We start from the raw sequence: 55,744 nt of genomic DNA, 5'->3' as shown, positions 1-55,744 counted from the left end.
TACGGCAGCGTCCACCGGAACGACTGGTGGGAGCGCGCGACCCCCGAGCAGATCGGCACGACCCTCGCCACGGCGCGCGCGTGGGCCAACGAAGATCCTGAAGCCGTACGCGCCGAGGCGCACATGCGCGACGAGCTGCGCACCCGCTACGGCGTCGACACCGCCCAGGCCGGCGGCGACCCCCAGGCGGTGCGGGCAGCCGTCGACGCCGAGCTGTTGCGCCGCCAGTCCGAAACGGAACGCCAGCGCGGCACCGGTGAGGAGGCCGAGGCGGCGCTACTGATGCGCAAAACCGACCGCGCCGACCGTCAGGCCAAGGCAGCGGACCAGCGCGCCGAGAACGCTTCTGAGAGCTCTGAGGAGGCACAGTCGCTCGAGCGCGCGGCCGAGTCCGCGCATGCTGAGGCCGGCCCGAAGTACGACTCCGCAGAGCGGCGTGAGAACGACGCGAACCAGCTCGAGGCGAAGGGCATCGACCGGGAGGCCGTGGCCGCGAAGATGCACGCCGACGTCGGCAACGCCAAGCCGGCCACCGAGGCCCTCAAGGGTGCACCCGCGAACGCGGTGAGGGTGAGGTCGGCACGCTCGGCAGCGGCGCGCGTGCAGCGGTCCGAGCTAAGCCGCTGAGCGCCCGTTCCACCAATTGAGACGGGCCAGGCCTGGGCTGGATGCGGTAGTCCGTCGGGCGGATCGTTCCGCGATGTTTCCCGGCGACACCGCAACTAGGTATCGTTCAGCTATGACGCCGCTGTCAAATTGGTCATGCGGCTCGTGTGGTCAGGCGATCGCCGGGCCCACATCAGGAAATGTCGTGTGGAGGTGGGGTGCGGACCTGGTCACGAGATGTTTGCCAACAACTCGGACGCGGCGTCCATCCACCTCCTCCTGGAGCGAGTCTTCATCCGAGCCGGATCAAGCGCCGGATCCATCTGAACTAGGTTCAGGGACCCGAAACGGAAGAGCCGCCGGGCCGTTCAAAGGGCGCTCAGTCCCGTTCTCCCGTCCTCCCGTCCTTGGTGTGACCGCGTCGAGCTGGCCGACCGGCTTGCAGTCGTGGGCGCACTGGGAGAACGCGCCGATTTCGGCGTCGACGAGCATCGGCACGTAGTGATCGAGTACGTCTCGCAGTAGCAAGTGCATATCGGCGGGGTTCGCGGAACTTGCGTGCGCCTGCACGTTCGCGTAGACGTGTTTTGTCAGATAACTGACATAACGGTCGACTACCGGTGGGCTCTCTTCGAGAGTCTGAGAGCCGGGGGAGTGGGCGCCAAGCCGTCTCTTGCGGCGGACTTGACGCGTTTGGCGCCTGCCTTTTTCCAGATCCTGCGCCGAAATTGGTCGCATTCGCTCGGTGTTTCACGCTGCTAAAAGCGCCCAAGCTCGATGGGGCGCTGGAGATCATCGAGCTCCCATGCTGCGCCCATCGACGCCGTCTCGGTCAAGCGCGATTACATTGATCCCGGAGGCCCCCTGATCGATCGGTGGATACGAGGGGGCAGATCAGGAATGCTGCCCAGCGACGGCTTGGAACGTGCTCGGCGTTGAACCGGTGACTCGTTTGATGGCCGCACCGAAGGCACTTGGGCTGGAGTACCCCAACAACATCGCCACCTCCTCCAGCGGCGTCCCCCGACCGAGCAGATAGATCGCGTCTTGTGCCCTGACGGCCGCGACCCAACGAGTGAAGGGGAGACCGGTTTCAAAGCGAAAAACACGCGTGAGGGTCTTAGTCGAAACCCCGAGTGTGCGGGACCAGTCACCGAGGGAGTGTCGATCCCCGGGGTCGTCCCGGAGGGCTTCGACGATGGGCTGCAGCAGCGGCGCCGATGGGATGGTGACGGTGATTTCCCGCGGCGCAGGCTCAATGACATCGAGCACCATTTTTTCGGTGAGTCCCCGCGACGACGCAGATAGTTCCGGGCTGGTCAGCCGCGTGAGGAGCAGACGCAGCAGCGGCGTGATCTGAACCACGGCGACACCCTGCGCCAGCCGAGGTACACGGGTGACATCGAAGTGGTTCGTGCGATATCACGTGCCTGCGGCAGCTGTTGCTGCATGCACCAGTCCGGCGGGAATCCACCCCCCCAAAGTGGGGGTTATCGTCCACACCCGATTGCCCACTGCCACAGTGGAGACGCCACTTTCATTCCACAACAGCTCGTGGGTGGCGTGCGAGTGCGGCGCCCACGCTGTCTCCCGCTCGACTTGTTCATCGAAAGCGGAGACAACCTGCTGTGCGGGCAAGGCCCCGGCCTGATGCACGGGCAGCTTGCGGTGGTCGATGCTTCGGTGAGGACGAAGTGGGCGTGCGCTCTCCGAGATCACGTCGGCCGCCCCCACGCACGCCCTCTCGGACTATGCGGAGCGACCCGGGCAAACATAGGGGTAGTCAACCGCAGCAGGAAGACGCAGGGCAAACCTCTCCGCCGTGTCACCCAGGAACACGCGTGGGTGGCCGAGGGGGTCTTAGCCACCCACGCGTGGGCTTGTGGTCACGGAGCGGGCGTGGCCGTTGCGTCGTCGGCGCTCTCGCCGTCGTTGGTGCCGTCTTCGACACCCTGGTCGTCGGCGGTCTCCTGCCCGGGAACCTCCCCAGCCTCGTCGGCGGTCTCCTGGCCGGGGGTCTCCCCGGCCTGGTCGTCCGCGGTCTCGCCGTCGTTGGTGCCGTCTTCGACGCCCGGGTCGGTGGCCGTGGGAGCCGGCGTTGACACCGACGTGACACTGGCGGACGCAGGCACCGCCATCGCGGCGACTCCTCCGACGCTGAGCAAGACGAGCGTTCCGACACCCAGCCACTTGCGTTTGAGCGCGTTCATGATGCGTTCCTTTCTGCAACCTCGGACGGGGTTGCAAGGACAGGATTCCCGCCGCGTTGTAAGAAACCTCGAAGGATGTTCCCGCGGCACCCGGCGAGGAGTTCTTCGCAGAGTATGAGTGGTTTCTTAGAACGGTGGCGCGAGGGTGCTCGGATGATGAAACGTTCCCGGGGACCTCTTATCGCGGCGCTGTGTTCCCTGGCGGGGGTCTTTGCGCTCATCGTCGTTGTAGGGTTGCTCGCCCGCATGTCGGCGGGCTGGACTGCGACCGAGCTCACCGTTGTCACCGGCGTGAACGGCGTCCATTCCGGATTCTTCGACCTCGTGGCCCATGCCATCAACGTCGGGTTGGGGCCGACCGGCGCGGTCATCGTCCTTGCGGTGGCGCTGGCGATTGTCGCAGCCGTGACCCGGTCGTTCCCCGCGGTGGTCCGCGCCCTCATTCAGGTCACCGTGCCGTGGGCCTTGGCGGATGTGGTGAAGGTCATCGTCCAGCGACCCCGACCGGACAGCGCAGCGCTGCCGTTCCCCACCGGCGTTGACCCGGTGACGTTCAGCTATCCGAGCGGACACACCGCCTTCGCCGCCGCCCTCGCGACGTGGGTGGTACTGAGCACGGCAGGCCGGACGCAGGTCATAGTAAGCATCCTCGGCGCCGTGTTCGTCGTGGCGACGGCGTGGTCACGCATGTATCTGGGAGCGCACTACCCGCTCGATGTGACCGCGTCGATCATCCTTGTCTCGGTGGGATCCCTGGCAGTCTACGAAGTATGCCAACGCGTGCCATGGCTCACCCGGCGTTTACACACCCTCGAGGCGGCGCGGCAATGACTCGGCAACCCCACCACATGACCCTGAAGCGACGGCAGCGAGGAGGACGCCGATGACCACTCCGACAACGGATCGCCCCCGGCTCCTCCTCGTGGAAGACGACGCGCAACTGGGGCCGCTAATGGCGAAAGTCCTCGACGAGGTATACGACGTCACCCTCACGCCCGACGGGGGCGACGCGCTCGACATCGCAGGCACGCACGCCTTCGACGTGATGGTGGTCGACCGCCGCCTTCCCACCGTGGACGGGCTCACCATCGTGGAGACGCTTCGTCGAGCGGGCGCGAGCGTTCCGATGCTCATTCTCACCGCGCTCGGCACCGTCCAGGACAAGGTGCGCGGGCTGGACGCCGGCGCGAACGACTACTTGGTGAAACCGTTCGAGTTCGATGAACTGTTCGCCCGCTTGCGCGCCATTCGTCGCGTCGGCAACGGTGAGGGGCCGTTCGTGCGGATTGGTGAGTGGGAGTTTTACCCGGACTCGCGTGCTGTGTACTCGCCTTACGATGGCCGCACCATCCTCACCGACCGGGAGAGCGCGTTGCTGAAGCTGTTCGCCGTCAACCCCCAGCGCACCTTCACTCGCGACGACATCCTCCGTGCGGTCTTCTCTAAAGATGACACCCCGGGCACAGTCGACACCTACGTGCACTACCTTCGCAAGAAAACCGACCCCGGCATCGTGCAAACCGTCCGCGGACGGGGCTACCGTCTGGGGCTGATGTGATCAACCGCCGGCGTCCCTCCGACGCTGACGCTCAGCTCATCCGGGCGACAGCCCTCCGCGTCGCACTCACCATCACCCTGGCCGTGTCCGTGCTGGTACTGGCGGTCCTGATCGCTGCGTTCTCGGTTGTCTTCACCCAGATCCCACTCGGAGAGCTGCTCAGCCCTCAACGTCACGAGACCGTCGTCGACATTGAAGGCTTAGACATCATCCTCGGCGGCGCGGTCATCGGCGCGTGCGCTATCGCTTCAGCCGGCCTCCTGGGGTGGTTGGTCACCCGCCGAGCGGTCCGCCCCCTTGTCGACGCGTTGCGCCGTCAGCGTCAGTTCGTCGCCGACGCGTCACACGAACTGCGCACCCCCTTGGCAATCCTCGACGCGCGCATCCAGATGCTGCAGCGGGGACTGCCGGACTCCGACCCCCACCACGAGGTCGTCGCCCAGCTGCGCGACGACTCCCGCTCCGTCATCGGCGTTGTCTCCGATCTGCTGGACGCCGTCGAGGTACCCACCGGGTCCGTCACCACACCCGCCTCCCTCGCCGAGGTCACCGACTCCGCAGTCTCGTCGATGTCGATCCTGGCCCGTGAACGCGATGTGCATCTTGTCAGTCGTCCACCCGACGATGACCTCGCCGTCGCGATGCCCGCCGCCAGCTTGCAGCGCAGCGTTGTCGCCCTGCTGGATAACGCCGTCAAGCATTCACCTGCCGGCGCGAAAGTCGTCGTGACGGCTCGCAAGGAGGGCGCTCAAGCCGTCATCGACGTCATCGATGAAGGCCCCGGAATTCAAGGCATCGCGCCCAGTCGCATCTTCGACCGGTTCGCCCGGTCCGCGGATGCTGTGGATGGTGGAGGCTCCAGCCGTACCGGATTCGGTATCGGCCTCTCCCTCGTCCAGGACACCGTCGCCCGCTACGGCGGCACCGCTCAGGTGTCAGCCACCTCTTCCGCCGGCACCACGATCACTCTTCGGGTACCGCTGTTCGCCAGCCGGCGTTAGCCACACGCCTCCTCAGCGCAGCGCGCTCGGCCGCACCGCCACCCGCGAGGTGAGGCGGACCGTCAGCACCGCCGTGATCGTCCCCGAGGCTAGGATCGCCGCCAGCACCACAAGCTGGAAACGGCCCGCCTCAATCGGCGACAATCCGCCGAAGATTGCGCCTACGAACGCGCCCGGCAAGACGACCAGGCCTGTCGTTCGAGTCTGATCGACCGCGGGGATGAGCGCATCGTGCACCGCAATGCGCGCCACATCCCGTACAGCGCGCCGCGGGCCGGCACCGAGCGCGAGCCACGCCTCCACCTCTGACCACCGGTCCAGTCGAGCCTGGGCGAACTGCCGCCCCGCCAGGGTTGCCACGGTCATGGCGTTACCCACCACCATCGCTCCGACTGCAAGGGCGTATCGGGGGGTGAGCTCCACTGCCTCGGAGGAGAACACCACCATCCCCGCCAGGCTGACTCCTGCGCCCATGGCTGCGGCCGTTCGCCAGAAGTCCACCAGGGCCACCCCGGCGCGACGAGCGGACACGGCCACGGCCGCGACGAACATCACAATCAGCGCCCCCGCCACCCACCACGGGTCGGCGATGATGCCCGCCAGCACCAGGCTCAATGCCGCCAGCTGCACGCTCGCACGAAAAAGCGCTCGGGCAGGCCCCCACCACCGTCGAACGCCCGCCACACGCAGAACGACCACCGCCACACCGCCGAGCGCCAGCACGCTCACAAGGGTGCGGAGGAGTAACTCAGAGTCGGTCACCCCCGAAGGTTAGCGACCCCGACACCTCGCTCCCGAGCCGTTCCCCCCATTCTGAGTCGCGTCTTAGAGCCGGATTCGTAGCGTGCTCGCGTGATGACATCGACTCCGTCGCCGGTTCTGCCTCGGCGCAACATGCTTAGCAAGGTGCCCGAGATCACCGTGTGGTTCTGGGTGATCAAGATCCTTTGCACGACGGTGGGTGAGAGCTTCGCCGACTGGATCAACGTGACGTTGGGTGTGGGGCTGGAGGTGACGGCGATCATTTTCACCGCGGTGCTGGTGGGTGTGCTCGCGTGGCAGCTCCTCCTGCGCCGCTACGTGCCGTTCGTCTATTGGCTAACCGTCGTCGTCGTTAGCGTCGCCGGCACCCTGTACACCGACATCCTCACCGACGACCTCGGCATCCCCCTCGCCGCCAGCACCACCGTGTTCGCCATCGTCCTCGCGGTTGTGTTCGGGGTGTGGTGGCGTAGCCAGCGGACCCTGTCCATTCACAGCATCACCACCACCCGGCGAGAACTGTTCTACTGGCTGGCCATCCTGGTCACCTTCGCCCTGGGCACCGCCTCCGGCGACTGGATCCTCGAACTGACCGGGTGGAGCCCCGGGGTGTCGGTTCTCTTGCCCGCGGGACTCATCCTCGCGGTGATCCTCGGGTGGCGCTTGGGCGCGAACGCCGTCCTGTCGTTCTGGCTGGCCTACATCCTCACCCGCCCACTGGGCGCAAACCTGGGCGACTGGATGGGGTTTCCCACCACGGATGGCGGTCTCGGCCTTGGCGTCGGACTGACGAGCATCATCTTCCTCACCGCCATTCTCGCCACCGTCATCTACCTGAGCATCACGCGCGTCGACACCGTCGAGAAAGTGCGGCCCGCCGTCACACCCCCCACCACCCCCACTCGACAGCGCGTCATGCTGGGATACTTCTCGGCCGTTGCGGTGCTTGCTGCGGGAGTTCTGGTGTGGGCGAATACTCAGCCCCACGGCACCGCCGCCGCGAGCAGGGAGGCGCCCGCGGCGAACGTGACCCTCGCCCCCGGGGAATCAGCAACGGCGAACTTCCCGCCCGCGAACATCAGCACCTACCGCACCATCGTGCAGGACACCCTGAGGCTCGTCCAGGCGGGTAACACCGCAGAGGCAGCTACCCGCATCACGGACCTGGAAACCGCGTGGGATCGAGATCAACCCACGTTGGAGCCGCTGGATGGCACCGGTTGGGCAGTCCTCGACGGCCAGATCGACAAAGCCCTCCGAGCCGTGCGCTCCGCCTCGCCTGACCCCACCCTGCAAACCGACGCCTTGAGCACCCTGCTGGAGACCCTGAACTCATGAACACCGCGACACTTCTTGCGGCCGCCACCGCTCCCACCGACCCTCACAACTTCACCGGCATCGTCGGATTCGGTGTCAGCTTGATGCAAGGCATCGGGGAATGGGGCGTAGGAGTGTTCACCTTCCTTGAAACGGTGTTCCCGCCTATCCCCAGCGAACTCATCCTTCCCTTGGCGGGATTCCTCACTCACAACAACGGCATGAATTTTTGGCTGCTGGTGCTCACCAGCACGCTGGGCGCATACCTTGGTGCCGTGGTGCTTTATGCACTCGGCGCCTGGGCTGGTCTTGAGCGTTCCATCCGCTGGCTGGCCCGACTACCCCTCGTAGACCGATCCGACTTCGACCGAGCCGCAGCGTGGTTTTCCCGGCACAGCAGAAGCGCGGTGTTCTTCGGACGACTCGTTCCCGGCGTGCGGAGCCTGATCTCCCTCCCCGCCGGTGCCGAACGGATGAACTTCTGGCGATTCTCGGTGCTCACCGTTGCAGGCAGCGGCATCTGGAATGCACTCCTCATCGGCGGGGGAGTACTCCTTGGCACCCAGTACGACCTCGTCGAGCAGTATTCCAACCTGCTCAGCTACGTCGTCTACGCCGCCATCGTCGGCGGGGTGATCTACCTCGTAATCAGACACTTCCGACGCTCCTCCGCCAAGCGGCACCTCCCAGCCGACGACACCCAGTAAGCCATCACCACGCGGAGCGGAGACACACTATGGACGTAGATAGCCGGCTGATGCTCGAGGTGGTCGTGCCCGTCCACAACGAGCAAGACACCCTTGACGCCTCCATCCGCACGCTCCATCGTTTCCTTTCCTCGACGTACAGCGAGCCGTGGATGATTACCATCGCTGACAACGCCAGCGTCGACTCGACACCGGTCATTAGTGCGATGCTGCAATCCACGCTGCCGGGTGTGCAGTATCTGCGCTTGGAGAAGAAGGGGCGCGGACACGCTCTGAAGATCGCGTGGCTTCTCTCACAGGCGGAAGTGCTCGCGTATGTCGACGCCGACCTGTCGACTGACCTTCGCGCGCTACCGCCGTTGATCGCGCCGCTGACGTCTGGACACTCGGATGTCGCGATCGGCACGCGTCATGCACGTTCGTCTCGGGTCGTGCGCGGACCCAAACGCGAGTTCATCTCTCGCGGGTACAACATGTTGCTGCGTAGAACGATGGGCGTGGAGTTCACAGACGCTCAATGCGGGTTCAAGGCAATCCGCCGCGACATCGCACGTACTGTACTGCCCCACGTGGTGGACAGCGGGTGGTTCTTCGACTCGGAGTTGTTGGTCATCGCCGAGCGTGCGGGCCTTCGTATCCACGAAGTACCGGTGGATTGGGTCGACGACACGCACAGCAGCGTCAATCTCATCCTTACCGCTGTCGAAGACATGCGCGGCATGGTCCGAGTCAGCCGCGACATCGCGACCGGACGTATCCCCGTCACCGCGATCTACACCGAGCTCGGACGCAAGCCTCTCCTTCCCGCTGAGATCCCCTCCTTCGCAGGGCAGGTGATGAGGTTCTTGCTCGTCGGAGGGTTCTCCACCCTCGCCTACGCCCTCCTTTACCTGATTCTCGCGGCGGGGCTCGCCCCGCAACTGTCCAATTTCCTCGCCCTGCTCGTCACCGCCGTAGCCAACACCGCCGCCAACCGCCGGTTCACTTTCGCCGTCCGCGGCGGTCTCGGGCGCACACGCCATCATCTCCAGGGGCTAGTCGTTTTCGGTCTCGCGTGGGCGTTGACCTCGGGTGCGCTTCTTGTATTGCACTCCTCGGCCGCGGACGCCTCCGCTACAGTGGAACTCGTCGTTCTCACCGCCGCCAACCTTGCCGCGACCGCGATGCGATTCACACTGCTGCGCCTGTGGGTGTTTGCTCGCCCCGCCGACCGGACGACCGCTGGCGACAATCAACCCGCAACGACGACAGCCGCGTCATGCGGCCCCTGACACGGGCCCGGATGCCGGATGTCTTCGCCGGCGCAGTGCTGGTCGCGGTCACCGCGACGACATACCTCGTCGGTATCGGAACCACCGGCTGGGCGAACTCCTTTTACTCGGCAGCAGCACAAGCCGGTGCCAACAACTGGACCTCGTTCCTCTACGGCGCATCCGACCCGGGCAACCTCATTACCGTCGACAAACCTCCAGCGAGTATCTGGGTGATGGCTCTCTCCGTGCGCCTGCTGGGGCTGAGCCCCACGGCGGTGCTGTTACCTCAAGCTCTCATCGGAGTGGTCACTGTGCTGGTCGTCTACGCCACAACGCGACGAATCACCCCACCCGGCGCGGCATTGTTCGCCGGGCTCATCACCGCGATGACCCCTGTCTCGGCGCTCATCTTCCGATACAACAACCCCGATGCCCTCCTCACGCTGACGTTGGCTACTGCCCTGTACGGCGTCGTCCGGTCGCTACAGGACGGTCGGCACCGGTGGGTGTTTCTCGCTGGCGCAGCCTTTGGTGTGGGATTTCTCACGAAACAACTGCAGGCGTTCCTGATCCTGCCCGCGGTTGTCTTCGTCGTGCTCTGGGCGGGGCAGGGGACCCTTCGCAGACGCGCATACTCCCTCCTTGTCGCCGCCGGTGGGCTTGTTCTGACGGCCGGATGGTGGGTTGCGATTGTCAGCGTGGTGCCTTCGGGTCAACGCCCGTGGGTGGGAGGCAGCGTCGATGACAGCTTTCTGTCCCTCACCCTGGGGTACAACGGCTTTGGGCGAATCCTCGGCGGCGGCAGTAACCTCGCCGGAGGCAGCCAACCGGGCATTGACCGTCTTCTCGTGGGCTCCTCAGGTGATCTCATCGGATGGATGCTTCCTGGCGCTGCGGTGGTAGCTGCCGGGGCTTTGATCGTGCACTGGCGAAGCTGGCGACGCCCGGATGCCGCCATCGCGAGCCTCGCCCTCATGTCCGCGAGTACCCTTCTCACCGACGCGGGGTTGAGCTTCATGCGGGGGATTTATCACTCCTATTACTCTGTGGCGTTGGTACCCGCGCTGGCTGGCACAATCGCTTTGGGAGCGACCCTGTTGTGGGGAGCTGAGCGAAGACGCCTCGGAAGGACAGTCCTAGCCGCCGCCGTCATTGTGACCGCTACATGGGGCGGCGTGATGCTCATGGGCCACGGCCCCGACCACTTCCTTCTTGCCGTCGCGTTCGCGCTTGCGGGGGTGGTCGTGGCGGCGGTCATCGCACTCGGCGACGTTCGCAGACGCGAACGGGCCACCCTCACCGCGGCAGCGGTGATGCTCCTTGCAGGCCCCATCGCAACGTCCGCGGCGATCATTTCCCAAGGTCACGCGGGTGCCTCAATCACCCCGATCTCGGATCGCAGTGCCGATGCCTCTCCGTCCTACCTCATCGAGCCCGCCCTCTTGGATGCGCTAAGAGCCGACGCGGCGCGGTACCGATGGTCGGTAGCAACCGAGCTCGGTTCGTCCACCGCTGCGCAGTATCAGCTGGCCGCTGGGGTATCCGTCATGCCCATCGGCGGTTACAAACACACCGACCCCACCCCGACGTTGGCGCAGTTCCAAAACCTGGTGGCCCAAGGGAACGTGCACTGGTTCCTCGGGAGCCGGGGCGGGGAGATCTCCGCGTGGGTGAAGACGCACTTCTCCTCCCAGTGGATCGGAGGCGAGATCATCTACGACCTGACGACGCCGCTGACGGATCTCACAGCTCACAGCAACACGACATCCGAGCAGGTACTGACATGAGCGTGCACCTTGAAACGGCGACACCCGCACACACAGCTGCACACCCCCAGCCGGGGCTCTCGTCAGCGCGCGTTCGAGGGTGGGTGCGGCGCCATCCCGTGGCTATCGCGCTGACCGCAGCCATTGCGGTACTCAGTGTCGCCAGCAACATCGTCCCGCAGCTCAGAATCACGCCTCACATCCTCGGCGAGACCGTCACCACGCAGGGGGAGCACTGGCCGAGCACTCTCCTGTCCCTGTTCGCCGTCCCCGGCCCCTTAGCCCTCATCGGCGTGATCCCGCTCGCCCTCGTCGTGTTGGGGTTCGCCGAGCACGCCATGGGCAGCTTGCGCACGTTGCTCAGCTATTGCGTCGGCGGCGTGCTCTCTACCGCAGTAGGCATCGGTACTGGATACCTTGAGGAGCAGTTCGCGGACTTTCTTCCCTTGAATGCGCCGACGGTGAGCACCGTTACGCCGGTTGTCGCCCTCATCTGCACCGCAATGGCCGCCAGTTCATTCTCGAGCGCTCTCTGGCGCCGCCGCGTTCGCCTGTTCGTCGCCACGGGCGCCATTACGGCGTTCCTGTACTCGGGGAGCTCGAACGATCTGTTCTCTCTTGCGGCCGTACCGGTTGGAATGGTCGTCGGGTTTGTCCTGGGCGGCCGACGCCAACCGTTTCGTCTGGTCCGCAGTACCCACCACGAGAAACGTGTTCTGTTGGCGTCGTTAACGCTTGTGACAGCCGTCGGACCGGTGCTGGCCACTCTGGTCGGCTCCGGATCTGGATTGCTCTCCGTCTATGGTTTCCTCTCCCACGACCCGGTGGTCATCGCAGACGGGCGCGCCTGCGCATTCGGCTCAGTGGGCGCCGCATGCCCAGCATCGTTCCGTGCCATCGAGCAACTCCACCCCGCGGCGGGTGTCATCGCCGTGCTGCCCGCGCTTGTGGGCGCATTGGCCGCGTGGGGAATTTTTCGAGGCCGCCGAGCGGCGCTGTGGATTGCTGTCGGGCTGAATGGCTTGTTCTCCGCCGGTATGGCGTTCTTGTTCGTTGTTGTGCAGCCGGAGACGCTGGCCGCCGTCGCCCTCACTCAGGACGTCGAGGCTCAGGAGTACGTGTGGCAGACCCTCATCGGCAGTATCGTCGCGGCCGTCGTGCCCTTGATGACGGCGGTCACCCTGGTGGTGTTTCGTCGGGAGGCACCCGCACGCTCGGCAACACCCGCTCGCCGACGCTTCATCCTCACCCTCGGGGTGGGGGTCGGTGGGGCTTTGCTGATCGGCGCGGCCGGGGCCCTGGTGGATCCATACGGGTTCATGCCGTCGACCCCGGTGTGGGAGATTCTCGGCAGGCTCCCCCTGCGCCTGCTCCCTCCCACACTCGTTCCATCCGACGCTTTGACGTTCGTGCCGGTGTCGGGGTGGGCGCAGGTGAGCTGGTATCTACCGTCTCTGTGGGTGTGGGTGTGCACATCGGTCGGGACAGCCTTCTTCGTTCTCGCCCCCGGTGCGGTGCACGGTGCCGTCAACCGGGAACGCGCTCGCTCCCTGCTGCAGCGGGGCGGGGGCGACAATCTGTCATTCATGGCGACCTGGCCGGGGAACACCTACTGGTTCGCCCCCGACCGCGACGCGGGCTTCGCTTTCCGTGTTCGAGGTGCCGTCGCCGTAACCCTGGGAGGAGCGTTCGGTCCGGACGCGTCGGACCCGTCGGTGGTGACCGGGTTCGTCGAATATTGCGGCGCCCACGGCTGGACGCCGGTCTTTTACAGCGTGATGGACCCCGAAGCGCCGGCGTACGCACAACTCGGGTGGCAGCGCCTGCCCGTTGCGGAAGAGGCCACCCTTGTTCTGACCGAGTGGAGCCTGTCCGGCAAACGCCGTCAAGACATCCGCACCGCAACGAACCGAGCAGCACGCGAGAACGTCACGGCCAGGTGGACGAGCTGGCCGGAACTCACGTTCGCCGAGCACGCGCAGATCCGTGACATCTCGGAAGCATGGGTGGCGGAAAAGAGCCTGCCCGAGATGGAGTTCACCCTCGGTGGTGCGGACGAGCTCACGGATCCCGACGTGCGCCTCATGCTCGCCACCGAAGCCCAGGGACGGATTCAGGCCGTCACCAGTTGGCTGCCGCTCTACGGGCAGGATGGCGTCATAGACGGGTACACCCTCGATTTCATGCGTCGCCGCTCTGACGCCATGAACGGGGTGATGGAGTTCGTGATCGGCAGCGTCGCAACCCGGATGAAGGAGAAGGGGTTCGCGCGCATGAGCTTGTCCGGGTCACCGCTCGCTTCCGTCCCCGACGACGACGGGGACAGCGCTGTGCTCCAACGCCTCCTCGCGCGGTTGGGCGAGGTCATCGAGCCGGGCTACGGCTTCCGCTCGCTGCTCAGCTTCAAACGGAAATTCCAGCCCCGGTTCGACTCCCTCTGGCTGCTGTATCCGGACACAGCCATCCTTCCCGCTGCCGCCGTCGCCGTCGCGCGTAGCTACCTACCGAACCTGACGCTTCCGGCAGCGGTTCGGATGGTGGGGATGTTGCGTAAACCCTCCACATCCCTCTGAGCGCTGCGCCGTGGTCACAACGCGTCCTGCCCGACAGGCAACACGTAGCCCGTACCGCCAACGCCGATGCGCACCTCGCTACCCGTCACGGAAGCGCTGCCGGGGCGCCGCAACAGCCGCGCGGTCACCGCGGCGCCGGAGCCGCGGTCGGTGAGGACCGTGACACGGTCCCACTGTCCTTCGCCCTCAACGCGGACGATGACGGCATTCGGTGTGCCGCTGACGAGGGCCAGTTGTCCTTCACGGAGGAGGACAGACACCCGCCCGGGAGTGGGCGCTGCAGCTGCAGGAGCATGCCGAAGAGGCACTGGGCCGAACGCGGTCGTCGCTGTGGAACCGTCCGTGGTGGCGTCGAGAGACACCACTGCCCCCAGCATTGCCGCGATACGCGCCGTTCGCGGGTAGTCGTGAAGCGTCAGCGGCGCGCCGTACTGCGTCAACGAGCCCGCCTCCAGCACGCCGAGCCGGTCGCCGAAGCTAAGCGCTTCCTGTTGATCATGGGTGACAAGGATGGCGGTGGCACCCACACGTTCCAGGGCCTCCACGACATTTCGACGAGCTTCCGCCCGGAGGTCCGTATCCAGTGCGCTGAACGGCTCATCGAGAACGATGGCGCGCGCCTTCACCGCCAGCGCACGGGCGAGAGCGACGCGCTGCTGCTGCCCCCCCGACAGCTCATGTGGGTAGCGCGTGAGGAGCGTCGTGTCCAAGGAGACAATCTCCGCCCACTCGTGTGCCGTGTGACGCTGTGCTCGGGGCAGACCGAAGGTGATGTTTGCCGCCGCGCTGAGGTGAGGGAAGAGGGCCCCGTCCTGTGGAACATACGCGACCCCCCGGCGGTGCGCCGGTACGCTGCGGGTGCCTGTCACCACCCGTCCGCCCAGCGACACGGTGCCGCGGGACGGGGATACGAGACCGGCGATCACGCGAATCAGGCTGCTCTTACCGCTACCGGAGGGGCCCACGATGGCCGCTCGAGAGCCGTCCTCGATGCTCAAACTAATGCTGTCGAGAATGGTCTGAGCTCCGATGCTGTACGAGAGGTCGGTGACGTCGATTCTCATGCGGTGCGCTTTCGGGCTTGTCGATACATCAGGGCGACAGCGGGGATGCTGATGACGGTGAGGAGGACCGCGTAGGGTGCCGCGTCCACGTATTGCACGGACGTGCTGGCGGACCAGAACTCTGTCGCCAGAGTCCGCGTCCCGTTCGGTGCGAGCAGAAGCGTGGCGGTGAGTTCGCTGGCCATCCCGATACCAGCCAGGGCTGCCCCAGCCAGCACCGAGGGCATGATGGCCGGCGCCGTCACCCGCAGCAAGGTCCGCACGGGACTCTGCCCCAGCGTGCGGGAAGCCTCCTCACGGATGGGTGGGGCCTGAGCCAGGCCGCTGCGGATGCTCACCACCGCCCGGGGGAGAAACAGGATGAGGTAGGCCGCCAGTACGGTGAACACCGTCTGGTACGCCACAGGCAGAACACGAAGGGTGACGGTGACCAGCGCCAGGGCCACGATGATCGAGGGGAAGCTGGACGCGACGAAGTTCGCGCTTTCCAGGACCCGCGTCGCCCTTCCGGGGTAGCGCACGCCCAGCCAGGCCAGAACCAACGCCACCGCCGAGGTGACCGCGGCGCCGGATACGGCCAGGATGACGGTGGTGACGAGGGCGTCGCCAAGCCAACGCTGATCCCACCACGGTCCGCCGAGGAGCCATCGGCCGGTCGTCGCGGTCGGAACGGCTACGGACAAGCTCGCGTACAGCGCCAGCGCGACGGTGAGCAGCACGCCGGCAAGGGGTGCAAGGACGGTGCGCTGCGCCGGGAGCGGGGCGCCGGATCCTGTTCGAGCGAATTTCACTCGGCCCCGGGCGAGGGAGTCGGTGGTGAGCATGAGCAGCGCCAGCACCGCCACGATCGCGCCCATGGCATTGGCGACGGGACCGGCGAACGCGGAACTGTATTGCACCACGATGGCGGTGGTGAACGTCTCGAACCGGATCTGCGCGAAGGCGCCGTACTCCGCAAGAAGATGCAGCCCGACCAGCAGGGCTCCTCCGCTAATGGCGTACCGCAGTTGGGGGATCACCACCGTCCAGAACACACGGGCGTTGGAGTGCCCGAGGGAGCGAGCCACATCCTCCAGGGCAGGGTCGAGCCGGCGCAACGTGGCGAGGGCGGGGAGGTAAACGAGGCCACTGTATGCGAGGACTGCAATGAGGACACCGCCTGCAAGGCCGCCGAAGGCGGGCACGGTGCTAGCCCACGCGTAGCTGACCACGAATGCGGGGATGGCCAGCGGGACGACCTGCAGCACCGACCACACGCGCCGCAACGGGAGGGTCGTGCGCTCCACGAGCCAGGCACCGCCCACCCCGACGCTCACGCACAGCGGCACGGCGATGAGGATGAGGAGGACGGTGTTGGTGAGGAGCTCACCGATGCGTGGACGAAAGAGAAGCTGCCCGAGCGCGTCAGGCCCCGTCGCCATCACGAACCAGCCGACGAACCCCACGGGGATGAGCGTAAAAGCGGTGATCACCGCGACAGCGACGACCAGAAGCAACGGCGCACGCCGCCCAGACCTTCTCAGGGGTGTGGGCGGCGTGCGCTGTGTCGGCGTTGTCAGAGCAGACCCGCCGACGTCATCAGGTCCACGACCTCGGGACCGTTCAAGGTGGAGGGGTCGATGGTCGGGGCGCCCAGACCTGCCAAAGGCGGGAGGGCGGCGTTGGCGGCCACGTCGCTGGCAACGGTGTACTCGAAGCTCGAGCCGGTGCGCAGCACATCCTGACCCGCCTTGGACACGACGTACGCGAGGAAGGCCTGGGCTGCGGGGGCGTTTCTGCTGGATGCCAGCACGCCACCACCGGAGACGCTGACGAATGCGCCGGGGTCCTCGTTGCCAAAGTAGTGCAGCTTGGTGTTGCCGCTGTTCTCGGCGGTTCCTGCCTGGTCGATGTACCAGTAGTAGTGATAGATCACACCCATCGGGATCTGGCCGGCGTTGACGGCCTTCATTACGTTGCTGTTGCCCTGGATGGCGGTGGCGTTCGTCTTCATCCCGGTAAGCCACGTCGCGGCGGCATCGGCGCCTTCGGTAGCCACCACCGCGGAGACAATGGCCTGGAAGTCAGCTCCACCGGGCGAGGCGGCCCACTTGCCTTGCCACTTCGGGTCCTGCAGGTCCATCAAGGACACGGGGAGGTCCGCTTCGCTGATCAGGGACGGGTTGTACACGAGGACGGTCGAGCGCGCCGCGATGCCCGTCCAGTTGCCCGATCCCGCGCGGTACTGCGCGGGGACCACATCGAGGGTGGACTGATCCACGGGGGCGAGGAGGTTGTTCTGGTCAACGAGAGAGACACCCGGGGAGTTCTCGGTGAGGAACACGTCGGCCGGGGACGCTGACCCTTCCTGCACAATCTGATTCGCCAGCTCCGAGTCACTGCCGTTTCGCAGGACAACCTCCACGCCGGTGTCTGCCGTGAACGCGTCCGCCCACGCTTGCGTGAGCTCCTCGTGTTGGGCGTTGTAGACCGTGATGGAGCCTGTCACCTGGCTGCTGTCGTCGGGGGATGCAGCCGAGGGGTTCGTGGGGCTGGCGGAGCAGCCAGCCAGAACGGTCGCGGAGGCTGCGGCGATAACCAACGCACGGGAAAAGCGCTTCATGGGGGTCCAATCGGGCACGCCGCTTCCGCGGCTCAAGCAAGGTATGCCTAACCAAAGTAACGGGGCGGCGGCATCATTTTCAAAATGAGGGCGCCACTCCCGGCGCGTCGCCCATTTCTTAGAAACGTCTTAGTGGTCCCTGCGTTAAATCCGAGGTCAGAGGCAAAACCGGGGCCCTCCGACCTCGTCGCGACGCGGCAACAGAAGACCGCGATGCCGGATCGTTAGTAGCCGGTTCGCCCTCGCGCCCACAGCACGTCACCCACCGAAGGACCGCATGCATATCTTCGAGGTCATCATCCTCGGGCTCGTCCAGGGCCTGACCGAGTTCCTCCCCATCTCCTCCAGCGCGCACCTGCGCATCGTGGGCGAGTTCCTCCCGTCGCAGACCGACCCGGGTGCGACCTTCACCGCCATCACCCAGATCGGCACCGAGCTCGCCGTGCTGATCTACTTCCGCAAGAAGATCGCCCGCGTGATCTCGCGGTGGTTCGGCTCGCTCACCGGCAAGGTGCCGCGCAACGACCCCGACGCCCGCATGGGCTGGCTCGTCATCATCGGCACGATCCCCATCGCCCTGCTGGGCGTGCTGCTGCAGAGCCTCATCCGCGACAACTTCCGGAGCCTGTGGATCACCGCCGTCGTGCTCATCGTCTTCGGCATCCTGCTCGGTCTCGCCGACCACTACGGAAAGCGACGCCGCGACCTCGACGACCTCACCTACCCGCACGGCATCGCCTACGGCTTCGCACAGGCCCTCGCGCTCGTCCCTGGCGTCTCGCGCTCGGGTGCCACCACCACCCTCGGTCGCGCGCTCGGCTACACGCGCACCGCTTCGGCGGAGTACTCGTTCCTGCTCGCCGTCCCCGCCGTCTTCGCCAGCGGGTTTTACGAGCTCTACAAAAGCTCCAGCGAAGGCACCGGTCCGTACAACCTCGTGGAGACGGGCATCGCAACAGTCATGGCGTTTATCGTCGGCTACGTGGTGATTGCGTTCCTTATGCGGTATCTCCGACGCGGCAGCTTCCTGCCGTTCGTGATCTACCGCGTCGCCCTGGGCGTGCTGGTCATGATCCTGCTGACCCTCGGCGTGCTGCCGGCGTACTCTGCCATCACCGGCTGAGACGATCAGTGACTACCAGCGCAAAGGACCAGAACGACTCGGTCGCGGCAATCATTCATATCGCTCGTCGAATTGCCCCTAACCCAAACTGGGGCCAGTCTGTGCGCGCTGCTCCTACCCGCCTCCCGCCGATTCTTCTGGTGACGCCGAACCGTCCTGGGACCCGTGGGTGAGGGCGAACGGTAGGGACTCTCAGTGTCCTCCCTCGCCCACGTAGCGTCGGTCGCATGAACGGGCAGATTAATCGAATGTCGGCAACTCGAGGCGCAACGACGATGGTCGGCGCGGTGATCGTCGGGGCCGTCGGGCTAACCGGCTGCTCATCGTCTCCTGATGCCGCACCGTCGCCGAGCCCGTCGCTTGCGTCAGCGGATGCCGCTGTGTTGGGCGCGGAGTACCGCGATGGGAGGTACGCCGCGCGGGGTGGTATGGGTCGCTGCCGTCACACCAGGACGTGACTCTCACTGTCGCAGACGGGCGAGTCAGCGAGGTGGAGATCACCACACCGGCCGAGAACGACACCTCGCTCGGGTATCAGCAGCGGTTCGCAGAAGCCCTGCCGGCGGACGTGGTCGGGCGTCGCCTGGATGAGATTTCGTTCGACCGGCTGGCGGGTTCCAGCGGCTGCTCGGAGGGGTTCATGAACGCCCTCGCTGACATCCGCGATCAGGCCGCGCTCTGACGGCCTTGTCAGTACTCATGAGAAGGAGAGAAACATGCAGACGGTCACGCTGAACAACGGGGTGGAGATGCCGGTTCTCCGCTTCGGGGTGTTTCTGATCGGCACGAAGGGGCGGAGTGTCGTTCTTGCGGAGGGAACTGATGGAGAGTTCGTCAGCCCGGGCGATGAGCGCTAGCTCGTCATAGCTCCGGTCGCTCATGCGTTTCCGTCCTTCTCGATCACTTCACGAGCCGCGGTCACCGCGGACAATGCTTTGGGCCACCCGGCGTAGAACGCCAGGTGCGTCATGGCTTCGCCGAGCTCTTCCGGGGTGACGCCGTTGGCTAAGGCCCGGGCGGTGTGTCCTTTGAGCTGGTCGATGTTGCCGCCCATGAGGAGGGCCGCCACCGTGATTAGGCTCCGATCGCGGGGGGACAGGCCAGGGCGTTCCCAGATGTCGGCGAAGAGGACGTCGTCGGTGACGGTGGCGAGTTTCGGGGCGAAGTCCCCGACGATGCGTTGCGCGATGCTTTGCTCGGTCATGTCCGGTCTTTTCAGGCGGGGTCGACGGGGGAGGAGTTGAGGTGGTCGACGTGAATGGTGGTTGCCGGTTCGGCGGTCCAGCTTCGTAGCAGGTTTAGCGCGTCGGCCGAGGGCGTGCCCGGTGCGGTGAGGTAGCTGGTGACGCGGATGCCGGGAGCGGAGGGGACCTCGAGCACTTCATACTCGAGAGCGACTTCTCCGACGACGGGGTGGTTGATGGTCTTCACGCCGGTGTTGTGCATGCGAACAGTGTGGTCGGCCCACCAGACACGGAATTCCGGGCTCTGTACCGATAGGCGCCCCACGAGCGCCATGAGCGCGCTGTCGCCGGGGTCGTGGCCCGGCCCGGCACCTTCGCCGGTTACCTTGACGCGCTGCAGGCCCGTCGTGCCCACTTCATCGCGAATGGTGCGGTTTCTGCCGATCACGGGGTGGAGGAGGCCCACACCGTCGACCTGTCGCCCCTCGCGGCCGAGGCGCTTTTCGCCTCCGTGCTCGACGGGTCGGCGGATGCGGCTGCGCGCCGCGAGTTCCGCGGCCACATGCTGCTGCAGATGGCGCGAATGAGCGTCGACGACGGCCTGGTAATGACCATCCACGCGGGGGTGACCCGAAACCACAGCACCCGCACCTTCGAGCGCTACGGACCCGACACCGGCCACGACATCCCGGTGCCCACGTCGTTCGTGAACGGCCTCCGCCCGATGCTGGAGCGGGTTGGTCTCGAGCGAGATCTGCACATCGTCCTGTTCACGGTGGACGAAACGGCCTTCTCGCGTGAGATCGCGCCGCTCGCCGGGTTCTACCCGAGCGTTTTCATCGGGGCGCCGTGGTGGTTCCTTGATGCACCGGATGCGATCGATCGCTTCCGGTCGGCCGTCACGGAGACCGCGGGCTTCTATCGTAGCTCCGGATTCATCGACGACACCCGCGCGTTCCTCTCCATCCCGGCGCGGCACGACACCGCTCGCCGCGCCGACGCCTCGTACCTCGCGCGGCTGGTGAGCCAGGGCCGTGTCGCGCAGGCGGCCGCCGAGCAGATCATCGTCGACCTGGTCGACGAGATCCCCACCCGGGTGTTCAAGCTGTGAGCGAGGTTCTCGCCAGCAGGCGGCTCACCCGCTCGCCCGAGCCCGGTGGCCTACCACCAGAGCGCATCGTGCATCTCGGCCTCGGCGCCTTTCATCGCGCTCACCAGGCCTGGTATACGGCACACGCGCACGATGCCGCCGACTGGGGCATCGTGGCATTCACAGGTCGTAGCCGACAGCTTCCCGAACTGCTTGACGGGCAGGGGGGCGTGTACACGCTCGTGGAGCGCGGGCGTGACGACGACGCTTTCGAGGTAGTGGGCAGTATCGTGCGCGCGGTGCCTGGAGGCGAGGTCGGGGAGCTGCTGCGGATGCTCGCGAAACCATCGACCGCCATCCTCACGCTCACCATCACCGAGGCGGGATACCGGCTCACGCCGGCGGGCGGGCTCGACCTAAACGATCCCGCCGTTCAGCAGGACGTGGAGCTGGTGAGGAGGGTGACCGCTCAGGGGGCGCCGATGCCGGCCTCGCCGCCCGAGCCCTGGGCGCCGGCCACGGCGATCGGCCGTATCGTGCTGGGGCTCGACGCCCGCCGTCGCGCCGGGGCCGGCCCCATCGCGCTGGTTCCGTGCGACAACCTGCCGCACAACGGCGAGGTCTTGCGCGGCGCACTGCGAGCGTTCGCTGCGCTGGTCTCCGGCGAACTCGACACCTGGCTGGGCGCGAAGGTCTCGTGCGTCTCCACCTCTGTCGACCGCATCACGCCACGCAACTCGGGGCCGGAAACCGACGAGGTACTGCGCGCGACGGGCTGGATCGACGCCGCACCCGTAGTGGCCGAGCCGTTTTCCGACTGGGTGCTCTCCGGAGCGTTCCCGGCCGGCCGGCCAGCCTGGGAGACGGCGGGCGCCCGCTTCGTCGACGACATCGAGCCGTGGGAGAACCGCAAGCTCTGGCTGCTGAACGGCGCTCACATCCACCTCGCGTCGGCGGGCCGGCTCCGCGGGCACTTCACCGTGGCGGAAGCAATAGCCGATCCGGTCTGCCGCGACGAGGTCGAGCGCTTCTGGGATGAGGCCGTGCGTCACCTCCCGGCGGTGGAGGTTGCCGACTACCGATCCGCTCTGCTCAACCGCTTCAAGAACTCGCGGATCGAGCACCGGCTCACGCAGATCGCCGAAGGCGGCCTCACCAAGCTCCGCGTGCGCATCGTGCCGGTCGCACGGCTCGAGAGGGCGGCGGGGCGGACTGCAGATGCCTGCGCCCGGGTGCTGGGAACCTGGATCGCAGGCGCCACCCTGGGAGGCACACCGGCGAGTCTCGCTCTAATCGACCCCGAGCTCGCGGCCGATGCGCCCTTCGCCCTCGCCGTCGCGTCGGTCGCCGACGCCCTCACCTCCGACAGCAGAAAGACAGCCGCAGAATGATCATCGACAAAGCCGAAGTCATCGTCACCAGCCCCGACCGCAATTTCGTGACGCTCAAGCTCACGACCGACGACGGTCTCAGCGGCCTCGGCGACGCCACCCTCAACGGGCGCGAGCTCGCCGTGGTCGCCTACCTGCGCGAGCATGTCGTGCCGCTGCTCATCGGCCGCGACGCCTCGTCGATCGAAGACACCTGGCAGTTCCTCTACCGATCCGCCTATTGGCGCCGTGGCCCGGTCACCATGGCGGCGATCGCTGCGGTCGACGTCGCCCTGTGGGACATCAAGGCGAAGGCGGCCGGGATGCCGCTCTACCAGCTGCTCGGGGGAGCCTCACGCACGGGGCTTCTCGCCTACGGTCACGCCTCCGGCAAGACGAACGACGAGATCTTCGACAGCATCCGTTCGCATCAGGAGCAGGGCTACAAGGCCATCCGCGTGCAGTCCGCCGTGCCGGGATTGAACTCGATCTACGGCATCGCGTCGAACGCTACCTTCGAAGCGAACAAGGGTGTGCGCTACGACCACGAGCCGGCACAGCGTGGTGCCTTGCCGAACGAGGAGGACTGGGACACCCGCGCCTACCTCCGTCACATCCCCACGGTGTTCGAGGCGGTGCGCATCGAGTTCGGCGCCGAACTTCCCCTGCTGCACGACGCGCACCACCGGCTCACCCCAATCCAAGCCGCGCGCCTGGGCAAGTCGCTCGAGCCCTACGACCTGTTCTGGATCGAAGACCTGACGCCCGCCGAGAACCAGGAGGCACTGCGGCTGGTGCGTCAGCACACCACCTCGCCGCTCGCGATCGGCGAGATCTTCAACACCGTGTGGGACTACCAGCTCATCATTCGCGAGCAGCTCATCGACTACGAGCGCAGCGCCGTGACCCATACCGGAGGCATCACGCACCTCAAAAAGGTGCTCGAGTTCGCCGCGCAGTACCAGATCAAGTCGGGCATGCATGGCCCCACCGACATCTCGCCGGTGGGCATGGCGGCGGCCATGCACCTGGGGCTCGCCATCCACAATTTTGGCATCCAGGAGTACATGATGCACGGGGCGAAGACCGACTCCGTGTTCGAGCAGTCCTTCACCTGGAACGACGGGATGCTATATGCGGGGGACAAGCCCGGCATCGGCGTGGAGCTCGACCTCGACGAGGCCGGCAGGTACCCCTACGTGCAGGCCTACCTGCCCTACAACCGCCTCGCCGACGGAACCGTGCACGACTGGTGACCACTGAAGCGGATGCGGCCGGGCCCGGGTTCGGCGCCGTGGTGGTGATGGGGGTCTCCGGCGTCGGCAAAAGCCGAGAGATCGGACGACCGCTACGCGATTTCGAGGCGCAACTCCTGTTGCCCTCACCCGTGCCGGAGAGAAGTTCGTACAGGCGTAGGTGATGACTGCTCGCGGACGCGCTGTGGCGGTTGCCGCCCCGCTGCCACCCCCGGTGCCAGGCATTACGCCGTCGGCGCGATTATGCCGAAGGCTGACGGTGACCGAGTGAAGACTGCCCGGGGACGGCGGGCAGTGTGAGTCGGCGAACTGACATAACGTCGATTATCGGCGCAGCACTAGGGCGTGTCTCCTAATCGAGTGAAGTGCAACGCTCATCCTCAACGCCCTCGAAAACGATGAACCGCTCATCCCTCGTACGGCGGAATTCGAACTGATCGTACGAAGTAGCACGACGGGCGTGCCAGGTACCCCCGCTCACTGAATCAGGCCGAAGTAGCAGGACGTCACCTCAAGGCGCCAACGTATAGCGATGCTGCGGTGACCACGATCACGACGTATCCGGTGTGGCCAGGATTAGGGCGCGTTGCTAAATCCTGTTCCGCAGGGGCGGGGCGATCCTTGAAGCGTGTCGCGAGATGTCATCACAGATGAGGCGTGGGAGCTGATCAAGGACGTGTTTCCGCCGGCGAGGACGCGTGGTCGCCCTCCCGTCGCTCGGCGCATGGTTGTCGAGGCGACCGCGTGGCGGTTCCGGACGGGGACGGCGTGGCGTGATCTGCCCGAGCGGTTCGGGAACTGGAACACGATGTACAAGAACTTCCGTCGCTGGGCGGCCGACGGTGTCTGGGAAGACCTTCTCACCCACGTGCAGAAGCGGGCGTCTTTGCAGGGCGAGATCGACTGGGTCGTGTCGGTGGACTCCTCGATCGCGCGTGTCCACCAGCACGGCGCGACCCTGCCCCGCGACACGGGGGGCTCCGGCGAACTACAAGAAGTACGGGCCGGAACCTCCTGACCACGCGATCGGCCGGTCACGAGGCGGTTTGACGACGAAGATCCACCTCGTCTGCGACGGGCAGGCGCGGGCGTTGGCATTCGTGCTCACGGGCGGGCAGATCGCAGACACCAGCATGTTCACCGACACCCTCGACGAGATCCACGTCCGTGGCCGAGGCCCTGCACGCACGAGACCCGACCGGGTGCTCGCGGACAAGGGCTACCCGTCAAAGAAGAACCGGGCGTGGCTACGCGAGCACGGCTCAAGGCCACGATCCCCGAGCGCGACGACCAGATCGCGCACCGACGCAAGCGACCCGGTCGACCGATCAACTTCGGCCTCGAGCAGCAGCAACGCTACAAGGGCCGCAACGTCGTCGAACGATGCTTCAGCTTCATCAAGCAGTGGCGAGGACTCGCGTCACGCTACGACAAGACCGCCACCTCATACGCAGCCGGACTCAACCTCGCCGCAGCACTCCAACGGATATAGCAACACGGCCTAGGCCCGGTCCCTCTCTCGTTGGCGCTCAGCGCAGCTCAGGGGGCGTGTCACCGTCGATTCGTCGTTCCTGCATCCGAGCCCGCACCGCGGCCGAGGGGCGAGCGGGACCGCCCCCATCGCGGACGGGAAGGCGGGGCAGCATCCGCAGCGCCGCAAGGTGCAGCATCGCCCCGATCACCGCGGCCAACAGCACCACGGCGGCGACGAGCGCCGAGCCGGCGGCGACGGCGTGGGCGATCGCGTCGGCCGACACCATCGAGACGACACCCGCGGCCACGAGCAGGGCGATCGCGCACGCGGTCTGCCAGAGAGCGACACGGATCGCGAAGGGAGCGGCGTACGAGCGCACCCACGACTCGCGGCGGCTCACGACAGCACTCACGCTGTCACCTCGCGCACGTCAGGGAACAGACCCTCAGGCGGCGGCGCGTACGGCAGCGGCTCGCCCTTGTCGTTCACGTTCTCACCGTTCTTGCCCTCGCCGGCCGCGGCGAAGGGACCATCCGTGCTGAGCAGGATCGACATGTGGTGCTCGGCGTGATCGCGGAACCACACAGACATGCCCGTCTGCGCGTCCTGTCGCAGGTGCTCCCACGCGCGCCAGAGCGCGTCGAGACGCGCGACGGCTTCGGCGTATTTCCACCACTCCGCAGCCCACATGACACGCTGACCGTCCACGCGACGCTTGTAGTTGGGGAGCAGGAAACCCCGCACGAACTCGTCGACCGAACCGAAGTACAGCTCGGGCTCCTCGTTGGCCGGCTCCTCGTCCAGCTCGTCGAGAGCGGCGCCGACCGCTCGCCGCGCGGCGGTGGCCGCTTGCGCTTGCAGCTCCTCGATCACGGAGGGGTCGAGCTGTTCCGTCACCTCCGCGTCGACGACCTCGTTTACGACGTCGCGGACGGCCTTCTGCAGCGTCCGCGCGATCGCCGGCCGCGCCATGCTTTCGACGACCTCCGCGACGTCGAGTCCGAACATGCGTCCGGGCTCGCGCTCCTCGCGCTCCGCGGTCGGTTCGTCGTCGACGTCGAACGGCTCAGCCTCGATCCCGTCGTTGTCGCCCCAGTTGTCGCTCATCAGACGGCCTCTCGATCGTTCTCCGCGCGGGCCACGGCGCGCACGGACTCCTGAGCCTCATTGATCGTCCCCTGCGCAGCCGGGTCATGTGCGGCGATCGACGCCTTCACCTTCTCGGCGTGCGGGCCGGTCATCCACGGCTGCGTGCGGATCAGCGTCGGGCGGTTCCCCGACGACAGCACCACGGCGCGACCCTTCGGCATCGCGGACAGGTCCGCGACGTCCAGGATGCGCTCACGGTGGAGCTGCTGGTTCACGCTGCGCCCACCGCGACCCGACGACACCGACGACGCCTGACGGTCGTAGTCACCGATCAGCTTGGAGAGCGATTCGAGGAAGGTTTCTTCGGCCACACCGCCGCCGTAGACCTTGACGTTGGAGGCCGACCACAGCTTGCGCATGCCCGACTCTCCCCATACGTCGATGCCCTGCGACCACGATTGCAGGATGGTCATCAGGACGATTCCGCGCGAGCCGTAGTGGCTGTAAAGGTTCGGCAGCTCACGCCAGCGGCAGACGTTCGCCGCCTCGTCGAGCACGCCGAGCAGGGGCACCGCGAGACGGCCCCCGGGGGATGCCGCGGCGATTTCCTCCGCGGCCTCGACGACGGCCACGGTCAGCGCCGTCACGAGCGGGCCGGCGGTCCCGCGGCCCTCCTTGGACAGCGAATAGAGCGTGCCGCCGCCGCGCACGAACGCGGCGGGGTCGAATTGAGGGCGAAGGTCGGTCTGCGTCAGGGGGTTCACCCACGACGCAACCTGACGGTTCGTGAGGCACGACGCCATTTGCTGCGCCGTGCCGTAGATGCCGCCGCGCTGCTTCTCGGGGGCGATGATGACGCCGCGCACCTGGTCAGCGGTGAGCTTGTAGCCGTGCCGCTTCAAGATCGACACCGCCTCGTCTTCCGTGGGGCGCGTCAGCCAGGCGTAGACGTCGGTGATCGGTCGACCATCGAGCGCCGCGGCGAGCAGGAGCCCCGCAAGGAGATCCTGCCCCGCGGGGTCGAAGTAGGCATCCGTCTTGGCTCCGGGGTCACGCGAGCCCGAGGCGAAGTGATCGGCCAGCTTGGCCGCTTTCACCTCGTCGGTGACGTAGCTGAGAGGGTTCCACCACCACGACGGATTCTCGAGCGCGATTCCCTGAGGATCGAACACCCACACCGGGCCGGCCTCCGCGCGCACGTCGCGGGTGGCATCCACCACGTCGCGCTTGTTTGAGGTGACGAGCACGCCGCCGGGGGCGTCGAGAATTGCGGGCACCGCGCGGGAGGTGGTCTTACCGGTACGCGGCCCCCAAATGTCGATGTGCATGTCCTCCCACGTGCCCCACAGCGGCATCCCACCGATCGTCTTACCGATCGGTACGCCCAGCACCGGCTTACCGTCGACGCCCTTCACGCCGAGACGCTCGGCAGACTGCACGGCGTTCTGTCGGCTCAGGCCGGCGACGTCCTTGCCGCGGCCCATGTACGAGCTGGCGCGGTCGACGCGGGTCCGGCCCTTCCGGTAACGCACGACACCGACGATCACGAGGACCGTCAGCACGAGCAGGACCGCGCCGAGAACCGCGACGATCCACGTCGCGGATGCCGGCCACGCCACGCGCCCGAGGATGAGTCCGAGGGTGAGCCCAAACGGGTCGGACGGCAGCTCGGCCGCGGTACCGTCGAGCTGCGCGCCCAGGCGCACCGCGACGTTGGTCACGATCAAGCCCCCGACGACGACGACGATCAGGACGAGCAGCATCAGCGTCTCGCCGCCGAAGCCGCCGGGATCGCGGCGGCGGTTGTTCGGAGTGCTCACAGTGCCGGCTCCTTCTCGCGCTCCTCGTGCTCCTCCACCAACTCCTCCACCGCGCGTACGGCACGGCGGGCGGTGCGGGACTGTTCGTACCATCGCTGGTTCGTGTCGCGGATGGAGCGCTCAGCCTCCGTGAGCTGCACCTGTACCGGGATGCCCGGTCGGGTGCCGACCTTCACGAGGAACTTGCCGCGGCCGGGAGGGTCGACCTCGCGGCCCGTGGCGGCGTCCCACGCGGGCGGGTCTTGCCACCCGGTCAACAGCTCTTGCTCAGCCTCAGAGAACGGGATGACCGTCGTGAGCTCCGGCATTTCGGTGTACGGCAGACCCGCGCACATGACCATGCCGGCGCGCTCTACGAAGCCCTTGGCCTTCAAACGGTCCTCCTCCGGGAGGGCGCTCAGGTCGGCCATGGTGTGCGAAATCATCGCCGTGCCGACGCCCACCTGACGGTTGAGTCGGGTGAGGAAGTCCACGCGGTCGACGATGCCGTTACCGGCGCGGAGGGCTCGCCACAGCTCGTCCATGATGACGAAGTAGTGCCGGCGCGGTTCCAGGCCAGCGTCCGCGAGGACGTTGGCGATATTCACCGTCGCGAAGCCGTTCGACCAGCACGCGAGCAGCGTGGCCGCGCGCAGATCGCCCTCAGCCTCACCGATCGCGGAAATGTCGTAGACCACCGGACGGTCAAGCGCCATGGGGTTCGTCGTGTGGTGGGAGAACACGCCGCCGAGGCGACCGCTACCGGTCGCCAGGGCCAGCAACGATGCTTCGAGGCCGCGCGTAATCTCCTGATACTTCTTGAAATCGCCGCGGTCGACGGCGACCTGACGCAGCTCGGTCGGACCCTCCTGCACGACGGCCAGCAGGTCGGAGAGCACCGGAATACCCTCCATGCTGCGATCGAGCACGCGGAGGGCCTGGTCGATAATCGACTCCTCGACGTCGGTCGGCGGAGACTTGCGCTGGATCGTCAGCAGGGACGACACCATCGCCAGGCGGCGACCGTGGGCGTCTTCCAGTACCTCGTTGGCCTCCTTCTGGAAGCCGGCGTCGATGAGGCGCTGCGCGGCTTCCTTGGCCTCGCCCGGGTCGAGCACGTTGAGGTATCCGCGCCCACGTCCGAGGGTGATGACCTGACCGCCGAGCGCGCGGATGACCTCCACGTAGTCGGGGCGCAGGTCGCCCAGCACGAGCGGCTGCACGCCGTAGCCGGCGAGCCCCGTCGCCATGCGGGCGATGACCGTCGACTTACCGAGCCCGGGCTTACCGAGCACGAACACAGACGGGTTGCTGATGAGCTTCGCCCGCTGGAACCACGAAATCGGGTCGGCGCAGAGCGTCGCCCCCGTGTGGATATGACGGCCCAGCGGGACGCCCACCATCGGCGTACCGGCGCCGATTGCGTACGGCCAGAGGCCGCACGTCTGCACCGTCGTACCGCGCCACTCCGGGACGGGCTGTAGGTACGTCGACATGCCGCCGCCGGGGCCGCTCCACCCCCGAGAGGTGAGCGACCCACCGGACGCGGAGGCGCCCGTGGCGGTGTTCTTTCGTCCGGTGCGGATGAAGACGAGCGCGCCCACCACGACGAGCAGGACCAGCCCGCCCAGCGCGAGCAGCGCGATCAGATCAGGGCTCATCAGATTCCCTCCCTCAGCATCGCCGGGACGGCTACGTGCTTGGTCAGCACAAGCCCGAGGGGCAGCGCCGCGGCGAAGGCGCTGTCCTGTGATCCGTACACCGGGCGCAGCCGCAGACGCGCGGTCGCGCCGAGGTTGTCGACCGCCGCGCGAGCGTCGGCCTCCTTGCTCGGGTCGATGACGGTCGCGGTCACGAGGATGCCGAAGTTCACCAGGCCCGCGCCCGATGCCTCTTCCGACTCTGTGGCCTGAGCCGAGCGCAGCGCGAGCGAGTCACGCGCCGCCGGCTTCCGGCTGGACGTGGCCTTGAACTCCGCAGCTCGTACGTCCGCCTGGACGAGCGCCGCCGCCCGCGCGGGGTCGATCGGCTTGTAGAGCAGCGTCACGCGCTTGCGCGCAATGTCGCGATGCGGGGCGAGCAGACGCGCCAGCACACCCGACTGGATCAGGCCGCGGGGGGCCTGAGTCATCTGCCAGGTGACCGACGTTGCCGAGTCGTGCCGGTAGCTGTCCCAGTTGGCCTGAGCAGCCGTGGGGCCGACGTCGGACCAGCTCAGATCGGGAACGTCACCGTTCGCGTGAGCGTCGTCGATCAGGGACGCCGCGGCCGGGTCGTACGCGACGAGGATCGTCTCGCACAGCTCCTGAGCTGTCAGCGGGTGCGCGGCCCCCGCACCGGTCGCTTGCAGCGTCGCGGTGAGGCCGGGAAGGCGAGCGGCCAGCTCGCGCCCCATGTCCTCCGGGGTGCGCGGCTTGGCGCCCTTGCGCGGTGCCGCCGCGAACGTCAGCGCGACGTACGCCTTCACCGTCGACGAGCCGGCGGGGTAGTTCATCACCACCTCACCGAGCATTGCTTTCGCGAAGTCCGGTGCCTCCGGGTCGGTGTTCGTCTCCACCTCACGTCGCAGCCGGCGACCCGAATCGGGGGCCGTCTCGATCGTCACCTGAGCGGCCTCCATCCCCGGTTCATCCGCCAGGTTGCGCAGCCAGTGACCCCAATCGGCCACCCAGAGGTCGACCTGTTCCTGGTCGACCAGGGCCGCGCCGTCAGGCTCGGTGCCGATCACGATCGAATACGTCTTCGCGTGGGGGTTGTAGATCATCGCGAACGGGCGGGCGTAGCTGTCCTCATGTTCGGAGAGCCGGGACTGCGCCGCCAGGCCGGGGAGCTGGTTCGTGCCCCACTCCGAGCGGCCGAGGGGACCGGAACGGTACACGTTCGCCTTGCGCCGCTTCGTCGACGACCACGCGGCACGGTTCGCCGCGCGCGAGAGAACGCTCCGACCGTCGCCGTCGCGGACGGTCAGGAGCAGGATCATCCCGCCGAACACCGCGGCGGTGATGACGGCATTGAGGATGTTCGTCGTCATCAGCACGACAATGACAATCAGCAGCGCAACGAACATCAGGCCGGTGCCAACCGTGCCGAGGCCGAGGAGCCCCGGTGACGTCGGCTGACGCCAGTTCCCGTAAGTGCGGACGCCCTTACGGCTTGTCTCTACGGTTGCCATCAGCTCGCGCTCCCTTCACCCGTTGCTTGGTTGCCTACGTTCTTCGCGGCACCTGTGGCCGCTCGCACGCCCTGAGCCGCTGCACCGATCGCGACGCCCGCGGCCATGCCGACAGGGCCACCGGCAACGCCGGCAGCAGCTCCACCCGCGGCAGCTCCACCCGCGGCAGCTCCGCCACCGGCAGACGCGGCAGCAGCGCCCGTACCGCCGCCAGCGGCACCCGAGGAGGCAGCGGCCCCCGTCATGCCGCCACCGCCGCCACCAGCCGCGCTAGACGCCTGAGCGGCCTGAGGAGCCGATCCACCGCCGCCGTTCGAGCCGGAAGGCCCAGCAGCTCCGGTCGAGCCCTGACTGCCCGTAGCGCCAGGACCGCCGCCCGCCGAGGAGCCACCGCCCGAGCCGGTCGCGAGGCGACCAGCAGCAGCACCGGAGGGCAGAGCCATGATCGCCGCAGCTCCCAGTGCGCCGCCGGCACCGGCCGACAGGGAGCTGACGAGGGGCGTGACGAACCGCATCAGAGCGGGCATCGCGAACAGCGCGAGCACCATGAGAATGAGGCCCGTGAGCACGGCGATGAAGCCCGTTCCGTCGTCCTGGAAGATGTTCGTTCCGACGAGCTGGAACGACGCAGCGTAGACGATCGCCGCGGCTGGCTTGTAGAGGATGAACGCCACGAGCCAGCCCACGTTCTTCTTGAACCACCCCTTACCCATTTCGGTGTTGGTGGCCGCGGCCGACAACGGCAGGATGCCCGTCAAGATCACGAGCATTCCACCGCGGGCGATCATCAACACGATCTGAGCCGCCGTCGCGAGGATCGCAATGATGCCGAAGATGATGACCAGCAGCGAGCCGAGGCCACCCGTGTTCGGGTTGGTGGTCAGCGCGAGCAGCGTGGTGATGTTCTGGCCGAAACAGGCCGAGTCTGCGCCTACGTCGCAGCTCAGCGCACCATTAAGAATCCACACCGAGAACGAGTCGAAGGCCGACACGAGAAGGCCAACAATCGTCACGCCCGCACCGGCAACGACGATCAGAGTCAGGAGACTCTTCACCGTCTCCTTGCCTGGTTCTGCACGTTGCTCCCATGCCATGCGGACACCGCCGATGATGACCGAGGCGACAGCCGCCGCCCCCATGTACCACCAGAGAGACGACTGCAAGAACAGCACCGCGCCGCTGGCACCTTGAGGCCCGTGCGGGAGTAGCCCTGAAACGAGTGCGGTCGCACCGCTTATCAGGAAGATCGCGCCAAGCACGATCCCTATACGCCCCGCGGCCTGGAAGCCCTCTCCGTTGCGCATTCGCGTAGCGATCAACCCTCCGAGCAGGATGATCGAGATACCGGCAATGACGATTGCGATCCACGTCACCCAACTGAGCACCGTAATGATGCCTTCGGAGTTGGGGGCCGATGATCCTGCCGAGATTGACGAGCTGCCACCGGTGCCGGTCAGGTTGGGCGTTCCAATGTTGACCCAGATGGTGCCGAGGGAGGCGACGGCCTTGCCGTACGCCTCCACGACGCCCTTTGCGAGGTCTTCAATCGCGCTGCCGATTGCACCGCTTACCCAGTCGTTGGCCCAGCACGAGGGGTCAAACCCCGAACATCCGGCATTGCTAGCCACTGCTACTCCTGTCGCCAGTTGACGTACCCCGAGGTGTCCGGGAGCTGCGCGAGCCGGAAGGGCTCGGCATTGTCGGCGTTGATCTTCCAGTCGCCTTGCCACCACACGAGGTCGAAGACCGCTGACCCGTTGACGGTCTGTCCTTGGGTCGTGCTGCGGAAGGCGATATCAACCCGGGCAGAGCTGCCGTCGTACGAGAGAAGACGGAAGCCGGCGATCGAAGTGCGGACGTCCGAGGTGGACGAACCAACCTCCGACAGAAGACGATCCCGATACGAGCCGTTCGTCAGTGCGTACTCGAGGAGCGCCGCCCGGGAGTCAGGGCTCCCAAATAGACCGATGAGCATGTTTCCGGCGGCGAACACAGATCCCTCCGGGCTGTGCTGGTAGCAGTACCGGTAACCCTGAGGAGCGGTCGCGGCGGGTCCATACGTGGGCGATTCCGGGTAGGCGAATACGTCCTGATAGGCCCAGGTCGCGGCGGGTGCCGTCGTGAGGGTGCCCGAGAGCACCTGTCCTTCCAGGCCACAGACGCTAGCGCCGCCCGCGCCCCCACTTGCAGTCGGGGACGGGGCGGCGCTGGACGTGGCGCTAGACGACGGATCGGGGGCCGGCGGTGCTGCATCGTTCCCGCGGTTCAGATTAAGAACCGTGAGGAAGACGCCGGCAACAATGAGTGCGGCCACAACGACCGCCCCGACGACAAAGCCGGGGCGGGCGAACGGGTTTTGCTGCGTGTCGTCGTCAGCCATGAGGTTTCCTTTCTCAGACCCCGGCGAGGATGCCGATCAGGGCGGCACCTCCACCGATGACGATCGCGCCGGCCATAGGCCAGATGACCTTGGGGAGGGCGTCGTGGCCCTCGCCGCGGCGGAAGCTGACGGCGATGAGGATTCCGCCGACGATGATTGCGCCGCCGACGACGACGTATCCAATCCACTTCAACCACGACAGGATCGTGGTGACACCTTCGGTCCCCGGAGGCTGCTGAGGCGGGGGGTTCGGGATGACGCCGGCCAGGACGTTGGCCGTCTCGTTCACGGAGTGAAGCACTTCGATCGCGGACATGGGTCTTGCCTTTCAGTTGAAGGTGCCGGCGGCACCGATTCCGGGGAGGGCGCTCAGTTCGTTGATGACTCGCTGGACTTCGCGCGGGACAGGAAAAGCTGTGGGGGCATCTAGTCGCCAGGCATCTACCCACGGCACTGTCCAGGTGCGAGGGCCACCGCCGCCGACGACCGTGAGCAGGTCGCGTAGAGCGCGAGGCATGCGTCCAGGTGCGTCAGCCATGACGACGAGCCCGAGAACGTTGGAGGGTGTCAGTCCTGCACCCCATTGGCGAAGCGCGTTCTGCGCGGCGCGGAGGCCCGAGGCGTTCGAGCGGGCGACGATAACGACGGGCGTCGGTTCGCCGTTTAGGCTGCGCGGCCAGGCGTGCCCGGCAGCAGCGGACCATCCAGGCGCGAGCGCCGCCAGCGTCGACTCCCCCGAGCCGCCGTGCGCGCCGAGCCACCACACGGCGGGCGTCGCGCGCTGATCGGTGATCGGGAGTTGATCGGCCCGATCGGGCGCGGGCACTCCGCGCTGTGGCGCTACAGGCCCGAAGGTCGATGGCACCGCTGCAATGAGCGGGCCCGAGACGGGCGGCGGTGTGCTTGGTCGCGACAGCCACGGATTGGCTTGATCGCTCATGGTGCCCCCTAGGTACTAGCGAAGGTGCCTACCGGAAAAGACTACGTTCGACATGAAGAACTACGAAGAACGCTACGTTAGAAACCTTTAATGTTGTTTAACAGTGGAGCCTGTACCCTGTGCAGAGGGGCTAGAAGGGATGCCGCCGTGCCAGACGCGATCGACCAGCTATTCGAACATGACCCTCCGACAATCGGGCCGACCGAAGTAGCCGCGCGACTCAACACCACGACACGCACCGTCTACACGTGGCTGAAAGACGGAATCATTCCCGGCTACAAGCTCGGCACGTCGTGGTTCGTCATCGTCGATGAGCTCAAAGCCGAGCTTCGTAAAGGAGCCAACACGAGGCGCAACACCGGCCCGGGAGACGTGATCCCACCGGATACAGCTATAGGAGAGTGACATGAGGAAGACCGCGGCCGTTCTCATGGTCACCGCCGCGACGGTGGTGCTGTTGGCGGGCTGCACGAAGCCCGTCCGCGACGCGGCTGCTGGATCCGCAGCAACGGCCAGCGCGGGCGAGAGCGGACCGGTTTTCCCAGATTCATCCACGTTCTCACCCGCGCCCCGCGGTGCGATCGACGAGGATTCGGGAGAAACGCACGGGCCGCGGCCCGTTCCCGTCTGGAATGAGGAGTCGCGCCAGAGCGCGATCGCCGCGGCGGATGCCGTGATGCGAGCGTACGCGCGTCCCGATCTTGGCTTCGACGCGTGGTGGGCGCAGCTGCAACCTCTTCTCGATCAGAAGGCCATCGCCGACTACGCCTACATGGATCCCTCGCGCATCGTTGCCTCGAGCATCACCGGTCCCGGCGCGATCACCGACGAGTCCAGCGCCTACGTCGCCTACGTCGACGTGTTGACCAACGCCGGCACCTACGGCGTGATTCTGAGCCGCGCGGATGCTGACAGCCCGTGGCTGGCAAGCCGCTTCATCGTCCCCGAGCGTGTGAACTAGCGTGGCCGGCCCTAAGGGGGGCGGGGCCTACGCGATCGCCGCGGTGCCGTTGCTCATCATCGGAATGCTGCTCGGGTTTGTCGTCGTCGGCACCGACGACTGCACACCCGCGGGAGCAACCGGCCCCAAATCGAGCGTTTCGATCGACCCGAACTCGATCCCTCAGACCGAGATAGCCGGCTACGGTCACGAGCAGCTTGTGAACGCCGCAAACGTGATCCAGGCCGGCAAAGACGTGGGGCTGAACGTTCGCGATCAAACCATCGGCGTCATGACGGCGATGGGCGAATCGAGCCTTCGGAACATCGACTATGGCGACTGGGAGACGGGCGGCGTCACCAACCCGGACGGCTCCCGCACGACCTCAATCGGCTTGTTTCAGCAGCAGGACGGATGGGGTACCCGCGAGGAGCGGCTGAACCCCTACATCTCGTCGACAAAGTTCTTCCAGGCGATGATCCAGAAGGTTCCCGACCGGGAATCCCTGGAACCGACCATCGTCGCGCACCGCACACAGGTCAACGCCGACCCGTACCACTACACGCGGTTCTGGGACGGCGCCGTGCAGATCGTCGAGGGGCTAACCGGAGTCAAGACCGGCCTCAACCCCCGTGACGGTAGCGCCAGCGGCGGCAAGTGCGACCCGTTGGTGCCCGGTGGCGTCAACCCGCAGGGCTGGGCCTCTCCGGGCGCTGGCCCCACCACTAGCCCCTACGGCCTCCGCGTCCACCCGATCACGGGCGACGTGCGACTGCACGCCGGCACAGACCTGGCCGGCGGCGGATGCGACGGTCCGATCTGGGCCGCACAGGACGGCACCGTGACCTTCCGCGGCTTTGACGGCGGCGGAAACGGTGTGATTGCGATCGACCACGGTGGCAGTGTCACCACCCGCTACCTGCACATGTACGACTCCGGGATGCTCGTCAACGTCGGAGACAAGGTGAAGGCCGGCCAGCAGATCGCGCGCGTCGGCAGCAGTGGCGGATCAACCGCCTGCCACCTCCACTTCGAAGTGATGGTGAACGGCGAGAATATCGACCCCGTGCCCTACATGGCCGCGGTCGGCATCCAGCTCGGACAGTGAACGAGGAGACGACGATGACTAGCACCGACGTAGCACCTCAGCGGGCATGGCTCGCTGCGGGCGCATCGGTGGCGCAGAGCATATGAAAGCCACACAGCCCGTCCCCGGGCTCACCCGCGTACCGACCTGGCCCCGCCTGGTCGCAGAGCTGCACGGTGACAATACCGGCACCTTGACCGTCAACGGCGCCGGCCGCGCGTGCGCGGCCGAGTCCGTCGCCGCGCTTAGAACCGGTCTCATCGCCCGCGCCGTGTCCTACGCCGTGCAGCTTCGTCGACCCGTGCGCCTAGACGTCACCGAGGCTGCAGCGGGCTATCAGCTCGCCGTGCGCCCCGAGGGGTACGTGCAGCTCATCGACGCCGAAGGCATCATCCCGGCCGCAGACGGCCTCAGCGTCGACGAGGGCCGCTGCCGGCATTGCCGGCGGCTGCAGCCCGTCACATCGACGACGTGCATCCAGTGCCACATCGAGGAGCCGTTGCGGGTCGAAGTCGTCCCCCAGGGCGAGCCCATCGACGCACCGCCAATCCCCGTCGACGCCCCCACAGAGCTGCCAGCCGACGTCGACGAGGTGGTTCACCTCGCCGAGGGGTCACCCACGCCGGCCCGGGCGATGAGGACCGCTCCCGCGCTGGACGACGACGAGGAGGCAAAGCGGGTACGCCGCACGGTCACTCCCGTCTTGCACCTCGCATTCACCACGCAGCCCAGCGTCACGGCCCCTGGCAGCGTCGTCGTAGGCCGTGAGCCGATCGCCAAGGACGGTCAGCACGCCCTCACAGTTGTCAGTCCCGGTCGACAGCTCTCCCGCACGCACGCGGCGATCGAGATCGACCAGGACGGGCGCGTCATCGTCACCGATCTCAACGCCCCCAACGGCGTCGAGCTGCTGACCACACCGCCCCGCTGGCTCACCCCCGGAGAGCCCACCGTCGTCCCTATCGGCGCCAAGCTGCTGCTGGGTGACGTCGAGTGTGTAGTCACGCTCGCATGATGCGGCGTGTCGGGACTAACTAGCTAGCGATAGCGAATACGTTCGACCCATGACAGCGCGCGTGCGACGACGGCGGGGAGCTCCCGTTGAAGGTGTGCACTTTCGCCTTGACCCTGAGGTGAAAGCGATGATTCTCGACTACGCCGATCGGTTCGATGTTCCGACGTGGGCGATCGTCGAGGCGGCAATGAAGGCTGCGAAGCCTGGCCCCAACGGCGTTCCCGAGGGCTGGGATCTTCCCGAGCCGCCCGCCGCTCCCATGCTCGACCTTCCCGAGGAGGCGTCGACGAAAGCCGCATAAACGAGCGAGCCCCCCGCCTCTGCGAGACGGGGGGCCGAAGCTGAGTGCCTGATCTATTGAGTTTGGCGACCGAGAGATCAAGCAGTTCCAACAAAGTCCGGTAGGCAACCGGGGCTTTGTAGTACCCACCGGGCAAGCCCGAAAGGTGGTGCCATCATAACCCCCAGCGCTAGCGCTGCGCAGTATTCGCGCGCAGATTTTTGGGCCTTGACTCTCGCCATCAGCCCGCGCCCACGAATTCGGGTCGCCATGGCCGACGCTTACGGCGTTGTTTTGAATCGCTACCTAGACCGGGAGCTGCGCGATCGCGCACCTGAGCGGCCGTGGGCGATGTATCTCTCCGGCACCGATCAGCGGTTCCGGTTCCTCGCGTTCGACCTCGACGCTCACGGCGACGCTGCCGCGCCGCTGCGCGACCTCGACGTGCTCACCGGCCACCTGGTCGACGCCGGTATCCCCTACCTCGTGTGCGAGTCCGGTCCTGCCGGCGGTCGGCATGTGTGGGTCGGCCTGGCTGAGTCGGTCGACGCGGCCACCGTGGCCACGCTCAATCGCCTCGTGAAGCACCTGTGCCCGAGCCTTGACCTCTCGCCGCTGTCGAACCCCGTCACCGGCTGTGTACGGCCCCCAGGAGCGCCGCACCGTGACGGAGGCGTGTCGACACCCCTCACGGGCGCGCTGGACGTCCTGACGGCCCCCCAGACGCCCGCAGCGGCAATCCGCGGCCTCGTCACCCGTCTCGCTGCGCTCGTCGTCGACGATGCCGAGCCCGCCGACCCCGAGCAGGAGCGGCCCAGTGGCCCGCTGCCGGTCGATCAGCACCGCCGGCTGTACCTGCCCGGTCGACGTCGCGAGCTGCCCGCAGTCAGCGCCGCAGCGCTGCGCGAGCTGCCCGCCGGGGCTGACGCCTCCGCGCAGCTCTGGCGCGTCCTGATCGGAGCCGCCTCCGCACGCTGGCACCACGCCGACGTCGCCGCCCTCGTCGACGACGCGGAGGGCCTAGAGCACGTCCGCACGCGCACGAGTCCCCGCGGCCGCACGCCGCGGCCGCGGCGTGAACAGGCCGCGATCCTCGCCCGCCAGTGGGACAAGGCCGTGCGCTACGTCGCCACCAGCTCACGCCAGATCGGGGACGATCCCACGTTCGATCGTCGCGCCGACCGGATCGCCGCGCACGTGCGCGACGTCCAGGAGCGCGCCGACACCGCCGCCGGCCGCTGGACCCGCGGCGGTGGCCCCGCCGATCGCCGCATCCTCGACGTCCTGTGCGTCATCGCCCTGCATGCCCTCAGAGGCACCGTGGAGGCCGACACCCGCCGCCTGGCCCTCCTTGCCGGCGTCGGGCGTGAGACGGCTCGTACGGCGTTGCTGCGCCTGGCCGAGGACGGGTGGATCGCCCACGCCGCCGCGGCCGAGGGGCCGCGCGGGGCTCAGTGGACGATTGACCCGAGGAACGTTCTCCACAGCACCTCAGATCACGCCCGGTCACAAGCGGACCCGCGCCCCCCAGGGGCCGGGGCCGCTGAGAGAACCCAGCTCCTCGCAACGATCACCGCCCGCATGACAGATGTCGCGCACGACTTGTTCACCTCAACCCGCCCCGCGCTGGGACACCTCGCCGGGAACATCTACGCACGCACTGACCACTCCCCCGCCACCCTTGACGACCTCGCCCGCACCATCGGCGCCGGCCTCGTTCGCACAGCCCGTCTCCTCGATCGCCTCGCGTACGCCGGCATCGTCGAGCCGACGTCGGCCGGATGGGTGCGCAGCTCGCGCAGCACCGTCGACGCCGCGGCCGAGCGCTTCGCGATCGCGGGACGTCTCGACGCCCGCGCAGCTCGCTACCGCGTCGAGCGCGAGGTGTGGGCGTGGTGGAAGGCCGAGGAGACGTGGATGCACGCACCCCGTCGACCGGACGCGAGCCGTCGACCGGCGCGCGGGCACCTCTCCCTCGTCCCCGAGGACGGCACGCACTCTTACGGCCCGCACCCGCGCCGCGGTGACGGCCGACTCGACTTCGCGGAAGCCCGCCGCATCGTCGAGCACGAGCGCGCCGGCACCGCCGCGCGACAAAGCGCCCCTGAGCGCGTCGACGGAGATCTCCGCTCGAGTAATTTCGTCGAGCCCGCGGCCACCGTCGAGCCCGTGGAGCTCGACGACACCGACCGGATGCTGGCCCGACTGCTGGGAGCGGTCCGCATCGCCTGACGGCGGGGCGACGGTGCCCGTCGCTTGCGAGCCGCCGGCTCGCTGACGGAGCCGGCTACGCCGGCCAGCAAGAGCCTTCGGCCCCGGTTTTTGCCGTGAAGCCTTCGGCGGCTCCCTCCGCTGCGCTGCGGTCGTAGCTACCTCCGGGCTCCGTTCAAGTGGCTACGCCACCGGCTCCCCCGAGACTTTCGGCACGCGGTCGCTGCGCTCCCTCATTTCGCGCCGAAACGCTCTCCTCCCCCGCCCTTCGGGTTGCACTGCACCCTCCGGTTGCTAAGGCGGAAAACCGCCTTCACGGCAAAAAACGTGGAGGGGATGAGCAGGGAATTATCCCTAATAGCGGCGAAAGGTTCCGAACATGGCACGCACCGTCAAGAGCACCAAGACCCCCGAGCAGCGTCGCGCCGAGGCCGACGAGCTGCAAGCCAAGATCGCGGATCAGGTCGAGGCGCTGCGCGAGTCCGAGGCGTGGGCGCGGTTCCTGGACTTCACCAAGGCATTCCACCGCTACAGCATCAACAACCTGTTGTTGATCTTCGGTCAGTGCCCCGAGGCGTCCCACGTCGCCGGTTACCGGACGTGGCAGAAGCTCAACCGCCAGGTGCGCAAGGGCGAACGCGGCATCCGCATCTACGGCGGTCGCGACGTGCGCGAGACGGTCGAGAACCCCACCACCGGCCAGGAGGAGGAGCAGCGCCGCACGATGTTCTTCCCGGTGTCCGTGTTCGACATGGGGCAAACCGACCTCATCGACCCCGAGGCGGGCGACCCCGCCGAGATTGCCCGCCCCCTCACCGGCGAGGACACCGCCGGGATTCTCGACGCCGTAACGGACTACCTCACCGGGCAGGGCTGGACGGTCGAGCGCGAGAGCATCGCGGGCGGCGCGCAGGGATACACCGACCCCGAGACGCGCCGCGTCGTGCTGGACTCCGACCTCTCCCCCGCCCAGGCCGCGAAGACCGCCCTTCACGAGGCCGCTCACGTCCTGCTGCACGCCGAGGAAGATCACGCCGAGTACGTCGAGCACCGCGGCATCAAGGAGACCGAAGCCGAGAGCGTCGCCTACGTCGTCGCCGGGATTCTCGGACTCGACACCAGCGGCTACAGCGTCGGCTACGTCGCCGGGTGGAGCAAGTGCGACGCCGAGACGATCAAGGCCACCGCCGCCAACGTCCGACGCGCAGCTCACTCCCTGGCCGACGCGCTCACCGAGCAGCCCGAGGCCGCAGCCGTCGCCGCCTAAGCCGTCAATACCCCTATTAGCTCCACAAGCTCCGAGGAGGACACCATGAGCGCGGATATCCTGTTCGACCTGGCCGAGTTCGAGCGCGAGGCCGTGGCCGCGACCGCGTGGGACGGCGCGCCGCTGACCTACACGACGAGCTACTACAGCCCCGCCGAGCTGGATGCAGCGTTCGACCGCTACCGCGCCGAGTTCGGTCACTTCGGATGCGTCCCCCGCTCGCACATGTGGAACCGCAACGAATGGAACGCGGGCGCGCGCGCCGTCACCGACGACGGCCACGAGCTGCACACCTTCCACGCCGACACGAGCTGTCGGCAGGCCGACCACGACCACAGCGCCGCCCCGCTCCCCAAGGGCGGCGGGTATCTCGTGATCTGCCCCGGTTGCGCCTGGCACGTCATCACCGACGACGAAAACGCCGGGATCGAGGCATGGCACGACCACGCCATGCCGGGGTGGCGATCCCTGCCCGTCATGCCGCAGCTCACCAGCGACCCCACCGATGAGAAGAAGGCCCGCGCCGCCGCCGCGAAGTGGTGCGCGAAGAACTACCCCGCCGAGTGGCAGCGCCCCGGCTCCCCCGTTCGTACCGTGCGCGGCCCCTATGGGGGCCGACACGTCGAAGCCCGCTCCCCGTTCGGCGGGTACGACCTCGCCGTCGACCACTGACACCGAAGGAGAACCCCCGTGGACGCCCTCACCCCCGCCGCCGTGGCCGAGCTGCTGGAAGACCTCGCGCAGCTCCTCCCGTTCCCGACGTTCGTCTATACCGACATGGGCGCGGAGAGCTGGACCCCTCAGGTGTATTTCGGGCCGCTCGACGAGTCGAGCGGCCTCCCCGCCCACCGCGCCGGGATCGACGCCGACACCGTGCGCCCCGTGTGGTGGATCGACCTCGACACCGGAATGCGAACGATCCTCCTCGACGAGGTGACCCCCGACGACGTGTGCAACGTCGCCGCCCGGATCGCGGCCGAGTACCCCGAACACCGCCAATAAACCTATTCCCCCCATTGACGCCATTAGCGACAGGAGAACACATCATGCGACTGACCTTCCCGGACGGATCGGCCCTCGACGTCGAGCCCATCGGCACGACCAGCAAGGGCGCGCCCGTCGTAGACGACGACACCGCGTTGCAGATCGCGGAAGCCTGGCAGGACGTCCAGGGCATCGACGAGTACCGCGGATGGACCGCACCCGACGACGACAGCCAGCCCGTGCCGTACATCTTCGGCCGGGTCGCGCCCGGTTCCATGACCCGCGTGACGTTCGACGAATGGCCCGTGATCTACGACCCCGCCGCAGGCTTTGACGGCGAGAGCAGCGCCTACAGCCTCCACGCCTTCCCCTACGAGCTGGACATATGCGAATGAGCACGAGCGGCCCCCACGGGGGCCGCTCCCCCGTCCCCGGCATCCCGAGGCTAGGCACCACCACGGCGGCCGGCAGCGGACGGAGCCGCCGCCGGCTAACGGACGGTCGGACGGAGCCGACCGACTGTAAGGGCCTGACGGCCCGTTGTTTTGCCGTGAAGCCTTCGGCAGCATCCGGTCGATCGGGCTCCACGCAAGCCCCCGCTGACGCGGGGGCCGGCTCCTCTGAGACTTTCGGCACGCGGTCGCTGCGCTCCCTCACATCGCGCCGAAACTCTCTCCCCCACCGCCCTCCGGGTTGCGCTCCACCCGCTCTCCCTCCGCGGCACATTCGTGCCTTCACGGCAGAACAACGAGAAGGAGAGAACCCATGAGCACCAGCACCTACAGCCGCGGGGACGCGATCACGCTGGACGAGCGCCCCGGCGTCGTCATCGAGGACCTGGGCCGCGGAAACCTCCGCGTCTCGACCTTCCCCGGTCAGGAATCACTCATCGGGGATCGTCACTCGGGCCTGTCCCCCGTCGTGCGCGACTCGGCGGTGTGGGTCGAGCGCATCCGCGAGATTCGCGCCTACTTCGGCATCCCCACCGAGGGCGACCGCGAGCCGTGGCGCAGCCGCCGGAACCCCGAGCTGCGCGCCAAGACCCCCGACGCCTTCCCCGAGGTGATCTTGACATGGGGCGTCGACTACCGGCCCCGCACCCACTGACCATAACCCCCAATTAGCTCCATTAGCGCCAATAACCCCAAACCCGGAGGACACCATGACCGCCATTCAGGAACTCACCCCGACCACGCACCCCGCCGTGTGGGCGCTCCTCGCGCTCGGAGACGACGCCCCCGAGCGTCTTTGGGTCCGTGGCAACGCCGACGCGCTCACGGCCCGCCAGGCCGTCGCCCTGACCGGATGCCGCGCGAGCACCGCCTACGGCGAGCACGTCGGCGGCGAGCTGGCCGCGGACCTCGCCAAGACGCACACCATCGTCACGGGCGGCGCGTACGGCATCGACGCCCAAGCCGCCTACGCCACCCTCAACAGCAGCGGAACCGGCGTCATCGTGGCCGCGGGCGGCGTCAACCGCGTACACCCCCAGGGGCACCGCGAGCTGGCCGCACGCATCATCGAGACGGGCGGCGCGATCGTCAGCGAGGTCGAGCCTGACGAAGCCCCTAACCGCTATCGGTTCGCGCGCCGCCAGCGTCTCGTCGCGGCCCTGTCGGCGGGATCGGTGATCGTCGAGGCTGGGTGGCGCAGCGGGTCGCTCAGCGTGGCGACGTGGGCGCGTGAGCTGGGCCGTCCGGTCGGAGCCCTCCCCGACCCCCTGACGAGCGTGACCAGCTCGGGAACCCACCAGCTCATCCGCGGCGGGGCAACCCTCATCACGTCGGCCGACGATGTGCGCCAGATGCTCGTCTGAGCAGATCGGGGGCGGCGCTGCGCGCCGCCCCTCCCCCGCGATCCGTTCTCGAGAATCGGAAACGCCGTCAACACCCCTAATGCCTCTAATGACTCCGAGGGCAGCGAACGACCACCGCGGCCGGCAGCGGACGGAGCCGCCGCCGGCTGATCGACGGCCGGACGGAGCCGGCCGACTGCAAGGGCCTTCGGCCCGTTCTTTTGCCGTGAAGCCTTCGGCAGCGTACGGTCGGCCAACCTGCGCGCCAGTGCTTTCGCGGCATATCCTCCCTCGCTGCGCTCAGTCCGGTATTCCACGGTCACTGGCACTCCGGCCGTCCTCCCTAGCGGCGAATGAATTCGCCTTCACGGCAAAAAACGAGGGGATGGGAGGATCACGAAATGGACAAGCTGACCGTTTACACGACGGGTCCGAGCTGTGGGAAGTGCTCGATGACGAAGCTCATGCTGAAAGGCAAGGGCATCCCGTTTGTCGAGGTGGATATCACCCAGAACCCCGCCGCGCGCGAGTACGTCACTGAGGAGCTGGGCTACACGATGGCCCCGGTCGTCGTCGTCGACGATGACGATCACTGGTGCGACATGCGACCCGATCAGATCGACCGCGTGGCGAAGTTGTTCGCCGCCTGACCACCCCGAGCCAATACCCCTATTAGCTACATCACCCCTATTGGAGGAACCTTGACCGCCAACAACCTGACCCCCTACGACACCGGCGACCGCTTGGAGCCGCAGCTCTGGCCGCTCGGAGAAGACCCCGACAGCTACGGGCGCGTGGACTTCGACAACGACGAGAGCGCCACCGTCCTGACGGCCTACGTCGAGCGCGAGGGCGACGGCTACGCGATGCACGTTCAGGGCATGGCCGAGCCCCTGAGCCTCGTCGTCGACGGGGGAGGGCGCGTGGTCCCGGTCAGCGCCGAGCTGGTCGAGGGCATCGACGAGCTGCTGGACATGGCCCGCCGTGGCCGCGACGACTTCGAGCACCAGGACCGCTACGGCGACTACACCGCCGAGGATCGCGCCGCCGCCGATCGCCGTTGGCTGCTGGCCGAGGCTGTGGCGAACCTGTTGCGCGGAGAAGCCGAGAAGGTTTGACGCTAATAACTCCATTGACTACAATAGAGTTAATTCCAACACGAGGAGGAAGAAATGTCGATCGAAAGCATCACCGTCACCCGTCTGGCCGATCTTCGGTTCGGGGATCGGGTCAAGAGCTGCGACGGGCGTCCGTACAGCCCGGTTCGCGTAGTGCAGTACGAGCTGGCCCCCATCGAGGCGGGTTCCGCCGTGCGGGGGTTCGCCTGGAAAACCCTTACCCCACCAGCCCCGTCGAGCACGTTTGGTATCCGTCGCAAATGGATGGACACGTCTTGGAGGTTGACCGATACGTCAGTTAGGCGCTAATACCGTTATTAGATGCAACGCCGCCAATACACCCACGCACCACTAGCAGAAGGAGAAAGACCATGAGCTACATCACCCGCACCGGCAACCTGGCCGAGACGCCGACGCTCCGACAGGGGGAGCGCGGCCCGTACGCCTACGCACGAGTCATCGTGACCGACCGCATCAGGCAGGACGACGGCAGCTACGTCGACGGCGCGCCGATCGGATACGACGTCGCCGTGAGCGGCAGCGAGGCCGTCAACCTCGTCGACGCCGCCGAGGCATCCGGGAACATCCGTGTCACGTTCGCGGGCCGCTACCGCGTCACTGAGTACAAGGGCGAGAACGGCACCCGTGTTCAGCACCAGGTGAACGCCGACGAGGTGAGCGTAAGCCTTCGAGGTCAGCGCGTCCGCGTTGAGAAGGGCACCGCCGGCACGGAGGCCGGCTCCGAGGCCAGCTACGGCGACGACACCCCGTTCTGAGCGAACAGGAGAGGGGGCGCGGCGCGCCCCCCTCTCAGTCCTCCCCAGAACCTAATACCGGTAATAGAGTCTTTCCCGTCAACGGAGGTAATTTCATGGCCGCTCTCATCCTCGCCCTCTGCAACCAGAAGGGCGGCGTCGGCAAGAGCACAACGACATTCCAGCTCGCCCGCGCCGCGGTCCTCGCCGGTCGCCGCGTGCTGGCCGTCGACAACGACCCACAAGGCAACCTCACGAGCAACATCACCGCCGACGAGGTGGAGGCCGATCAGGTCGGCCTAGCCGACGTTCTCAGCACCCGAGCGGGGGAGACGCTGCGCGACGTCATCGTGCCCGGTGTCTGGCCTGGCCTCGACGTCGTGCCGACGACGGGCCGCACGCTGAGCGAGGTTCGCGACGAACTCGTGATCGCCGGGGTCGGCCGCGAAGCCCGCTTGCGCGAGGCCCTGGCCCCCGTCGTCGACGACTACGACCTGATCCTGATCGACTCCGCGCCCTCGCTCGACCAGCTCACGATCAACGCACTGTCGGCCGCGGATGCCGCGGTGATCGTCACCCACACGAAGAAATGGAGCCTCGACGGACTCGGGCAGCTCCTCGACACCGTGGAGAACGTGCGCGCGTACTCCAACCCCTCGCTGCGCGTGGCCGGGGTGATCGTCAACCAGCACGAGGAACGCACCGTAGGCGGGGCTCAGTGGCTCGACGCGCTGCGCGAAGCAGCCGAAGGCCGCGGCCTCAGGATCATCGGACAGCCCATCCCCAAGCGCGTCGTGATCGCAGACGCTACCGAGGCCGCACGCGGCCTCGACGAGTGGGGCAGCGCAGAAGCAACCGCACTCGGCGCGATCTACGCCGAGCACCTCACCGAAATTGAAGGAGCGCACTCATGAGCCGTCCTGCCCCCCGCAAATCCAGCCTGTCGGGTCAAAGCATCTTCACGCCTCCCGCCGCAGAAGCGCCCCACGAGGCCCCCGCAGCCGCTCCCGCCCCCAGCGTGCCCGCCGAGGCGTCTCAGGGCCGCACAGCGGCGCAGGGAGCCGCGCAGACAGCATCCGGCAAGAAGCCGCCGAAGATCTCGATCTACCAGCACCCGGAGGACTCGGGACGTACCCGCGCCGCGGTGCTTGCCCTACAGCGCTACGAGGGGTCGATGACCCTGACGAAGTTCGCGAACGAAGCGATCCTCGAGAAGGTCGCACGAGTGGAGGAGCAGTACAACGGCGGCAAGCCGTTCGATCCAATCGGGACCGGTGAACTGCCGGTGGGCCGGCGCATGGGGGAGTGACCGCCGCACATACTCGTTGGAACCATCCGCCCCGCGGACGCCACGACAGCCGACGTCGAAGCTCACTCGCTGGCGGAGGCGCACGAGGCGCTGCGCGCCGCCGCGCCTGACGGGTTCGAGCTCGTGAAGGCATCCGTTCACATGTCGAGCGGAACAACGCTCCTCGCCGCCGCGGGGGAGTTCTCCCGCCGCGACGGGGCGAAGGAGATTGAGGCGCCCGACATGGAGGCCATGCGAGCGGCAGTCCCGGAGGGATGGACGCTGCTACACGTGCGCCGCGGCTGACACCGCGGCACAGGCCAGATCTACTTTCGGTTGCTCGTCGACGGCCCCACGGCTTTGACGTACTCGCTCCACGTGCACTCCACCGCCAGGCGCATCGCGTCCTCAGGGAAGTACCCGATGAGCTGACGCTGCGCCGGGTCGTGATCGAAGGTCACCGAGCGCAGCAGCTTGCGCCCGTGCACCTCGACAACGCGGACGATCGCTATCCGCTTGCTCTTGTCGAAGATGAACCACACCCCCGGCTCAGGGGAGCGCTGTAGCTGCGACATGGGCGACCACACTTGCACCATGCGCGGCCCCCTACGCCTCGTTGACGGTCACGAACCGTTGATCCCGCCACCGGGCACGCCCGCCGAAATGATGACGCGGTGCAGCCGCTCCGTGGCCGTTTTGAGCGACGTCGCCCAGCCGAGCAGTTCACCGCCGACTACCTCGACCCGGTAGCGCGGCCCGTCGTCCGTGCGGCGCAGCTCGATCGTCCCGGCGACCTGATCGCGAGCGTTGAGCATCACCCAGTGAGCGGGTGACGTCTCGCGGGCGAGGAGCTGGGGATGCCGGCGGGGACCGTCGTCACGCATTGCGCCAGTATCGAATATGTGTTCGATTGTCGCAAGTTTGTCGGTGGAGAGCAGTATTTCGGGAGGCAGTATTCGCACCACGGCTTGGTGGGCTCCATGTTGACCAGGTGATGATCGTGTCCGCCGGTTACGCCTGCTCGGGCAATGCTCGGATCGCCCGTTCGATCTGGGACGTGGTTGGTGCCCCAGCGAACCCGTTCTCCGTTGTGTAGACGCGGCACGCAAGTGCCTGTACAGGAGATGTCGGGAATAGGTCGACGCCGTCGGCCAGGAGCGTGGGCGATCCTCCGAACCCGAGGCTTGCCGCTTCGGCCTCGGTGTGGATCGTCACCAGCTCGACGGCGACGCCCCCGAGCCCGAGAGCGTCGAGCGCCGCGCGTGCGTTGGCTTCGGCGATGTCCGTGTTGGGGCAGTCGACGATGTGCAGCAATTCCACTTTCACGAGGCGCTTTCCGTTCTCTCGCTGTTGGTCATCGTGCGAGCGTTCGGCAGGAGGAGGTTCAGGCAGACGAGTCCGACCCCAATCACGACGAAGACGTCGGCGACGTTCCCGACGAAGAGGTCGCCGTAGGCGAGGAAGTCGGTGACGTGGCCGCGGCCGAACGCGGGCGGGTTCATGATTCGGTCGATGAGGTTGCCGACCGCGCCGCCGAGGACCAGCCCCAGCGCGAGGCCCCAGCGGGCACCGCGCAGCCGAATGGCGAAGATGACCACCGCGGCGGAGGCGAGTACGCCGATGAGGGTGATGATCCAGGTGGCCCCGGAGCCGAGCGAGAACGCGGCTCCGGGGTTGTAGACCAGGGACAGGCCGAACAGGTCCCCGACCAGCGGGATCCGTTCCCCCGGGGCCAGCTGTGCCACGGCGAGGGCCTTCGAGGCCTGGTCGAGCACCACAGCGAGCACGGCCACGACCAAGGTGAAGCCAAGGGCTCTCCTCGCCTGCGGCCGTGGGCCCGTACGGTCTTCGCCGACTGTCGCGGCGACGTCCTGCACGGTCACGCGATGGTCTTCCGGGTCCGGGCGGCGCGCAGACCGTTGAGGATCACGACGACCTCGGCGATCTCGTGCACGAGCACCACGGCGGCGAGGCCGAGGACGCCGAAGAGGGCGAGCGGGAGCAGGGCGCTGATGATCAGCAGCGACAGGATGATGTTCTGGTTGATGATGTGCCGTCCGCGGCGGGCGTGGTCGAACGCGCGCGGCAGCAGCCGCAGGTCGTGGCCGGTGAAGGCCACGTCGGCGGACTCGATCGCGGCATCGGAGCCGGTCGCGCCCATCGCGATGCCGATATCGGCAGCGGCCAGGGCGGGGGCGTCGTTGATGCCGTCGCCGATCATCGCGACCGAGCCCTTCGCACCGAGCTCTGCGATCGCAGCGGCCTTGTCCTCCGGGCGCAGTTCGGCGCGGACGTCCTCGATCCCCGCTTGGGCGGCGAGGGCGCGGGCGGTGCGAGCGTTGTCGCCGGTGAGCATCGTGACCCCGATGCCCTGCGCGGCGAGGGTACGGACGACCTCGGGGACCTCCGGGCGCAGCTCGTCGCGGACGCCGATCGCGGCGACCGGCTCGCCGTCGCGGTGGACGATCACGACCGTCATGCCCTGCTCCTCCAGCCCCGCGACCTGGTCGCCGAGGAATCCGGCGTCGAGCCAACGCGGGCTGCCGACCGTGATCCGCGCGCCGTCGAGCTCGCCTTCGATGCCGTGACCTGCCTGCTCGGTCACGCCCTCGGCTGCAGGGGCCTCAGGCGCTGCAGCGGTGATCGCGGCCGCGAGGGGGTGGGTGCTGTGCTGCTCCAACGACGCCGCCCACGCCAGCGCCTGCGCCTCGGTCACGCCGTCGGCGGTGAGCACCGCGGTGACGGCGGGCTCGTTGCGGGTCAGGGTGCCGGTCTTGTCGACCGCGACGTGGCGGATCACGCCGAACCGCTCGAACACGGCCCCGGACTTGATGATCACGCCGAACTTGCTCGCCGACCCGATGGCGGCCACCACGGTCAGCGGGACCGAGATCGCCAGCGCGCAGGGCGATGCCGCGACCAGCACGACGAGTGCGCGGGTGATCCACAGCTCCGGGTCGCCGAGCAGCGACCCGATGATCGCGACGAGAGCGGCGAGGATCAGCACGCCGGGCACGAGCGGGCGGGCAATGCGGTCGGCGAGACGGGCGCGGTCTCCCTTCTCCGCCTGCGCCTTCTCCACCAGGTCGACGATCGTGGTCAGCGAGTTGTCCGTGCCGGCCGCGGTCGTCTCGACCTCCAGCGCCCCCGCGGTGTTGATCGCACCCGCCGACACGGCATCGCCGGGCTCGACCTCGACCGGGATCGACTCCCCCGTGATCGCGGACGTATCCAGGCTGGAACGTCCCGTGCGGACGACGCCGTCGGTCGCGATCCGCTCGCCCGGCCGCACCAGCATCAACTGACCGACAGCCAGGTCCTTCGCGGCGACCTCCACCGAGACGCCGTCGCGGCGGACGGTCGCGGTCTCCGGGACGAGCTCGAGCAGCGCCCGGAGCCCGCCGCGAGCACGGTCCATCGCCTTGTCCTCCAGCGCCTCGGCGATCGAGTACAGGAACGCCAGGGCGGCGGCCTCCTCGACGTAGCCGAGGATCACCGCGCCGACGGCGCTGATGGTCATCAGCAGGCCGATGCCGAGCTTGCCCTTGAACAGCTTCCGGATCGCGCCCGGGGTGAACGTCGACGCGCCCAGCAGCAGACCGATCCAGAACGCCACCAGTGCCGGGATCTCCATCCCGGACCACTCCAGCGCCAGGCCGGTGAGGAAGGCGACGCCGGAGAAGACCGGGACCATGATCCCGCGGTCCCGCCACCAGGGGCGCTCCGCCTCCTCGGCTTCATCGCCTATGACAGTCTCGGGCTCGTCGTGCTCGCAGCCGCACGCCGCGCTCACTCGCCTGCTCCCGTCCCGCAGCAGCCCGGCACGGTGCACGAAGAGTCCACGCAGGGAGCGTGCTCGTCGACAGCAAGCGTCACGTCCACCAGTGCGGTGAGCGCCGCCGCGAGGTGCGGGTCGGCGATCTCGTAGCGCGTCTGCCGCCCCTCAGGCTCGGCGACCACGATGCCGCAGTCGCGCAGACAGGTCAGGTGGTTCGAGACGTTCGAGCGGGTCAGCTCCAACTCGCGCGACAGCACGGCCGGATAGCTCGGGCCGCCGAGCAAGGTCATCAGGATCCGGGAACGCGTCGGGTCCGCCATGGCCCGGCCGAGCCGGTTCATGACGTCGAGGCGAGAAGCAATAGTCAGCATGCACTGATTATACAGTGCTTGCTGAACTTACGAGGCAAGGAGGCTGTCGACGGAGAGACGAGGTCCCGGGGACAGGGCGAGTTCAACCGGTCGATGCAACACCGGGCTGTTGAAGCGAGGATAGCTGCTCGGCGAACACCTCCGCCGGGGTGCGCCAGCCGAGGATCTTCCGGGGCCGGTTGTTGAGCGCGAGAGCGACCGCTTCGAGGTCCTCGGCCGACCACCGCGACAGGTCGGTGCCCTTCGGGAAGTACTGCCGCAGCAGCCCGTTGGTGTTCTCGTTCGTCGGGCGCTGCCAGGGCGAGTGCGGGTCGGCGAAGAACACTCTCGTGCCGGTATCGAGGGTGAGCTGCGCATGCCCGGAGAGTTCCTTCCCACGATCCCAGGTGAGGGTCTGGCGCAACTGGACGGGCAGCGTGGTGAGCGACGCGGCCAGTGCGGCGTTCATCGCGAGAGCGCCGTAACCACCGAGCGCGGGCCCGTTCTTCACCACGGGCTGCTCGCCCCAGCCCTCCAGCCGGGGCAGTTGCACCAGCATCGTGGACCGGCTGGAACGCTCGATGAGCGTCCCGATCGCCGAGCGACCGGTGCCGATGATCAGGTCGCCCTCCCAGTGCCCGGGAACCGCGCGGTCGGCAGCCTCGGCGGGACGCTCGGAGAGCACGACGTCCGCGGTGACATGCCCCTGCGGCTTGTTCCGCGACCGTTCCCGCGGCTGACGCAGCGCTCGCCCGGTGCGCAGGCAGGCCACCAGCTCGCGCTTGAGCGCGCCGCGGCCCTCGATGAACAGCGACTGGTAGATCGCCTCGGGGCTGATGCGCATGGACTCATCATCGGGGAAGTCGATCTTCAGCCGGTGGGAGATCTGCTCCGGGCTCCATGCCAGCGACCAGCACCTGTCCGCCCGATGCGGCTTGTTCAACCCCTTCCAGGGCGGCGGCGTCGGCCCTTCGACCGCGGTGCCGTCGGGCCGGCGCACCTTCCCCGCGAGACGGTCCTGCACGTACTCACGCAGCGCGTCGTTCACGACCAGCTTCGCGACCTTCGGTCGCTTCGCCGACTCCTGCGCCTTCCACTGCGCCACCAACGCCCGATACTCCGACTTCCCGCTCCTCGTCGCCGCGTTCCGCCGCAGCTCCCGGGAGATCGTTCCCGGATCCCGGCCCAGCTCACGCGCGATCTCGCGCACGCCCTTGCCCTTCGCGCGCATGAGTGCGATCTCCTCGCGTTCTTCGAAGGACAGGTATCGGCCCGACGGTTCGGTCAGACTCAGCGGCGTCATGCCGCCAGCGTGGCGAAACCAGCGCATCCCGACCGGCACGGACACGCCCACCGCGATCGCAGCTTCCGCGGACGTGATGCCCGTCGCGATCAGCCGCCAGAACTGTCGCTGCACCGCCTTCGAGGGCGCAGGCCGTCCGGGCGAACGCATCGGCGGCCTGAGAGCCCGATCCGCGCGCCACTGCCGACGAACCCCCTCGGGCGCATCGCCGGTCTTCGCAACCCAGTCTTTCGTCGCCACCGCTCACCTCCGCTGTCAAGGTGTTGCGACGACCGATTGAATCCGCCCAGTGCACGGCAATCGGAGTCGCTCAGACGAGTTCGCTGACCAACTGTTCGATGCGGGTGCGGATCTCGTCGCGGATCGGACGGACGGCGTCGATGCCCTGCCCGGCCGGGTCGTCGAGCTTCCAGTCCTCGTAGCGCTTGCCGGGGAAGAACGGGCACGCATCGCCGCAGCCCATGGTGATGACGACGTCGGAGGCCTGCACCGCTTCGGTGGTGAGGACCTTGGGCAGGCGAGAGTACCGATCGAGCAGCATCGCGACCGTGCTCGTCAACGGGTCGGGAATATACCCCCCGGGGGTGTACTTGTGGAGGGCAACGGACTGCCTGCGCCTTTGAGCGTGTGACGCGCAGACACGTTGAAACGGAAGGAGACCCCGTGAATGAGCACGACCACGGCGTACACCACGGACACACCGCGGTAACGGACCCGGCGTCAGCGCACAACGACCACACGGCAGATGGGGCCCCGGCTGGGGGGATGTCGGACCATGGGCACGCTGACCACGGTGGTCACGCCGGCCACGGCGACCATGTGGCGAAGTTTCGCCGGCTGTTTTGGATCATGCTCGTCCTCGCGGTGCCCGTGGTCGGGTTCTCGATGATGTTCTCGATGCTCATTGGGTACGCGCTCCCGGATGCGGGGTGGGTGCGGTGGGTTTCACCCGTCCTGGGGACGGTGATGTACGCGTGGGGCGGTGCGCCCTTCCTGTCCGGGGCGGTCAGCGAGCTGCGTGCCCGCAAGCCGGGCATGATGCTGCTGATCGCTCTCGCGATCACCGTCGCGTTCATTGCGTCCTGGCATGCGAGTTTGGGCTTGGTTGATCACCAGCTGGACTTCTGGTGGGAGTTGGCGCTGCTGATTGTGATCATGCTGCTGGGTCACTGGATCGAGATGCGTTCCCTCGCTCAGACCACCTCGGCGTTGGACTCGCTGGCGGCGTTGCTGCCTGATGAGGCGGAGAAGGTAGACGGGGACACCACGGTCACCGTCGCTCCTGCCGATTTGCGTGTGGGGGACACCGTCGTTGTGCGACCCGGTGGGCGCGTGCCCGCGGACGGGCGAATCGTTCAGGGCTCGGCGAGCATGGACGAGTCGATGATCACCGGGGAATCCCGCCCCGTGCGTCGGAATGACGGCGACCAAGTCGTGGCCGGCACGGTTGCCACCGACTCCGGTATCCGCCTGGAAGTCACCGCGGTGGGCGAGGACACAGCCCTCGCCGGCATCAGAAAGCTGGTCACCGACGCGCAGAACTCTTCTTCCCGCGCGCAGCGGCTGGCCGACCGCGCGGCGGCATGGCTGTTCTGGTTCGCGTTGGGTGCAGGCGTTATCACCGCGCTGGTCTGGGCGCTGCTGGGTTCCCCCGATGACGCGGTGATCCGCACCATCACCGTGCTGGTGATCGCGTGCCCGCACGCTCTGGGCCTGGCAATTCCGTTGGTGGTGTCGATCGCGACGGAGCGCGCGGCACGTGCGGGTGTCCTGGTGAAAGACCGCCTCGCGCTGGAGAGCATGCGAACGGTCAACACCGTCTTGTTCGATAAGACCGGAACTCTCACCCGGGGAGCTCCCGCCGTCACCGCCGTCCAACCGACCGATTCTTTCCAGGAGGACGACCTGTTGGCTTTGGCGGCCGCCGCGGAAACCGATTCGGAGCACCCGTTGGCCCGCGCGATCGTCAACGCCGCGAAAGCGAAGCAGCTCCCCATCGCCTCCGCCACCGATTTTGAATCCTCACCCGCAGTGGGCGTTCGTGCCCGGGTGGATGGTCGCGTCGTACAGGTAGGTGGGCCGAACCTGCTGGACCGAGAAGGGGGACGCGAGCTGCCTGTCGCAGATGCGTGGCGAGAGGACGGCGCGATCATCCTGCACGTGCTCGTTGACGGAACGGTCGCTGGGGCTTTGCGTCTTGCCGATGAGGTGCGACCTGAATCCCGCGCGGCGGTCGACGCGCTACATCAGCGGGATGTGCAGGTCGTCATGATCACCGGTGACGCCGAAGCTGTCGCCGCGGCCGTCGCCGCCGACCTCGGCATCGATCGATTCTTCGCTGGCGTGCGCCCGGAAGACAAGGCGTCCAAGGTCAAAGAGCTGCAAAACGAGGGCCGCCGTGTTGCCATGGTCGGTGACGGGGTGAACGATGCTCCCGCTCTCGCTCAGGCGGACGTGGGAATCGCTATCGGTGCCGGCACGGACGTGGCGATCGCGTCGGCGGGTGTGATCCTGGCCAGCGACGACCCGCGCTCGGTGCTGTCGGTCATCGAGTTGTCCAGGGCCAGCTACCGCAAGATGAAGCAGAACCTGTGGTGGGCGGCCGGGTACAACCTGCTCTCCGTGCCGTTGGCTGCTGGGGTATTGGCACCCATCGGGTTCATCCTGCCGATGTCGGTGGGGGCGATCTTGATGTCGTTGTCCACGATCGTCGTCGCGCTCAACGCGCAGCTCTTGCGACGGCTCGACCTCAGCCCGCAAGCCGTCGCCGCGAAGTAGTTTCGCCGCGCCCGCAACCCCCCGGATCATCCCCGTCGCCCGCTCCTATCGTGGCGGGCGCCGGGGAAGGTCCCCGGGAAAGGACCAGCAATCATGACTGCTGTTGACCAGATGCTCACCACTCACCCCAAGGCCGGATCCATCGACGCTCAGGACGTCCTCGCCCGCTGTATCCAGGCGTGCATCGAGTGTGAGCAGACCTGCACCGCGTGTGCCGACGCGTGCCTGTCGGAGGACCTGGTGGCCGAGTTGGTGACGTGCATCACCAAAAACGCCAACTGCGCCGACGTCTGCGCCGCGACCGGCGCGGTGCTTTCTCGACAGACGACCGTGGACCTCGAGGTGGTTCGAGCTGTGGTGGAGGCGTGCCGCACTGCATGTGCCGTGTGTGCAGAGGAGTGCGAGCAGCACGCCGATATGCACGAGCACTGCCGGGTGTGCGCCGAGGCATGCCGCCGCTGCGAGCAGGCGTGCAGCGACCTTCTCGCGACGTTATGAG

Annotated in this window: 60 protein-coding genes and 3 pseudogenes (1 of these 63 cut by a window edge); 38 read left to right on the top strand and 25 right to left on the bottom strand. The window is 67.3% G+C overall.

Translation table 11 applies throughout. From position 1 onward, the window contains the following. A protein-coding gene (locus ABC271_RS17760; RefSeq protein WP_230006187.1) for a hypothetical protein crosses the window boundary here: on the top strand, window positions 1-627 show its 3' portion. It extends 198 nt beyond the left edge of the window; the window shows 627 of its 825 coding nt (coding positions 199-825); its start codon lies beyond the left edge, outside the window; it ends in the stop codon at window positions 625-627. Window positions 628-1,500: 873 nt separating this feature from the next. Here ABC271_RS17760 and ABC271_RS17755 read toward each other — a convergent pair. Together ABC271_RS17755 and ABC271_RS17750 are read right to left on the bottom strand one after the other, a co-directional pair. Next, window positions 1,501-1,971, bottom strand: coding sequence for a helix-turn-helix domain-containing protein (locus ABC271_RS17755; RefSeq protein ID WP_412926220.1), 471 nt, complete (start codon window positions 1,969-1,971; stop codon window positions 1,501-1,503). Between the two features lie 521 nt (window positions 1,972-2,492). Continuing rightward, complete coding sequence (locus tag ABC271_RS17750; protein WP_230006184.1) at window positions 2,493-2,816, bottom strand: hypothetical protein; 324 nt, start codon at window positions 2,814-2,816, stop codon at window positions 2,493-2,495. A 153-nt stretch (window positions 2,817-2,969) separates the two neighbouring features. On the opposite strand from ABC271_RS17750, the gene ABC271_RS17745 reads away from it, so the two are divergent. The 3 genes from ABC271_RS17745 to ABC271_RS17735 are packed head-to-tail and all read left to right on the top strand — an operon-like array spanning window position 2,970 to window position 5,375. Beyond that, a complete protein-coding gene (locus ABC271_RS17745) occupies window positions 2,970-3,647 on the top strand; it encodes a phosphatase PAP2 family protein (RefSeq protein WP_230006183.1) in 678 nt (225 codons plus the stop codon). 52 nt (window positions 3,648-3,699) lie between these two features. Next, complete coding sequence (locus ABC271_RS17740) at window positions 3,700-4,374, top strand: response regulator transcription factor (protein ID WP_230006182.1); 675 nt, start codon at window positions 3,700-3,702, stop codon at window positions 4,372-4,374. Continuing rightward, window positions 4,371-5,375, top strand: coding sequence for a sensor histidine kinase (locus ABC271_RS17735; protein ID WP_230006181.1), 1,005 nt, complete (start codon window positions 4,371-4,373; stop codon window positions 5,373-5,375). The genes ABC271_RS17740 and ABC271_RS17735 overlap by 4 nt, the downstream gene beginning before the upstream one ends. Before the next feature lie 12 nt (window positions 5,376-5,387). Here ABC271_RS17735 and ABC271_RS17730 read toward each other — a convergent pair whose 3' ends face one another. Further along, entirely contained in the window at window positions 5,388-6,137 is a 750-nt protein-coding gene (locus ABC271_RS17730; protein ID WP_230006180.1) for an ABC transporter permease, read from the bottom strand. Between the two features lie 93 nt (window positions 6,138-6,230). Between ABC271_RS17730 and ABC271_RS17725 the strand changes: the two genes are divergently transcribed. From ABC271_RS17725 to ABC271_RS17705, 5 genes are all read left to right on the top strand, one after another. Continuing rightward, a complete protein-coding gene (locus ABC271_RS17725; RefSeq protein ID WP_412926226.1) occupies window positions 6,231-7,475 on the top strand; it encodes a COG4705 family protein in 1,245 nt (414 codons plus the stop codon). Beyond that, window positions 7,472-8,161, top strand: a complete 690-nt coding sequence (locus ABC271_RS17720) for a DedA family protein (RefSeq protein WP_230007039.1) — start codon at window positions 7,472-7,474, stop codon at window positions 8,159-8,161. The genes ABC271_RS17725 and ABC271_RS17720 overlap by 4 nt, the downstream gene beginning before the upstream one ends. A gap of 50 nt (window positions 8,162-8,211) precedes the next feature. Continuing rightward, window positions 8,212-9,432, top strand: coding sequence for a bifunctional glycosyltransferase family 2/GtrA family protein (locus tag ABC271_RS17715; RefSeq protein ID WP_412926219.1), 1,221 nt, complete (start codon window positions 8,212-8,214; stop codon window positions 9,430-9,432). 11 nt (window positions 9,433-9,443) lie between these two features. Further along, a complete protein-coding gene (locus ABC271_RS17710; protein ID WP_412926218.1) occupies window positions 9,444-11,201 on the top strand; it encodes an ArnT family glycosyltransferase in 1,758 nt (585 codons plus the stop codon). A gap of 98 nt (window positions 11,202-11,299) precedes the next feature. Continuing rightward, the gene (locus tag ABC271_RS17705) at window positions 11,300-13,753 is read left to right on the top strand and encodes a bifunctional lysylphosphatidylglycerol flippase/synthetase MprF (RefSeq protein ID WP_230007036.1); all 2,454 of its coding nucleotides are present in this window, start codon (window positions 11,300-11,302) and stop codon (window positions 13,751-13,753) included. Window positions 13,754-13,767: 14 nt separating this feature from the next. On the opposite strand, the gene ABC271_RS17700 is transcribed toward ABC271_RS17705, so the two are convergent. From ABC271_RS17700 to ABC271_RS17690, 3 genes are all read right to left on the bottom strand, one after another. After that, window positions 13,768-14,817 carry an ABC transporter ATP-binding protein gene (locus ABC271_RS17700; protein ID WP_230007035.1) on the bottom strand — a complete coding sequence of 350 codons (1,050 nt, stop codon included), beginning with the start codon at window positions 14,815-14,817 and terminating at the stop codon, window positions 13,768-13,770. Further along, window positions 14,814-16,289 carry an ABC transporter permease gene (locus ABC271_RS17695; RefSeq protein ID WP_412926217.1) on the bottom strand — a complete coding sequence of 492 codons (1,476 nt, stop codon included), beginning with the start codon at window positions 16,287-16,289 and terminating at the stop codon, window positions 14,814-14,816. Before ABC271_RS17695 ends, ABC271_RS17700 begins: the two co-directional genes overlap by 4 nt. Before the next feature lie 83 nt (window positions 16,290-16,372). Next, a complete protein-coding gene (locus ABC271_RS17690; RefSeq protein ID WP_371206736.1) occupies window positions 16,373-17,419 on the bottom strand; it encodes an iron ABC transporter substrate-binding protein in 1,047 nt (348 codons plus the stop codon). A 277-nt stretch (window positions 17,420-17,696) separates the two neighbouring features. Here ABC271_RS17690 and ABC271_RS17685 point away from each other — a divergent pair, with 277 nt between their 5' ends. From ABC271_RS17685 to ABC271_RS17675, 3 genes are all read left to right on the top strand, one after another. After that, window positions 17,697-18,542 carry an undecaprenyl-diphosphate phosphatase gene (locus ABC271_RS17685; protein ID WP_230007015.1) on the top strand — a complete coding sequence of 282 codons (846 nt, stop codon included), beginning with the start codon at window positions 17,697-17,699 and terminating at the stop codon, window positions 18,540-18,542. A 454-nt stretch (window positions 18,543-18,996) separates the two neighbouring features. Beyond that, entirely contained in the window at window positions 18,997-19,224 is a 228-nt protein-coding gene (locus ABC271_RS17680) for a hypothetical protein (RefSeq protein WP_412926216.1), read from the top strand. 34 nt (window positions 19,225-19,258) lie between these two features. After that, entirely contained in the window at window positions 19,259-19,399 is a 141-nt protein-coding gene (locus ABC271_RS17675) for a hypothetical protein (RefSeq protein WP_412926215.1), read from the top strand. Window positions 19,400-19,419: 20 nt separating this feature from the next. Here the strand turns inward: ABC271_RS17675 and ABC271_RS17670 are convergent, their stop codons facing one another. After that, window positions 19,420-19,746, bottom strand: a complete 327-nt coding sequence (locus ABC271_RS17670) for a carboxymuconolactone decarboxylase family protein (RefSeq protein WP_412926214.1) — start codon at window positions 19,744-19,746, stop codon at window positions 19,420-19,422. An 11-nt stretch (window positions 19,747-19,757) separates the two neighbouring features. Further along, complete coding sequence (locus ABC271_RS17665) at window positions 19,758-20,060, bottom strand: MmyB family transcriptional regulator (protein WP_412926213.1); 303 nt, start codon at window positions 20,058-20,060, stop codon at window positions 19,758-19,760. 30 nt (window positions 20,061-20,090) lie between these two features. On the opposite strand from ABC271_RS17665, the pseudogene ABC271_RS17660 reads away from it, so the two are divergent. The 6 genes and pseudogenes from ABC271_RS17660 to ABC271_RS17635 all read left to right on the top strand — a co-directional run. Next, window positions 20,091-20,837: pseudogene (locus tag ABC271_RS17660) on the top strand (glucuronate isomerase); the annotation flags it as partial. After that, window positions 20,834-22,207, top strand: coding sequence for a mannitol dehydrogenase family protein (locus tag ABC271_RS17655; protein WP_412926212.1), 1,374 nt, complete (start codon window positions 20,834-20,836; stop codon window positions 22,205-22,207). The pseudogene ABC271_RS17660 and the gene ABC271_RS17655, both read left to right, overlap by 4 nt. Further along, window positions 22,204-23,442 (top strand): D-mannonate dehydratase ManD, encoded by a 1,239-nt coding sequence (manD, locus tag ABC271_RS17650; protein WP_412926211.1) that lies wholly within the window; start codon window positions 22,204-22,206, stop codon window positions 23,440-23,442. Before ABC271_RS17655 ends, manD begins: the two co-directional genes overlap by 4 nt. 628 nt (window positions 23,443-24,070) lie before the next feature. Continuing rightward, window positions 24,071-24,460: an IS5 family transposase gene (locus tag ABC271_RS17645; protein ID WP_290370223.1), complete on the top strand. Its 390-nt coding sequence runs from the start codon at window positions 24,071-24,073 to the stop codon at window positions 24,458-24,460. Continuing rightward, window positions 24,378-24,680: pseudogene (locus tag ABC271_RS17640) on the top strand (transposase); the annotation flags it as partial. The gene ABC271_RS17645 and the pseudogene ABC271_RS17640, both read left to right, overlap by 83 nt. Before the next feature lie 5 nt (window positions 24,681-24,685). Further along, a complete protein-coding gene (locus ABC271_RS17635) occupies window positions 24,686-24,934 on the top strand; it encodes a hypothetical protein (protein ID WP_412926227.1) in 249 nt (82 codons plus the stop codon). A 37-nt stretch (window positions 24,935-24,971) separates the two neighbouring features. Here ABC271_RS17635 and ABC271_RS17630 read toward each other — a convergent pair whose 3' ends face one another. From ABC271_RS17630 to ABC271_RS17590, 9 genes are read right to left on the bottom strand one after another with little or no spacing between them, the layout of a single operon-like run. Beyond that, entirely contained in the window at window positions 24,972-25,328 is a 357-nt protein-coding gene (locus ABC271_RS17630) for a hypothetical protein (protein ID WP_412926210.1), read from the bottom strand. After that, window positions 25,325-26,023 carry a DUF4913 domain-containing protein gene (locus ABC271_RS17625; RefSeq protein WP_230006588.1) on the bottom strand — a complete coding sequence of 233 codons (699 nt, stop codon included), beginning with the start codon at window positions 26,021-26,023 and terminating at the stop codon, window positions 25,325-25,327. The genes ABC271_RS17630 and ABC271_RS17625 overlap by 4 nt, the downstream gene beginning before the upstream one ends. Continuing rightward, window positions 26,023-27,825 carry a type IV secretory system conjugative DNA transfer family protein gene (locus ABC271_RS17620; RefSeq protein ID WP_412926209.1) on the bottom strand — a complete coding sequence of 601 codons (1,803 nt, stop codon included), beginning with the start codon at window positions 27,823-27,825 and terminating at the stop codon, window positions 26,023-26,025. Before ABC271_RS17620 ends, ABC271_RS17625 begins: the two co-directional genes overlap by 1 nt. Next, window positions 27,822-29,465 carry an ATP/GTP-binding protein gene (locus ABC271_RS17615; RefSeq protein ID WP_412926208.1) on the bottom strand — a complete coding sequence of 548 codons (1,644 nt, stop codon included), beginning with the start codon at window positions 29,463-29,465 and terminating at the stop codon, window positions 27,822-27,824. The genes ABC271_RS17620 and ABC271_RS17615 overlap by 4 nt, the downstream gene beginning before the upstream one ends. Beyond that, window positions 29,465-30,976 carry an SCO6880 family protein gene (locus tag ABC271_RS17610; RefSeq protein ID WP_412926207.1) on the bottom strand — a complete coding sequence of 504 codons (1,512 nt, stop codon included), beginning with the start codon at window positions 30,974-30,976 and terminating at the stop codon, window positions 29,465-29,467. Before ABC271_RS17610 ends, ABC271_RS17615 begins: the two co-directional genes overlap by 1 nt. After that, a complete protein-coding gene (locus ABC271_RS17605; protein WP_412926206.1) occupies window positions 30,976-32,604 on the bottom strand; it encodes a TrbL/VirB6 family protein in 1,629 nt (542 codons plus the stop codon). Before ABC271_RS17605 ends, ABC271_RS17610 begins: the two co-directional genes overlap by 1 nt. Window positions 32,605-32,606: 2 nt before the next feature. Further along, window positions 32,607-33,356 (bottom strand): DUF8175 domain-containg protein, encoded by a 750-nt coding sequence (locus tag ABC271_RS17600; protein ID WP_412926205.1) that lies wholly within the window; start codon window positions 33,354-33,356, stop codon window positions 32,607-32,609. 13 nt (window positions 33,357-33,369) lie between these two features. Then, entirely contained in the window at window positions 33,370-33,672 is a 303-nt protein-coding gene (locus ABC271_RS17595) for a hypothetical protein (protein WP_412926204.1), read from the bottom strand. Between the two features lie 12 nt (window positions 33,673-33,684). Continuing rightward, window positions 33,685-34,182, bottom strand: coding sequence for a DUF6668 family protein (locus ABC271_RS17590; RefSeq protein ID WP_412926203.1), 498 nt, complete (start codon window positions 34,180-34,182; stop codon window positions 33,685-33,687). A 261-nt stretch (window positions 34,183-34,443) separates the two neighbouring features. Here ABC271_RS17590 and ABC271_RS17585 point away from each other — a divergent pair, with 261 nt between their 5' ends. The 18 genes from ABC271_RS17585 to ABC271_RS17500 all read left to right on the top strand — a co-directional run bounded on the left by ABC271_RS17585 (window position 34,444) and on the right by ABC271_RS17500 (window position 47,342). Continuing rightward, window positions 34,444-34,701 carry a helix-turn-helix domain-containing protein gene (locus tag ABC271_RS17585; protein ID WP_412926202.1) on the top strand — a complete coding sequence of 86 codons (258 nt, stop codon included), beginning with the start codon at window positions 34,444-34,446 and terminating at the stop codon, window positions 34,699-34,701. Window position 34,702: 1 nt separating this feature from the next. After that, window positions 34,703-35,257 (top strand): hypothetical protein, encoded by a 555-nt coding sequence (locus ABC271_RS17580; protein ID WP_412926201.1) that lies wholly within the window; start codon window positions 34,703-34,705, stop codon window positions 35,255-35,257. A 1-nt stretch (window position 35,258) separates the two neighbouring features. Then, on the top strand, window positions 35,259-36,344 hold the full coding sequence (locus ABC271_RS17575) for a M23 family metallopeptidase (RefSeq protein ID WP_412926200.1): 1,086 nt from the start codon (window positions 35,259-35,261) through the stop codon (window positions 36,342-36,344). Between the two features lie 82 nt (window positions 36,345-36,426). Further along, window positions 36,427-37,338: an FHA domain-containing protein gene (locus ABC271_RS17570; RefSeq protein ID WP_412926199.1), complete on the top strand. Its 912-nt coding sequence runs from the start codon at window positions 36,427-36,429 to the stop codon at window positions 37,336-37,338. A 127-nt stretch (window positions 37,339-37,465) separates the two neighbouring features. Beyond that, the gene (locus tag ABC271_RS17565) at window positions 37,466-37,639 is read left to right on the top strand and encodes a hypothetical protein (RefSeq protein WP_412926198.1); all 174 of its coding nucleotides are present in this window, start codon (window positions 37,466-37,468) and stop codon (window positions 37,637-37,639) included. Window positions 37,640-37,888: 249 nt separating this feature from the next. After that, window positions 37,889-39,850, top strand: a complete 1,962-nt coding sequence (locus tag ABC271_RS17560; RefSeq protein WP_412926197.1) for a hypothetical protein — start codon at window positions 37,889-37,891, stop codon at window positions 39,848-39,850. A gap of 358 nt (window positions 39,851-40,208) precedes the next feature. Beyond that, on the top strand, window positions 40,209-41,096 hold the full coding sequence (locus ABC271_RS17555) for an ArdC-like ssDNA-binding domain-containing protein (protein WP_230005435.1): 888 nt from the start codon (window positions 40,209-40,211) through the stop codon (window positions 41,094-41,096). 45 nt (window positions 41,097-41,141) lie between these two features. After that, window positions 41,142-41,768, top strand: coding sequence for a DUF6349 family protein (locus ABC271_RS17550; RefSeq protein WP_230005434.1), 627 nt, complete (start codon window positions 41,142-41,144; stop codon window positions 41,766-41,768). 18 nt (window positions 41,769-41,786) lie between these two features. Continuing rightward, a complete protein-coding gene (locus ABC271_RS17545) occupies window positions 41,787-42,098 on the top strand; it encodes a hypothetical protein (RefSeq protein WP_230005433.1) in 312 nt (103 codons plus the stop codon). A gap of 44 nt (window positions 42,099-42,142) precedes the next feature. Continuing rightward, window positions 42,143-42,475, top strand: a complete 333-nt coding sequence (locus ABC271_RS17540; protein ID WP_230005432.1) for a hypothetical protein — start codon at window positions 42,143-42,145, stop codon at window positions 42,473-42,475. A gap of 370 nt (window positions 42,476-42,845) precedes the next feature. Continuing rightward, window positions 42,846-43,187, top strand: coding sequence for a hypothetical protein (locus tag ABC271_RS17535; protein WP_230005431.1), 342 nt, complete (start codon window positions 42,846-42,848; stop codon window positions 43,185-43,187). A 55-nt stretch (window positions 43,188-43,242) separates the two neighbouring features. Next, window positions 43,243-43,896 carry a DNA-processing protein DprA gene (gene dprA, locus ABC271_RS17530; RefSeq protein WP_412926196.1) on the top strand — a complete coding sequence of 218 codons (654 nt, stop codon included), beginning with the start codon at window positions 43,243-43,245 and terminating at the stop codon, window positions 43,894-43,896. 380 nt (window positions 43,897-44,276) lie between these two features. Then, window positions 44,277-44,525, top strand: a complete 249-nt coding sequence (locus tag ABC271_RS17525) for a glutaredoxin family protein (RefSeq protein ID WP_230005429.1) — start codon at window positions 44,277-44,279, stop codon at window positions 44,523-44,525. 51 nt (window positions 44,526-44,576) lie between these two features. Beyond that, window positions 44,577-44,993, top strand: coding sequence for a hypothetical protein (locus ABC271_RS17520; RefSeq protein WP_230005428.1), 417 nt, complete (start codon window positions 44,577-44,579; stop codon window positions 44,991-44,993). Window positions 44,994-45,364: 371 nt separating this feature from the next. Continuing rightward, entirely contained in the window at window positions 45,365-45,769 is a 405-nt protein-coding gene (locus ABC271_RS17515) for a single stranded DNA-binding domain-containing protein (protein ID WP_230005427.1), read from the top strand. A gap of 95 nt (window positions 45,770-45,864) precedes the next feature. Beyond that, complete coding sequence (locus ABC271_RS17510) at window positions 45,865-46,662, top strand: ParA family protein (RefSeq protein ID WP_412926195.1); 798 nt, start codon at window positions 45,865-45,867, stop codon at window positions 46,660-46,662. Next, entirely contained in the window at window positions 46,659-47,057 is a 399-nt protein-coding gene (locus ABC271_RS17505; RefSeq protein WP_412926194.1) for a ParB family protein, read from the top strand. The genes ABC271_RS17510 and ABC271_RS17505 overlap by 4 nt, the downstream gene beginning before the upstream one ends. Before the next feature lie 141 nt (window positions 47,058-47,198). Further along, entirely contained in the window at window positions 47,199-47,342 is a 144-nt protein-coding gene (locus ABC271_RS17500; RefSeq protein WP_230005424.1) for a hypothetical protein, read from the top strand. A 20-nt stretch (window positions 47,343-47,362) separates the two neighbouring features. Here the strand turns inward: ABC271_RS17500 and ABC271_RS17495 are convergent, their stop codons facing one another. The 8 genes and pseudogenes from ABC271_RS17495 to ABC271_RS17460 all read right to left on the bottom strand — a co-directional run. Continuing rightward, complete coding sequence (locus tag ABC271_RS17495) at window positions 47,363-47,611, bottom strand: hypothetical protein (protein ID WP_412926193.1); 249 nt, start codon at window positions 47,609-47,611, stop codon at window positions 47,363-47,365. A gap of 48 nt (window positions 47,612-47,659) precedes the next feature. Beyond that, window positions 47,660-47,920, bottom strand: coding sequence for a hypothetical protein (locus ABC271_RS17490; protein ID WP_230005422.1), 261 nt, complete (start codon window positions 47,918-47,920; stop codon window positions 47,660-47,662). Window positions 47,921-48,047: 127 nt separating this feature from the next. Beyond that, complete coding sequence (locus ABC271_RS17485; protein ID WP_016465414.1) at window positions 48,048-48,362, bottom strand: hypothetical protein; 315 nt, start codon at window positions 48,360-48,362, stop codon at window positions 48,048-48,050. After that, complete coding sequence (gene lspA, locus ABC271_RS17480; protein WP_016465415.1) at window positions 48,359-48,919, bottom strand: signal peptidase II; 561 nt, start codon at window positions 48,917-48,919, stop codon at window positions 48,359-48,361. The genes ABC271_RS17485 and lspA overlap by 4 nt, the downstream gene beginning before the upstream one ends. Further along, window positions 48,916-50,829, bottom strand: coding sequence for a heavy metal translocating P-type ATPase (locus tag ABC271_RS17475; RefSeq protein WP_412926192.1), 1,914 nt, complete (start codon window positions 50,827-50,829; stop codon window positions 48,916-48,918). The genes lspA and ABC271_RS17475 overlap by 4 nt, the downstream gene beginning before the upstream one ends. After that, entirely contained in the window at window positions 50,826-51,185 is a 360-nt protein-coding gene (gene cmtR / locus ABC271_RS17470; protein WP_016465417.1) for a Cd(II)/Pb(II)-sensing metalloregulatory transcriptional regulator CmtR, read from the bottom strand. The genes ABC271_RS17475 and cmtR overlap by 4 nt, the downstream gene beginning before the upstream one ends. Window positions 51,186-51,267: 82 nt before the next feature. After that, window positions 51,268-52,617, bottom strand: a complete 1,350-nt coding sequence (locus ABC271_RS17465; protein WP_459564428.1) for an IS30 family transposase — start codon at window positions 52,615-52,617, stop codon at window positions 51,268-51,270. A 160-nt stretch (window positions 52,618-52,777) separates the two neighbouring features. Further along, window positions 52,778-52,984, bottom strand: a pseudogene (locus ABC271_RS17460) (arsenate reductase/protein-tyrosine-phosphatase family protein); the annotation flags it as partial. 248 nt (window positions 52,985-53,232) lie between these two features. On the opposite strand from ABC271_RS17460, the gene ABC271_RS17455 reads away from it, so the two are divergent. Next, window positions 53,233-55,245, top strand: a complete 2,013-nt coding sequence (locus tag ABC271_RS17455) for a heavy metal translocating P-type ATPase (RefSeq protein ID WP_230005442.1) — start codon at window positions 53,233-53,235, stop codon at window positions 55,243-55,245. Between the two features lie 93 nt (window positions 55,246-55,338). Further along, window positions 55,339-55,743 carry a four-helix bundle copper-binding protein gene (locus ABC271_RS17450; RefSeq protein WP_230005419.1) on the top strand — a complete coding sequence of 135 codons (405 nt, stop codon included), beginning with the start codon at window positions 55,339-55,341 and terminating at the stop codon, window positions 55,741-55,743. Window position 55,744: the final 1 nt, after the last annotated feature.

This window comes from Microbacterium canaveralium, assembly GCF_047238045.1.
Classification (GTDB): Bacteria; Actinomycetota; Actinomycetes; order Actinomycetales; family Microbacteriaceae; genus Microbacterium.
This window is presented reverse-complemented; position numbering and strand designations above follow the sequence as displayed.

Excerpts from the sequence above, each read along its gene's own strand:
- ABC271_RS17720 (WP_230007039.1), top strand. The coding sequence starts at position 7,472 with ATGAACACCGCGACACTTCTTGCGGCCGCCACCGCTCCCACCGACCCT.
- ABC271_RS17535 (WP_230005431.1), top strand. The coding sequence starts at position 42,846 with ATGAGCACCAGCACCTACAGCCGCGGGGACGCGATCACGCTGGACGAG.
- ABC271_RS17745 (WP_230006183.1), top strand. The coding sequence starts at position 2,970 with ATGATGAAACGTTCCCGGGGACCTCTTATCGCGGCGCTGTGTTCCCTG.
- ABC271_RS17610 (WP_412926207.1), bottom strand. The coding sequence starts at position 30,976 with ATGGCAACCGTAGAGACAAGCCGTAAGGGCGTCCGCACTTACGGGAAC.
- ABC271_RS17465 (WP_459564428.1), bottom strand. The coding sequence starts at position 52,617 with ATGCGTTCGCCCGGACGGCCTGCGCCCTCGAAGGCGGTGCAGCGACAG.
- ABC271_RS17700 (WP_230007035.1), bottom strand. The coding sequence starts at position 14,817 with ATGAGAATCGACGTCACCGACCTCTCGTACAGCATCGGAGCTCAGACC.
- ABC271_RS17665 (WP_412926213.1), bottom strand. The coding sequence starts at position 20,060 with ATGGCGCTCGTGGGGCGCCTATCGGTACAGAGCCCGGAATTCCGTGTC.
- ABC271_RS17565 (WP_412926198.1), top strand. The coding sequence starts at position 37,466 with ATGATTCTCGACTACGCCGATCGGTTCGATGTTCCGACGTGGGCGATC.
- ABC271_RS17600 (WP_412926205.1), bottom strand. The coding sequence starts at position 33,356 with ATGGCTGACGACGACACGCAGCAAAACCCGTTCGCCCGCCCCGGCTTT.
- ABC271_RS17685 (WP_230007015.1), top strand. The coding sequence starts at position 17,697 with ATGCATATCTTCGAGGTCATCATCCTCGGGCTCGTCCAGGGCCTGACC.
- ABC271_RS17690 (WP_371206736.1), bottom strand. The coding sequence starts at position 17,419 with ATGAAGCGCTTTTCCCGTGCGTTGGTTATCGCCGCAGCCTCCGCGACC.
- ABC271_RS17715 (WP_412926219.1), top strand. The coding sequence starts at position 8,212 with ATGCTCGAGGTGGTCGTGCCCGTCCACAACGAGCAAGACACCCTTGAC.
- ABC271_RS17525 (WP_230005429.1), top strand. The coding sequence starts at position 44,277 with ATGGACAAGCTGACCGTTTACACGACGGGTCCGAGCTGTGGGAAGTGC.
- ABC271_RS17540 (WP_230005432.1), top strand. The coding sequence starts at position 42,143 with ATGCGACTGACCTTCCCGGACGGATCGGCCCTCGACGTCGAGCCCATC.
- ABC271_RS17580 (WP_412926201.1), top strand. The coding sequence starts at position 34,703 with ATGAGGAAGACCGCGGCCGTTCTCATGGTCACCGCCGCGACGGTGGTG.
- ABC271_RS17710 (WP_412926218.1), top strand. The coding sequence starts at position 9,444 with ATGCCGGATGTCTTCGCCGGCGCAGTGCTGGTCGCGGTCACCGCGACG.
- ABC271_RS17500 (WP_230005424.1), top strand. The coding sequence starts at position 47,199 with ATGTCGAGCGGAACAACGCTCCTCGCCGCCGCGGGGGAGTTCTCCCGC.
- ABC271_RS17670 (WP_412926214.1), bottom strand. The coding sequence starts at position 19,746 with ATGACCGAGCAAAGCATCGCGCAACGCATCGTCGGGGACTTCGCCCCG.
- ABC271_RS17570 (WP_412926199.1), top strand. The coding sequence starts at position 36,427 with ATGAAAGCCACACAGCCCGTCCCCGGGCTCACCCGCGTACCGACCTGG.
- ABC271_RS17505 (WP_412926194.1), top strand. The coding sequence starts at position 46,659 with ATGAGCCGTCCTGCCCCCCGCAAATCCAGCCTGTCGGGTCAAAGCATC.
- ABC271_RS17725 (WP_412926226.1), top strand. The coding sequence starts at position 6,231 with ATGACATCGACTCCGTCGCCGGTTCTGCCTCGGCGCAACATGCTTAGC.
- ABC271_RS17515 (WP_230005427.1), top strand. The coding sequence starts at position 45,365 with ATGAGCTACATCACCCGCACCGGCAACCTGGCCGAGACGCCGACGCTC.
- ABC271_RS17675 (WP_412926215.1), top strand. The coding sequence starts at position 19,259 with ATGCAGACGGTCACGCTGAACAACGGGGTGGAGATGCCGGTTCTCCGC.
- ABC271_RS17490 (WP_230005422.1), bottom strand. The coding sequence starts at position 47,920 with ATGCGTGACGACGGTCCCCGCCGGCATCCCCAGCTCCTCGCCCGCGAG.
- manD (WP_412926211.1), top strand. The coding sequence starts at position 22,204 with ATGATCATCGACAAAGCCGAAGTCATCGTCACCAGCCCCGACCGCAAT.
- ABC271_RS17595 (WP_412926204.1), bottom strand. The coding sequence starts at position 33,672 with ATGTCCGCGATCGAAGTGCTTCACTCCGTGAACGAGACGGCCAACGTC.
- ABC271_RS17455 (WP_230005442.1), top strand. The coding sequence starts at position 53,233 with ATGTCGGACCATGGGCACGCTGACCACGGTGGTCACGCCGGCCACGGC.
- ABC271_RS17560 (WP_412926197.1), top strand. The coding sequence starts at position 37,889 with ATGGCCGACGCTTACGGCGTTGTTTTGAATCGCTACCTAGACCGGGAG.
- ABC271_RS17555 (WP_230005435.1), top strand. The coding sequence starts at position 40,209 with ATGGCACGCACCGTCAAGAGCACCAAGACCCCCGAGCAGCGTCGCGCC.
- dprA (WP_412926196.1), top strand. The coding sequence starts at position 43,243 with ATGACCGCCATTCAGGAACTCACCCCGACCACGCACCCCGCCGTGTGG.
- ABC271_RS17550 (WP_230005434.1), top strand. The coding sequence starts at position 41,142 with ATGAGCGCGGATATCCTGTTCGACCTGGCCGAGTTCGAGCGCGAGGCC.
- cmtR (WP_016465417.1), bottom strand. The coding sequence starts at position 51,185 with ATGCTGACTATTGCTTCTCGCCTCGACGTCATGAACCGGCTCGGCCGG.
- ABC271_RS17450 (WP_230005419.1), top strand. The coding sequence starts at position 55,339 with ATGACTGCTGTTGACCAGATGCTCACCACTCACCCCAAGGCCGGATCC.
- ABC271_RS17615 (WP_412926208.1), bottom strand. The coding sequence starts at position 29,465 with ATGAGCCCTGATCTGATCGCGCTGCTCGCGCTGGGCGGGCTGGTCCTG.
- ABC271_RS17495 (WP_412926193.1), bottom strand. The coding sequence starts at position 47,611 with ATGTCGCAGCTACAGCGCTCCCCTGAGCCGGGGGTGTGGTTCATCTTC.
- ABC271_RS17740 (WP_230006182.1), top strand. The coding sequence starts at position 3,700 with ATGACCACTCCGACAACGGATCGCCCCCGGCTCCTCCTCGTGGAAGAC.
- ABC271_RS17750 (WP_230006184.1), bottom strand. The coding sequence starts at position 2,816 with ATGAACGCGCTCAAACGCAAGTGGCTGGGTGTCGGAACGCTCGTCTTG.
- ABC271_RS17625 (WP_230006588.1), bottom strand. The coding sequence starts at position 26,023 with ATGAGCGACAACTGGGGCGACAACGACGGGATCGAGGCTGAGCCGTTC.
- ABC271_RS17510 (WP_412926195.1), top strand. The coding sequence starts at position 45,865 with ATGGCCGCTCTCATCCTCGCCCTCTGCAACCAGAAGGGCGGCGTCGGC.